This window comes from Mediterraneibacter agrestimuris (assembly GCF_943193195.1).
GTDB lineage: Bacteria > Bacillota > Clostridia > Lachnospirales > Lachnospiraceae > Schaedlerella > Schaedlerella agrestimuris.
This window is the reverse complement of record NZ_CALPDG010000017.1, coordinates 1-57,671: the sequence shown is the minus strand read 5'-3', so window position 1 is coordinate 57,671 and position 57,671 is coordinate 1. Positions and strand designations below refer to the sequence as shown.

General features: G+C 43.2%; 49 protein-coding genes, 1 tRNA gene and 1 pseudogene (1 of these 51 running past the window's edge). 3 read left to right on the top strand and 48 right to left on the bottom strand.

Annotation, left to right across the window (positions count from 1 at the left end; all coding sequences use genetic code 11):
- The 38 genes from sdaAA to spoVT all read right to left on the bottom strand — a co-directional run.
- Positions 1 to 248 carry the beginning of an L-serine ammonia-lyase, iron-sulfur-dependent, subunit alpha gene (sdaAA, locus tag NFS18_RS10055; protein WP_251389913.1) on the bottom strand. 628 nt of this gene lie to the left of the window's left edge, so 248 of the gene's 876 nt are visible here — the first part of the coding sequence; the start codon lies at positions 246 to 248; its stop codon lies off the left edge, out of view.
- A 133-nt stretch (positions 249 to 381) separates the two neighbouring features.
- A complete protein-coding gene (gene sdaAB / locus NFS18_RS10050) occupies positions 382 to 1,050 on the bottom strand; it encodes an L-serine ammonia-lyase, iron-sulfur-dependent subunit beta (RefSeq protein ID WP_251389912.1) in 669 nt (222 codons plus the stop codon).
- Between the two features lie 6 nt (positions 1,051 to 1,056).
- Positions 1,057 to 1,599 (bottom strand): hypothetical protein, encoded by a 543-nt coding sequence (locus NFS18_RS10045; RefSeq protein WP_251389911.1) that lies wholly within the window; start codon positions 1,597 to 1,599, stop codon positions 1,057 to 1,059.
- Positions 1,590 to 2,231, bottom strand: a complete 642-nt coding sequence (locus NFS18_RS10040) for a J domain-containing protein (protein WP_251389910.1) — start codon at positions 2,229 to 2,231, stop codon at positions 1,590 to 1,592. Before NFS18_RS10040 ends, NFS18_RS10045 begins: the two co-directional genes overlap by 10 nt.
- Positions 2,232 to 2,394: 163 nt before the next feature.
- A complete protein-coding gene (locus NFS18_RS10035) occupies positions 2,395 to 3,738 on the bottom strand; it encodes an MATE family efflux transporter (protein WP_251389909.1) in 1,344 nt (447 codons plus the stop codon).
- Complete coding sequence (locus NFS18_RS10030) at positions 3,738 to 4,616, bottom strand: DUF5685 family protein (RefSeq protein ID WP_251389908.1); 879 nt, start codon at positions 4,614 to 4,616, stop codon at positions 3,738 to 3,740. The genes NFS18_RS10035 and NFS18_RS10030 overlap by 1 nt, the downstream gene beginning before the upstream one ends.
- Positions 4,617 to 4,795: 179 nt before the next feature.
- Positions 4,796 to 8,341 carry a pyruvate:ferredoxin (flavodoxin) oxidoreductase gene (gene nifJ / locus NFS18_RS10025; RefSeq protein WP_251389907.1) on the bottom strand — a complete coding sequence of 1,182 codons (3,546 nt, stop codon included), beginning with the start codon at positions 8,339 to 8,341 and terminating at the stop codon, positions 4,796 to 4,798.
- A 207-nt stretch (positions 8,342 to 8,548) separates the two neighbouring features.
- On the bottom strand, positions 8,549 to 9,724 hold the full coding sequence (locus tag NFS18_RS10020) for a DHHW family protein (RefSeq protein WP_251389906.1): 1,176 nt from the start codon (positions 9,722 to 9,724) through the stop codon (positions 8,549 to 8,551).
- 62 nt (positions 9,725 to 9,786) lie between these two features.
- Positions 9,787 to 11,199 (bottom strand): MBOAT family O-acyltransferase, encoded by a 1,413-nt coding sequence (locus NFS18_RS10015; protein WP_251389905.1) that lies wholly within the window; start codon positions 11,197 to 11,199, stop codon positions 9,787 to 9,789.
- A gap of 18 nt (positions 11,200 to 11,217) precedes the next feature.
- Entirely contained in the window at positions 11,218 to 11,691 is a 474-nt protein-coding gene (locus NFS18_RS10010) for a DUF4358 domain-containing protein (protein WP_251389904.1), read from the bottom strand.
- Positions 11,688 to 12,473, bottom strand: a complete 786-nt coding sequence (locus NFS18_RS10005; protein WP_251389903.1) for an SGNH/GDSL hydrolase family protein — start codon at positions 12,471 to 12,473, stop codon at positions 11,688 to 11,690. Before NFS18_RS10005 ends, NFS18_RS10010 begins: the two co-directional genes overlap by 4 nt.
- 327 nt (positions 12,474 to 12,800) lie before the next feature.
- Entirely contained in the window at positions 12,801 to 13,679 is an 879-nt protein-coding gene (lgt, locus tag NFS18_RS10000) for a prolipoprotein diacylglyceryl transferase (protein ID WP_251389902.1), read from the bottom strand.
- 83 nt (positions 13,680 to 13,762) lie between these two features.
- Entirely contained in the window at positions 13,763 to 14,860 is a 1,098-nt protein-coding gene (ychF, locus tag NFS18_RS09995; RefSeq protein WP_251389901.1) for a redox-regulated ATPase YchF, read from the bottom strand.
- A 14-nt stretch (positions 14,861 to 14,874) separates the two neighbouring features.
- Positions 14,875 to 15,528 carry a thiamine diphosphokinase gene (locus NFS18_RS09990; RefSeq protein WP_251389900.1) on the bottom strand — a complete coding sequence of 218 codons (654 nt, stop codon included), beginning with the start codon at positions 15,526 to 15,528 and terminating at the stop codon, positions 14,875 to 14,877.
- Positions 15,521 to 16,183 (bottom strand): ribulose-phosphate 3-epimerase, encoded by a 663-nt coding sequence (gene rpe, locus NFS18_RS09985; protein ID WP_251389899.1) that lies wholly within the window; start codon positions 16,181 to 16,183, stop codon positions 15,521 to 15,523. The genes NFS18_RS09990 and rpe overlap by 8 nt, the downstream gene beginning before the upstream one ends.
- 1 nt (position 16,184) lies before the next feature.
- Entirely contained in the window at positions 16,185 to 17,063 is an 879-nt protein-coding gene (gene rsgA / locus NFS18_RS09980) for a ribosome small subunit-dependent GTPase A (RefSeq protein ID WP_251389898.1), read from the bottom strand.
- Positions 17,064 to 17,091: 28 nt separating this feature from the next.
- Complete coding sequence (gene pknB / locus NFS18_RS09975) at positions 17,092 to 19,203, bottom strand: Stk1 family PASTA domain-containing Ser/Thr kinase (RefSeq protein ID WP_251389897.1); 2,112 nt, start codon at positions 19,201 to 19,203, stop codon at positions 17,092 to 17,094.
- Complete coding sequence (locus NFS18_RS09970) at positions 19,197 to 19,940, bottom strand: Stp1/IreP family PP2C-type Ser/Thr phosphatase (RefSeq protein WP_251389896.1); 744 nt, start codon at positions 19,938 to 19,940, stop codon at positions 19,197 to 19,199. The genes pknB and NFS18_RS09970 overlap by 7 nt, the downstream gene beginning before the upstream one ends.
- Positions 19,937 to 20,977: a 23S rRNA (adenine(2503)-C(2))-methyltransferase RlmN gene (rlmN, locus tag NFS18_RS09965; protein WP_251389927.1), complete on the bottom strand. Its 1,041-nt coding sequence runs from the start codon at positions 20,975 to 20,977 to the stop codon at positions 19,937 to 19,939. The genes NFS18_RS09970 and rlmN overlap by 4 nt, the downstream gene beginning before the upstream one ends.
- A gap of 97 nt (positions 20,978 to 21,074) precedes the next feature.
- Positions 21,075 to 22,445, bottom strand: a complete 1,371-nt coding sequence (gene rsmB / locus NFS18_RS09960) for a 16S rRNA (cytosine(967)-C(5))-methyltransferase RsmB (RefSeq protein ID WP_251389895.1) — start codon at positions 22,443 to 22,445, stop codon at positions 21,075 to 21,077.
- On the bottom strand, positions 22,438 to 23,136 hold the full coding sequence (locus NFS18_RS09955; protein ID WP_251389894.1) for a zinc metallopeptidase: 699 nt from the start codon (positions 23,134 to 23,136) through the stop codon (positions 22,438 to 22,440). Before NFS18_RS09955 ends, rsmB begins: the two co-directional genes overlap by 8 nt.
- A gap of 118 nt (positions 23,137 to 23,254) precedes the next feature.
- Positions 23,255 to 24,199: a methionyl-tRNA formyltransferase gene (gene fmt / locus NFS18_RS09950; protein ID WP_251389893.1), complete on the bottom strand. Its 945-nt coding sequence runs from the start codon at positions 24,197 to 24,199 to the stop codon at positions 23,255 to 23,257.
- A gap of 53 nt (positions 24,200 to 24,252) precedes the next feature.
- Positions 24,253 to 24,756 (bottom strand): peptide deformylase, encoded by a 504-nt coding sequence (gene def, locus NFS18_RS09945; RefSeq protein ID WP_251389892.1) that lies wholly within the window; start codon positions 24,754 to 24,756, stop codon positions 24,253 to 24,255.
- A gap of 14 nt (positions 24,757 to 24,770) precedes the next feature.
- Positions 24,771 to 26,999 carry a replication restart helicase PriA gene (priA, locus tag NFS18_RS09940; RefSeq protein WP_251389891.1) on the bottom strand — a complete coding sequence of 743 codons (2,229 nt, stop codon included), beginning with the start codon at positions 26,997 to 26,999 and terminating at the stop codon, positions 24,771 to 24,773.
- Positions 27,000 to 27,048: 49 nt separating this feature from the next.
- On the bottom strand, positions 27,049 to 28,521 hold the full coding sequence (locus NFS18_RS09935) for a UDP-N-acetylmuramoyl-L-alanyl-D-glutamate--2,6-diaminopimelate ligase (RefSeq protein ID WP_251389926.1): 1,473 nt from the start codon (positions 28,519 to 28,521) through the stop codon (positions 27,049 to 27,051).
- A 77-nt stretch (positions 28,522 to 28,598) separates the two neighbouring features.
- Positions 28,599 to 29,699, bottom strand: coding sequence for a UDP-galactopyranose mutase (gene glf / locus NFS18_RS09930; protein WP_251389890.1), 1,101 nt, complete (start codon positions 29,697 to 29,699; stop codon positions 28,599 to 28,601).
- Positions 29,700 to 29,955: 256 nt separating this feature from the next.
- Entirely contained in the window at positions 29,956 to 30,792 is an 837-nt protein-coding gene (locus tag NFS18_RS09925) for a carbohydrate ABC transporter permease (protein ID WP_251389889.1), read from the bottom strand.
- On the bottom strand, positions 30,793 to 31,635 hold the full coding sequence (locus NFS18_RS09920) for a carbohydrate ABC transporter permease (RefSeq protein WP_251389888.1): 843 nt from the start codon (positions 31,633 to 31,635) through the stop codon (positions 30,793 to 30,795).
- 83 nt (positions 31,636 to 31,718) lie between these two features.
- Positions 31,719 to 33,035 (bottom strand): ABC transporter substrate-binding protein, encoded by a 1,317-nt coding sequence (locus tag NFS18_RS09915; protein ID WP_251389887.1) that lies wholly within the window; start codon positions 33,033 to 33,035, stop codon positions 31,719 to 31,721.
- 119 nt (positions 33,036 to 33,154) lie between these two features.
- Positions 33,155 to 34,450, bottom strand: coding sequence for an ABC transporter substrate-binding protein (locus NFS18_RS09910; RefSeq protein WP_251389886.1), 1,296 nt, complete (start codon positions 34,448 to 34,450; stop codon positions 33,155 to 33,157).
- Complete coding sequence (locus NFS18_RS09905; RefSeq protein WP_251389885.1) at positions 34,437 to 36,209, bottom strand: sensor histidine kinase; 1,773 nt, start codon at positions 36,207 to 36,209, stop codon at positions 34,437 to 34,439. The genes NFS18_RS09910 and NFS18_RS09905 overlap by 14 nt, the downstream gene beginning before the upstream one ends.
- Complete coding sequence (locus tag NFS18_RS09900; protein ID WP_251389884.1) at positions 36,206 to 37,798, bottom strand: response regulator transcription factor; 1,593 nt, start codon at positions 37,796 to 37,798, stop codon at positions 36,206 to 36,208. The genes NFS18_RS09905 and NFS18_RS09900 overlap by 4 nt, the downstream gene beginning before the upstream one ends.
- Positions 37,799 to 38,001: 203 nt before the next feature.
- Positions 38,002 to 39,726 carry a single-stranded-DNA-specific exonuclease RecJ gene (recJ, locus tag NFS18_RS09895; protein WP_251389883.1) on the bottom strand — a complete coding sequence of 575 codons (1,725 nt, stop codon included), beginning with the start codon at positions 39,724 to 39,726 and terminating at the stop codon, positions 38,002 to 38,004.
- Between the two features lie 220 nt (positions 39,727 to 39,946).
- Positions 39,947 to 42,208 carry a protein translocase subunit SecD gene (gene secD, locus NFS18_RS09890; RefSeq protein WP_251389925.1) on the bottom strand — a complete coding sequence of 754 codons (2,262 nt, stop codon included), beginning with the start codon at positions 42,206 to 42,208 and terminating at the stop codon, positions 39,947 to 39,949.
- Positions 42,209 to 42,219: 11 nt separating this feature from the next.
- Entirely contained in the window at positions 42,220 to 43,641 is a 1,422-nt protein-coding gene (gene scfB, locus NFS18_RS09885; RefSeq protein WP_251389882.1) for a thioether cross-link-forming SCIFF peptide maturase, read from the bottom strand.
- Positions 43,642 to 43,844: 203 nt separating this feature from the next.
- Positions 43,845 to 43,988, bottom strand: coding sequence for a six-cysteine ranthipeptide SCIFF (scfA, locus tag NFS18_RS09880; RefSeq protein ID WP_059070209.1), 144 nt, complete (start codon positions 43,986 to 43,988; stop codon positions 43,845 to 43,847).
- A 75-nt stretch (positions 43,989 to 44,063) separates the two neighbouring features.
- Positions 44,064 to 44,456: a TIGR04086 family membrane protein gene (locus NFS18_RS09875; RefSeq protein WP_251389881.1), complete on the bottom strand. Its 393-nt coding sequence runs from the start codon at positions 44,454 to 44,456 to the stop codon at positions 44,064 to 44,066.
- 206 nt (positions 44,457 to 44,662) lie between these two features.
- Positions 44,663 to 45,208 (bottom strand): stage V sporulation protein T, encoded by a 546-nt coding sequence (gene spoVT / locus NFS18_RS09870; RefSeq protein ID WP_251389924.1) that lies wholly within the window; start codon positions 45,206 to 45,208, stop codon positions 44,663 to 44,665.
- A gap of 242 nt (positions 45,209 to 45,450) precedes the next feature.
- Here spoVT and NFS18_RS09865 point away from each other — a divergent pair, with 242 nt between their 5' ends.
- Both NFS18_RS09865 and NFS18_RS09860 read left to right on the top strand, forming a co-directional pair.
- Complete coding sequence (locus NFS18_RS09865) at positions 45,451 to 46,098, top strand: PduL/EutD family phosphate acyltransferase (RefSeq protein ID WP_251389880.1); 648 nt, start codon at positions 45,451 to 45,453, stop codon at positions 46,096 to 46,098.
- A gap of 26 nt (positions 46,099 to 46,124) precedes the next feature.
- Positions 46,125 to 47,042 carry an AEC family transporter gene (locus NFS18_RS09860; protein WP_251389879.1) on the top strand — a complete coding sequence of 306 codons (918 nt, stop codon included), beginning with the start codon at positions 46,125 to 46,127 and terminating at the stop codon, positions 47,040 to 47,042.
- A gap of 248 nt (positions 47,043 to 47,290) precedes the next feature.
- On the opposite strand, the gene NFS18_RS09855 is transcribed toward NFS18_RS09860, so the two are convergent.
- The 4 genes from NFS18_RS09855 to argS all read right to left on the bottom strand — a co-directional run bounded on the left by NFS18_RS09855 (position 47,291) and on the right by argS (position 51,878).
- The gene (locus NFS18_RS09855; RefSeq protein WP_251389878.1) at positions 47,291 to 47,920 is read right to left on the bottom strand and encodes a cytidylate kinase-like family protein; all 630 of its coding nucleotides are present in this window, start codon (positions 47,918 to 47,920) and stop codon (positions 47,291 to 47,293) included.
- A gap of 134 nt (positions 47,921 to 48,054) precedes the next feature.
- A complete protein-coding gene (locus NFS18_RS09850; RefSeq protein ID WP_251389877.1) occupies positions 48,055 to 48,945 on the bottom strand; it encodes a CPBP family intramembrane glutamic endopeptidase in 891 nt (296 codons plus the stop codon).
- A complete protein-coding gene (locus tag NFS18_RS09845) occupies positions 48,938 to 50,110 on the bottom strand; it encodes an alanyl-tRNA editing protein (RefSeq protein WP_251389876.1) in 1,173 nt (390 codons plus the stop codon). The genes NFS18_RS09850 and NFS18_RS09845 overlap by 8 nt, the downstream gene beginning before the upstream one ends.
- Position 50,111: 1 nt before the next feature.
- Positions 50,112 to 51,878: an arginine--tRNA ligase gene (gene argS, locus NFS18_RS09840; protein WP_251389875.1), complete on the bottom strand. Its 1,767-nt coding sequence runs from the start codon at positions 51,876 to 51,878 to the stop codon at positions 50,112 to 50,114.
- A gap of 162 nt (positions 51,879 to 52,040) precedes the next feature.
- Between argS and NFS18_RS09835 the strand changes: the two genes are divergently transcribed.
- Positions 52,041 to 52,943: a deoxyribonuclease IV gene (locus NFS18_RS09835; RefSeq protein WP_251389874.1), complete on the top strand. Its 903-nt coding sequence runs from the start codon at positions 52,041 to 52,043 to the stop codon at positions 52,941 to 52,943.
- Between the two features lie 122 nt (positions 52,944 to 53,065).
- Here NFS18_RS09835 and NFS18_RS09830 read toward each other — a convergent pair.
- From NFS18_RS09830 to NFS18_RS09805, 6 genes and pseudogenes are all read right to left on the bottom strand, one after another.
- A tRNA-Arg gene (locus NFS18_RS09830) sits at positions 53,066 to 53,137 on the bottom strand.
- Positions 53,138 to 53,334: 197 nt separating this feature from the next.
- Complete coding sequence (locus tag NFS18_RS09825; RefSeq protein WP_251389873.1) at positions 53,335 to 54,369, bottom strand: DUF5688 family protein; 1,035 nt, start codon at positions 54,367 to 54,369, stop codon at positions 53,335 to 53,337.
- A gap of 247 nt (positions 54,370 to 54,616) precedes the next feature.
- Positions 54,617 to 55,174, bottom strand: a complete 558-nt coding sequence (efp, locus tag NFS18_RS09820; RefSeq protein WP_251389872.1) for an elongation factor P — start codon at positions 55,172 to 55,174, stop codon at positions 54,617 to 54,619.
- 159 nt (positions 55,175 to 55,333) lie between these two features.
- Positions 55,334 to 55,837: a YqeG family HAD IIIA-type phosphatase gene (locus NFS18_RS09815; RefSeq protein WP_251389871.1), complete on the bottom strand. Its 504-nt coding sequence runs from the start codon at positions 55,835 to 55,837 to the stop codon at positions 55,334 to 55,336.
- Positions 55,838 to 55,844: 7 nt separating this feature from the next.
- Positions 55,845 to 56,351 (bottom strand): annotated as a pseudogene (locus NFS18_RS09810) (shikimate kinase); the annotation flags it as partial.
- A gap of 149 nt (positions 56,352 to 56,500) precedes the next feature.
- On the bottom strand, positions 56,501 to 57,208 hold the full coding sequence (locus tag NFS18_RS09805; protein WP_251389870.1) for a peptidoglycan recognition protein family protein: 708 nt from the start codon (positions 57,206 to 57,208) through the stop codon (positions 56,501 to 56,503).
- Positions 57,209 to 57,671: the final 463 nt, after the last annotated feature.

Genomic DNA, 57,671 nt, shown 5'->3' with positions numbered 1-57,671 from the left:
GAAGTTTTCCCAAAATCATTTACCTTTTTCGCCTCGCCGCCAATAAGACCGCCGATTGATTTTCCTGGCTTCTCGATTGGCTTGTGAGAGGAGTCCTTCATTATATTGAGAACTGTCACAAGCTTTGCATCTACTTCCTCGCTTGTGAGCGTTCCTTCTGTTATTTCTCGTTCTTTCATCACCGCGGAAATCGGCATATTTTCACTATTACATAAATCTAATAAAACTTGTCCATTATAAAAATCCATTCCGCCTCCTCCTACATAACAGTTCAGCCTTACGGCTGCACTGTTATCGAATCCACCCTATACTTAGTTCCCCTTCGGTGAGAGGGCGGATTCTTTCTTCCATCACACTTTCTTACGCTGAACTGTTACCCTGCTACATCTCAATCAGCATCAGATCCTGTACATTTGGATTGATCTTGATATATTGTAAAATGTCACGTGGGATCGGCTGATCAGATTCCACAACTGTAAATGCTGCCGTGCCTTTTGACTCACGAAACAACCGCATAAATGCAATATTGATATTGTGCAGGCTCAGACACTGTGTGATGTGTGCCACCACTCCCGGCTTATCAATCTGCTGTACAATAAGTGTACTGTACTCGCCTGTAAATTCTACATTCACATTATTGATGCGGACAATTTTCATCTTACCTCCGCCGATGGACTCGCCCCGCACAAAAAGTTTGTGTCCGTTCTCATTTTCCAGAAGAATATCTGCCGTATTCGGGTGATTTGTTACAGTTTCTTCATCTATATGAAATTTATATTCTACTCCCATCTCGTTTGCAAGTTCAAATGCATCACGAATCCGCTCATCATCTGTTGAAAATCCCAAAATTCCGCCAAGGAGCGCTTTGTCCGTACCATGACCTTTATATGTCTTTGCAAAAGAACCATACAGGGTAAATGTAACTCTTGTAATCTCCCCGCCAAACATCTTGCGGGCAGAAAGTGCAATTGCAACAGCTCCCGCCGTGTGTGAACTTGACGGTCCGATCATGTTGGGTCCGATCACATCAAATATACTTAGAAAATTCATACGCTTCTATTCTCCACTCTTAAACAATCTGCCGCGGAACTTGCTCCACAATTCTCTCTGCACATATTCATATGCCCTGTCGTAAATGAACAATCCAGCCTGTCCTGCCATAAACAGACCAATCATAATACCTGTTGAAAGCTTATGTGCAAAGAGCAGTTCCTGAAAAAAAAGAACTGCCGGAATATAAATCACATTGAACACAATATACTTGATCGTCCAAAAAATGCCCCTACGTTTCACATTTTCAGGAAGTCTGCCCAGATGCGGCCATACCAGTTCAATTGCAAGGATATAAAATCCCATTGCAGCATAAGACACAACATAAAATTTATTAGGAGCGGCAATCAGACCAAGAAGCACTCCTGCCAGATAAAAAGCAATACCGGTCTTCTCCCCAAATTCCCGCAGAACAATTCCCACGAAATAGGATGCTGCCGCAAGCAGGAATAAGGTACTCGTCTCTATGATACTGCCAAGCAGCATACAGACAATCGTCAAAGCGAGAAGCATCCCGCTAAAAGCCATCTTCTTTGCTTTTACATGCATGCGCAGAGATCCCCTCCCATACATTCACATAACTGGTCAGCGATACACAGATCGCAGCACATGTTTCCTGTGCCGCAGGATCCGCCACCCATCCCGTAGACACCGCCATACGGATTATTCTGATATCTCTGTCCTGCCCATTCGAGCTGATTCAAAAGCTGACGATACTGCAGATTGTTCGGTTCCATATTGACTGCCTGTCCAGCATGATCCCTTGCCAGAATATTATTGCCGATTCCGGCATTGGCTGCCGCACTTAAATAATACCACTGTGCAGTACGATTCGGCATACGGTTCAATACATTGATCGCATCACGATAACGCCTCGTATTGATAAAATTGGCTGCCGCCTGTAACTCTACATCCGGCTGGGAGCCAGAATTTTGTCCCCATCCATAAGACTGGTTATTATTATAACCGCCGTAACCGCTTCCGCCATGCTCACGCTCTTTCATTATAATGTCATATGCTTCCTGTACCTCTTTAAACTTCTCTTCTGCCAGATCCGCCAGAGGATTATTCACATTGACATCTGGATGATACTTTCTTGTCAAATCTCTATACGCCCGTTTCACTTCATCGTCTGATGCACTCGGAGATACTCCCAACACCTCATAAGGATTTTTATTCATTCTATTTTCCTCGCATTTCTATCTTTTGAAATCTACGCCGAGCAAGCATTGCCACTCTGACTCAGACTGCGGCAATTCACTCATTCAGCAAACCGCTACATTAATTTATAATATCCCAAATCCCGTTTCTTGTCCAGAGAAGAACACAATCTTCATAGAATCTTCACTTTTCATTAACCGGATTTCTGCCGCTGTATTTTCTGTAATAAATATAACCCACAATGTCCGCAAACATCCATCCAATCGGCACTGCCGCCCAGATTCCATTCACCCCAAATGTTGAAACTGACGACAATACATATGCCAGAACGACTCGTATTCCCAAAGAAATCACAGTCAGAACAAGGGAAATTCCCGGTCTGGTTACTGCACGGAAATAACCGTACAACAGAAACAAAAAACCAATCAGGCAATAAAACGATCCTTCAATCCGCAGGTAATTCACGCCCACCTGCAAGATTTCCGTTTCATATGGTTTCACAAAAATCATCATCAAAGGTCTTGCAAACACAAACACCACTATACTTACCGCCGTACTAAACAAAAACGACGTACGCACAGCGCCTCGCACACCTTCCTGAATCCGTTCTTTTTTGCCTGCCCCATAATTCTGCGCCACAAACGTAGAAAATGCATTTCCAAAATCCTGCACCGGCATGTACGCAAAAGAATCAATTTTCACCGCCGCCGAAAAAGCCGCCATTACTGCCGAACCAAAGCTGTTCACCAATCCCTGCACCATCAGGATCCCAAAATTCATTACCGACTGCTGCATGCAAGTCAGAAAAGACAGGTGAAAGATTTCTTTCAGAACCCGCCAGCGCCATTTCATTGCTCTTTTGTCCACCCGGAGTTCTGGAAACCATACCCATGTATATATCAGTATCCCAATTCCAGAAATGTACTGCGACAGTACCGTTGCCGCTGCCGCACCGCCCACACCTTTCTTAAACACGATAACAAACAACAGATCCAATCCGATATTCAGTGCCGCCGAGATACCTAAAAATAAAAGCGGCACTGTGGAATTACCTGCTGCCCGCAAAAGAGAGGCAAAGAAATTATAGAAAAATGTTGCTGCAATTCCCCAAAAGATCACCCATAGATATTCTCTCATGGTTCCATAAATATCAGATGGAACTTGCAGCAATTGAAGAATAACCTCCAATCCCGTAAACACAAGAACTGTTATCAGTATCGTAATCCCGCCGATCATGCAAAAGGACAGAAAAATATCAGAACGCAGCTTGTTCATTTCTTTCCTGCCATAGCAAATAGAAAATGCTACTCCGCTCCCCATACACAGTCCCAGCAAAATGGAAGTTAAGAATGTCATTAACGTATAAGAAGAGCCGACTGCTGCCAAAGCTTCTTTTCCAAGGAACTGACCAACAATAATCGTGTCCGCCACATTATAAAACTGCTGCAGCAGATTCCCCAGCATAATAGGGAATGCAAACCAAAGCAAGGATTTTGTAATATTTCCGGTTGTCAGATCCCGATTCATTATTCTCTCCCCTTCACCCGTTTCTTTTCTTCTGCATGTTCTGTATACACATTAGCTTCTTCACGCTTCTTCTGCAGCTTATTGTAACGAGTCCACACGCCTGCATACAAAATATTGCGCAGGATATCTGCATCTATAAGACAAGGGAGCTTCTCAAATGCCGAGCTGCTCTCCGCAATCATCATGCAAAGCATCTCACGGCATCGTTCCTCGTAATTCTCCGACTTGTTCAGTTCCTTCAGTGGATTATAATTTCCTTCTTTCAAGTCTTTATTCATATCCTCATAGGCATCCATAATATAAATAAATTTTCCCAGAAAAAATCCAATTGTCCGGAGTGCTTCTTCCCACACATCTTTCTTATACACGAGCAATTCTTCCATCAAACGTCCAAAACACCCGGCAGTCTCGTCTATATTCTGAGAATCAGCCTTTTCATAACACTCCAGCGCCTTTAATTCTTCTCGGATCACACGGCTTTGTCTTGGATATTTGCGGACTGCCCGCTCCGCTTTTCTGCGAAGAGCGGCTGTTCCAAGCAATCCGCTCACTTTTCTTTCATCCTGCCAATCGTCTTTCATATGATAGTATGCCAAAATCAGATTCATATCTGCGGCATATTCAGCAAATTCATTCTGGAGCATAATTTGCTTCTTAATCGGATGCACCTTACATCTATGCGCAGAACTTTTCAATTCACATTCATATAGTGATGTGAGCAAAATGATAACAAACGTCATGTCATATGCCAGCGTCATCTGCCCCAGACTTCCATGCCGTTCTTTAAGCGTCTGGCAGAGTCCGCAATAATACGCCTTATATCTTCTAAAATCTTTCATTTTTAATTCCGGCTCACAAATCGTTACATAACCAAACATGATATCTCCTTTTTAGCTTAATCCAGATTCCTTCAGTTTAGAATCAGTATTACCAAGATTTCGTTTTACTTCATCATGGTTCGCAAACAAGAATTTTGTCATCTCTTTTTTGAAAAAAGGGAACCGGCAATCGCCGATTCCCTTTTTATTTTTGCTTCGGATTTCACCGAAACTTATTTTTACTCTTCTTCTGCTGCATAAACTGCTATCAGCTTCTTCAGATAATCATATCTTTCTTTAGCTTCATTCTCGTTGATCGCAAACAACTTAGCAGCCTTCTCCGGATTAGCTCTCTTCAATGCATTGTAACGAACTTCTCCATCGAGGAATTCCTGATATCCTTCCAGCTTAGGCTCTTTGCTGTCCAGTGAGAACTTGTTGCCCTCTGCTGCCGGATTGTAACGGAAGTTATTCCAGTATCCACACTCTACTGCTAACTGCTCCTCGGTCTGAGCTTTGCTCATGCCCTTCTTGATACCGTGGTTGATACACGGAGCATAAGCAATGATGAGTGATGGTCCCGGATATGCCTCTGCCTCTGCAATTGCCTTTACAGTCTGGTTGAAGTCAGCGCCCATAGCAATCTGTGCAACGTATACATAACCATAGCTCATTGCGATTCCTGCAAGGTCTTTCTTCTTCGTCTCTTTTCCGCCTGCTGCGAACTGTGCAGTAGCACCTGTCTTTGTAGCCTTGGAGGACTGTCCGCCTGTATTGGAGTAAACTTCTGTATCGAATACCATGATGTTGATATCCTTGCCGCTTGCAAGTACATGGTCAACACCGCCGAATCCGATATCGTAAGCCCATCCGTCACCACCGAAGATCCACTGAGACTTCTTAGCAAGGAAATCTTTGTTCTTCAGAACTTCCAGTCTCTCTGCCATATCACAGTCACAAGCTTCCAGTGCTGCTACCAGTTTATCTGTAGCTGTACCGTTTGTTGCACCGCATGCAAATGTATCAAGGTATTCTAAAGCCGTTGCTTTTACATCTTCTTTCTCTGCAACTTCAGCAATCTTCTCTACATATTTTTTCAGTCTTGCACGAATAGTGTTCTGCGCAAGCAGCATACCGTAACCAAACTCTGCATTATCCTCGAACAGAGAGTTGGACCATGCCGGACCCTGTCCCTTAGCATTTACAGTGTATGGTGTGGACGGTGAAGAGTTACCCCAGATAGAGGAACATCCTGTTGCGTTTGCAATATACATTCTGTCACCGAACAACTGTGTGATCAGTTTTGCGTATGGTGTCTCACCACAGCCTGCACATGCGCCTGAGAACTCAAGCAGTGGCTGTTTGAACTGGCTTCCCTTTACAGTAGCTTCTTTGAACTTAGAAACTACTTCTGGTTTTACCGGAATCTCTGTACCGAAGTCAAAGAACTTCTGGGAGCCTGCATTTGCTTCCATGTTCTCCATAACGAGAGCCTTCTCGCCCTTCTTTCCAGGACATACATTCGCACAAGAACCACATCCTGTACAGTCATATGCGGAAACTGTCATTGTAAACTTCATTCCCGGCATACCTGTCATATCAAGTGTCTGCAGTCCTTCCGGAGCCTTAGCAGCCTCTTCCTCTGTCAGCGCCACCGGGCGGATAACTGCGTGCGGACATACATATGCACAACGGTTACACTGGATACAGTTTTCCGGTTTCCATACCGGAATATCTACTGCGATGCCACGTTTCTCGTATGCAGAAGAACCAGACGGTGTAGAACCATCTACATAATCATTGAATGCAGATACCGGAAGTGTATTACCTTCCTGTGCATTTACCTTAACCTGTACATTTTTAACGAAATCAACAACATCTGCTCTTCCGCCCTTAACTTCCGGTGCGAACAGACCTTCGTCTGCTGCATCCTTCCAGCTCTCCGGAACTGCAACTTCTACAACCTGTTTAGCGCCTGCGTCAATTGCATCGTAGTTCATCTGAACGATCTTATCGCCCTTTCTTCCGTAAGTAGCCTTTGCAGCCTTCTTCATCAGATCGATTGCTTCTTCCTCAGGAATGATCGCAGCCAGTTTGAAGAATGCAGACTGCAGAACCGTATTGATACGTCCGCCAAGTCCGATCTCCTTACCGATCTTGATACCGTCAATTGTGTAGAACTTGATACCATGGTTAGCGATAAATGCTTTTACCTGTCCCGGCAGATGCTTCTCAAGACCTTCCATATCCCATGGACAGTTCAGAAGGAATGTTCCGCCGTCAACCAGTTCCTGAACCATGTTATACTTGTCAACATAAGACGGATTATGGCATGCTACAAAGTTCGCCTGACGGATCAGATATGTTGACTTAATCGGAGATTTACCAAAACGCAGGTGGGACATTGTCACACCACCGGACTTCTTAGAATCATAGTCAAAGTATGCCTGTGCATACATATCTGTGTTGTCACCGATGATCTTAATGGAGTTCTTATTTGCACCGACAGTACCGTCAGCACCAAGTCCCCAGAACTTACAGTTGATTGTTCCTTCCGGAGTTGTAACAAGCGGAGCGCCTACTTCAAGTGACAGATTTGTTACATCATCCACAATACCGATCGTAAACATCTTCTTCTCTGTATTATTGAATACAGCAACGATCTGTGCCGGTGTTGTATCTTTGGAACCAAGTCCGTAACGTCCGGAAAGCACCGGAACTGCATCGAATTTTGTTCCTTTAAGAGCTGCAACAACATCCAGATACAAAGGCTCGCCAAGCGCTCCCGGCTCTTTTGTTCTGTCAAGAACTGTAATCGTCTTAACTGTCTCTGGAATTGCATCGATAAGCGCCTGTGCACAAAACGGTCTGTAAAGACGAACTTTAACAACACCGACTTTCTCGCCCGCTGCCATCATATAATCAACAGTCTCTTCAATTGTCTCACATGCAGATCCCATAGCTATGATCACGCGCTCTGCATCTTCTGCTCCATAGTAATTAAACAGTTTATAATCTGTTCCAATCTTTGCATTTACCTTGTCCATATAATTCTGAACAATTCCCGGAAGAGCATCGTAATATGGGTTACAAGCTTCTCTTGCCTGGAAAAAGATATCCGGATTCTGTGCAGAACCTCTCTGGCACGGATGATTCGGGTTCAATGCATGTGCACGGAATGCATCGATCGCATCCATATTAACCAAATCTTTCAGGTCTTCGTAATCCCATGTCTCAATCTTCTGAATCTCGTGTGATGTTCTGAATCCGTCAAAGAAGTTGATGAACGGAATCTTACCTTCTAATGCTGCACAATGCGCAACTGCTGTCAGGTCCATAACTTCCTGTACACTGGACTCACAGAGCATAGCTGCACCTGTCTGACGGCAGGCATATACATCGGAATGATCTCCGAAAATTGACAGAGCGTGGCTTGCAATTGCACGGGCAGATACGTTGAACACTCCCGGGAGCTGCTCTCCTGCTACTTTATATAAGTTTGGAATCATCAAAAGTAATCCCTGTGATGCTGTAAATGTTGTTGTCAGAGCACCTGCTGATAAAGATCCGTGTACTGCGCCCGCAGCGCCTGCCTCGGACTGCATCTCTGTTACTTCAACAGTTGTTCCGAAGATGTTCTCTCTGCCTTCTGTAGCCCACTCGTCTACATGTTCCGGCATAACAGATGATGGTGTGATTGGGTAAATCGCTGCAACTTCCGTATAAGCATATGACACGTGAGCTGCCGCCTGGTTACCATCCATGGTCTTCATTTTTCTTGCCATTATTTGTTTCCTCCTTATTCTGTACATTGCAAAACTTAGTTTTCCACATGTATTCTAATTATATCTCCTATATTTACAAAAGTCCAGTAAGTACACCTGTTTTTTTGTTTATTTTCACGTACATTTTCACATATATTTCATATGCAATGTCACTATTTACAGTTTTTATACACAGTAAAACGGCATACTTTCGTACGCCGCTTTCTGCTATTCCACCGCCAGTGCTCCTGCAATAGAATTATCTGTCATAAAGGTATCCAGATTATAAAGAAACAACGCTTCTGTGATTCCCTTATTTGCCATCAGTGTTTCTACATTTTCATAGTAATAACGCGGATCGATCATAACAATCTCATTGTAATATGGAATCAGATAAGGAACAAAGCAGTTTGCATAAGAATCCTTGAACACTATCAGTTTTCTCGCTGTATCATTGGTTGTCATAATATCCACCATTGCATGATTGCCGCCAAAAAATACCTGATATTTATCTTTTTCCTTTAGCTTTGATCTATCATAAACTGTCGGACGCTTCTTTCCATTATCAGAATCACTGACCAAATACTGCAATTCTACACCTTCCGGTGCATACACCTGAATCTCATCTTCTGCCTTGTGATATCCGCTTCTGGATGCCAGTGTTCCAGAAAAGGAGGCATCTACCGTATAAGCCTTATAATCTGTTATCGGATTTTCAATACCAAGCTGTTCTGCCGCCGCCTTAAAACTGTACAATGCAGCCTTACTTGTCCAGTGATGATCTGTCTTGTAATACAGACCTTCATTCACATGCTGCTGTAATGTTTTTGTTACATCAATAAAACCAATTTTATCAGATAAATTTTTCTTTAAATTATTCATATCTTTGCCCTGATCCCGCACTGGAGCGCCTTTTGGCAAATAATCTTCCATCACATATACCGCATTCGGTACAATCATTACATTGACCTTCACATTTTCATGCTTCTTGGCAAACAGATTCATCGCATCCAGATTAGTCTTCACATTTTTCTCATCAGGGGAAGCCGGCGCCTGCATCAGGTACTTGTCCGCTCCGAGATACACTCCGTTAAGTTCCCTTTTCCCGAGCAAAAGATCACACTGGACCTTCATTTTAATCCAAAAATCGCGTAAAACAAATTGATCTGAAGTGTAGGACTCTAAACCTGTCATATAGTTTTTGTCCGCCAGACCTTCTTTACTCAACTTCGGCATCTCCGCCAGAATACGGTTCTCCTCCTCGGAAAAACGTACATCCGGTTTGATGATACTTGCGATCGCCAGGAACAGTACCCCTCCTATAAAGGAAAATGCCATAATACGGTACGTTCCTCTGTACGCCCTGCGCTTGCTGCTTCTCTGCTTTCGCACCTTATTTTCCATACTTTACTCACCTTTTCTATGCTGTCATGTAACAGCTCAGCCGCAGGCTGAACTGTTACTCATCAAAATCTGAAATACAAAAATGGGTTATATGTCGCATTGACCAAATATGCTGTAGAAATCACAAATATGACCACATACATTGCAATACAAAATGCCCGTTTGTATACTTCTCTTGCTTTTATCCATTCAGAAAATCTTTTATGAATGACCGGTGTACTTGCCACCGCTGCAAAGGTCCCCAGCAGAAATGTAGATTTCAGATAATACAGCGCTGTTGCATCCGCAAATCCAGCTCCGCCGATCCCCAGCATTGTTCCCATATAAGACGCAGCCCGTCCAAGTGATGGGGAGCAAAACAGTACCCATCCAAACATCACTAGAACCAATGTATAAATATGCTGAACAATAGAAGGAAGCTTTTCCATTGCTTCTTTTAATATATACTTCTCAATGATCAAAATTATGCCATAATAAAGTCCCCAAAAAATAAAATTCCATGCTGCGCCATGCCACAGCCCGGTCAGTCCCCAGACAATCATCAGGTTACGAATTGCCTGCGCCGTACCCCCTCTGTTTCCTCCAAGCGGAATATACACATATTCCTTAAACCAGCTGCTCAGGGAAATGTGCCATCTGCGCCAGAACTCTGTAATACTTTTTGCGGTATACGGATAATCAAAGTTCTTCATAAAATCGAAACCAAGCATTTTACCAAGACCAATCGCCATATCTGAATAACCGCCAAAGTCAAAATAAATCTGCATTGTATAGGCAAAGCATCCGATCCAAGCTGTCAAAACTGAAGTCTGTGATGCCCCCAGCGCCATGACGGACTCATATACACTCCCCATATTGTTTGCAATCAGAACCTTTTTACCAAGCCCCTGCAAGAACCACATTACACCATCACCAAATCTCTCCACAGAAAATATCCGGCGCTGGAGCTGCTTTTCCACATCGGAATAGCGAACGATCGGTCCTGCAATCAACTGAGGAAACATAGACACATACGCCCCGAATGTAACTGGATTGTGTTGTGCTTCTACTTTTCCTTTATATACATCAATTACATAAGACATAGTCTGGAATGTGTAGAACGAAATGCCTATTGGCAGCGCAAGCTGCGTATATGATATATCAAAGGGCAGTATTGCATTTAAATTTTCTAAAAGGAATCCGTAATATTTGTAAAAACCGAGGATCAGCAGGTTGATAACCACAGTCGTAATACAGGCATATTTCGCCTTCTGCATTTCCCCGTTTTCCATTAAATATTCCAATTCAATTCCGCTGACAAAATTGATGGCGATGCTGAATATCATCAAAATGACATAAATTGGTTCACCCCATGCATAAAAAATCAGACTGACGATCAGAAGCACCAGATTCTTCAGCTTAAAAGGCATCAGATAATAGATAAGCAATACAATTGGTAAAAATGCAAATATAAAAAAGATACTACTAAAAATCATAACTGTTTTCCACCTCTTCTATAAGCTCTCTAAAAATGCCTTTTGTGTTTTCCCAGCTTTCTCGCCAACCATATAAAATATATAATTGCCCCTCACTTCTAAAACATGTGCTTTAAGCAACGCAGTCTGTTCCGCTCCATAGCCTTCAAAGCTCTTCATCTGTGTATCCAGTCTTTTCTGAATTGCTTCTTCTACAGATTTTGCCTGTAACTCATCCTTTAACTTCACGATAAAAATTTCATTGACATCCATATTGTCCTTGGGGGCATACAGAACAGCGCCTTCATAATCCTTTGGATTCAATCCATAAAACCGCTTGACCATCCGTTCTTCCGCCGCCGCATCCACATCAACTTCTGCCGCTTTTGCCACTTGAGCCGCCACTGTTTTGATATCCGCACTGCTGCTTTGATCCAGACTGACATCTGCAATAATGAATACAAGCAGCAATACGACCAATACAATTTTTATATAGGAAAAATATTTTTTCACTGTTTCGTCACCCCTACGATCATACTTGCCGCCCAATGCCGGTAAAAATCCTTCTGCAAGTGCAGACCATCCTGCTCATACAAATCCATATATTCATAAGCAACCGTTGAATTATCAATAAATTTATATCCATTTTCCTGTGCCATTTCCTGCAATGCCGCATTATACTCTGGTATTCTGGCATACCCCTCAAAGCTTGCATACCCAGTTCCCGTTGCAGGAAGAATTGAATTGATAAATACAGTTGTCCCCGGCAGTTCCTGATTCAAGTAATCTACTATTTCCTTATAAGCGGCAGCATAATCCGCAGGATTCGTCCACAATCCGCTCTTAATATCATTCAGTCCAAAACATAGAAAAATCTGTTTCGGACTTATAGATTTAATTTTATCTATATCCTCTGGTACATCCGTAATTTTCCTTCCGCTTTCCGCAATCACCTGAGCATCCATCAAAAATTCATAAAACCTGAATCCCACAGCTCTTGAATCGCCCAGAATCATCGCCATGTCAAAGGCTTTCCACACTGCATTCTCGTCGGCTTCAATCTGTGCCATCGTCTGTTGTGCTTTAATGTTGTCAATTTGTTCACTAATAGAAGCAACATCTCTATTTTCCAGACTTGTCAAATAATCAATTCCCTTGCTGATTTTTTCCTTTTCTACATTTTCCCTTTTCCATGCCCGATAACTTATCACAGAAATGACAGTAACAATCAAAAACACTGTCGCTATAATAAAAATTTTTCTATTTTTATCCAGAGAAGACCCTGATTTTTTCATTTGTACACCTCCGGTTATATTCACCCACATCATATCTTACTATAATGATTCGACATTTTCAACGATAATCCGACAAAAAATCCGTAAGAATGTGTGATGACTGTGTGATGATGTAACTGTCCGCACGGCACCTTGCACTGCGCTGCAAGGTGTCCGACCAATGAAGTGATGACAGCGATATATCCAGCCCCTCGCCAAAGGCGACTTAAAATGGGCTGGATACTGTACTGGAGCACCCGTAGGGTGCGAACAGTAACTGATGAAAATACAAAACAGGCAGAAATCGTCTCCCTTTCTATTGGATACAACCCCTGCCCATTTTATATATCATTGAGAAATATTCTGATTGTTTTTTTTACTTACTTTCCTTCTGAAATATACAATTGCTGCAGCCATGCTGACTACTGTCACACCTGCCAGCAGTTGAGATACCGGAATTCCGGCTCCCGGAATAATTAACTGGTCTGTCCGAAGCCCCTCGATCCACACTCTTCCCAGACCGTATCCGAACAAATACAAAAGAAACAGTTCGCCTTCAAATTTTTTGTGCTTACGATACAGCAGCAACAGTACAAATATCCCGCAGCACCAGAGTGACTCATAAAGAAATGTAGGATGCACCTGAATGTAACTGGCACCATCTATGGTCTGCATATGCTCCCTCATCAATTCTGTTACATCACCGGAACGCACCGCATCCAGCGGAAGTCTCATGGCAAACATAGAGTCCGTATATTGCCCGAATGCCTCTCGATTAAAGAAGTTTCCCCATCGTCCAAGCATCTGCCCATTGACCAGAGCCATTGCTATCGTGTCAAAAATCTGCGGCGCTGACAGTTTTTTTACTTTTGCACATACCATCACCGCAATGACTGCTCCGATAACACCGCCGTAAATTGCCAGTCCCCCTGCCCGCAGGTTAAATATCTGGAGCAGATTATCTTTATACATATCCCAGGAAAAAAACACATAATAAACTCTGGCTCCCACAATACCCAGAATCACACCAAAGATTCCCATATCCAGGTAGTCTTCCGGATTCTGTCCGGTGCGTTTTGCCTCAGACATCGCTATCCAAAAACCTATCAGAATGGCGCTGCCGATGATGATACCGTAATATGCGATTGGAATTCCGAACAGGCTGATAGATTTGCCAACGTGATCCAAGGTGATTCCCAGGTTGGGAAAGCTGATATCGTAATGCATGTTTCTACCTCTTTTTTATAATTTCATACTTTACTTCTGTTGTTATTAAATCCGGGTGTATATCTTGTGACGAAGCTGGATGCTTATACGTTAAATCTAAACAAAATAATATCTCCATCCTGTACGATGTATTCTTTTCCTTCCAGACGGACGAGCCCCTTTTCTTTGGCAGCCGCATGAGTTTTGCATGCCATCAGATCATCATAACTTACAATTTCTGCACGGATAAATCCGCGTTCAAAATCAGAATGAATCTTACCAGCTGCCTGCGGTGCTTTTGTGCCTCGCTTAATCGTCCATGCACGGACTTCCGGTTCTCCGGCAGTCAGATAACTGATCAGTCCGAGCAGATGATAGCTTGCCTTTATCAGTTTCTCCAATCCAGACTCTTCTAATCCCAAATCTTCCAGGAACATCTTCTTTTCATCATCTTCTAATTCTGCAATTTCCTGTTCAATCTGTGCACATACTACGAATACTTCACAGTTTTCTCTTTCCGCATAATCACGTACTGCCTGTACTCCATCATTATTTACTCCATCGTCTGCCAGATCATCCTCAGTTACATTAGCTGCAAAAATCACCGGCTTTGCAGTCAGAAGATTATAATCTGCCATCCATGCCTGTTCGTCTTCATCTTCTGTTGTAAAGCTCTTTGCAAGCTGATTTTCTTCCAAATGCGCTTTCAAATGCTTCAGAAGCTCCAGCTCTTTTGCCGCTGTCTTATCATTTCTGGAAAGCTTCGTTGTTTTGGCAATTCTGCGTTCCAGAATCTCCAGATCAGAGAAAATCAATTCCAAATTGATAGTCTCTATATCACGCAGCGGGTCAATGCTTCCATCTACGTGGACAATATTGCTGTCCTCAAAACATCTCACCACATGTACGATTGCATCTACTTCACGGATGTTGGCAAGAAACTGATTTCCAAGTCCCTCTCCTTTAGACGCCCCCTTTACCAGACCTGCAATATCTACAAACTCAATGGCAGCCGGAACAATCTTCTTTGTGTGATACATCTCCCCCAGTACATCCAGACGCTTGTCCGGCACAGTTACAACACCCACATTTGGGTCAATAGTACAAAACGGATAATTGGCTGATTCTGCCCCCGCCTTTGTCAGGGAATTAAACAATGTACTTTTTCCTACATTCGGAAGCCCTACGATACCTAATTTCATAATCTATCTTCCTCCTAATCTCTTGTTTCCATCAATATCACATCTCCAAACGGAAATGTAATCTCAACCTTATCTTCTACAAATTCATTGCTGACACACAGACTGTCATAAGGCTCCAGCATGTGATGACTCAGCGGATATTTAGCTCCTATAATATTAAAATCGCATATAGTTCCTCCCAGAGGAAATAAAGAAAAATATTTCCCGTAGGCCTCTTCCTTTTTCAGTACAATATCCCCGTCAATCAGGCGAATCCTATTGTAACTGTCCAAAATGACCGCTTCAGCGCCTGATTCTTTCGCAATCTTTAAGCACTGAATGTTCGCCCACAGATGATCTGCCCTCGCTCCTGTCGCACCTAAGATCCAGATATTCTTTCTCCGCAGATCCAGACAAAGACGAATTGCATTTTCCGTATCCGACGCATCTTTCACCGAATTGAATTCTCGAATAGGAATATTGCTACTCTCTTTATAATACTTTACAACATCCTCAGGAGCGCTGTCAAAGTCCCCAACAATATAATCCGGTGCAATCCCATGTTTATACAGAAACAGAAGCCCCTTGTCCACACCGATAATATATTCCGTCTCTTCACTTTGCACAATGGGAAGTGCAAACTCTTCCTCCAGCATTCCGCCGCTGACAATTACCGTACGTTTACTCATATTCTTTCAAAATCCTCATAAATTCAGAAACATTTGCCCCGATGTCACCCCGAAATATGGCTGAACCTGCCACCATAACGTTAGCGCCTGCCTTTGCCACTTCCCCCACATTGTCAGACTTGATACCGCCGTCCACTTCAATATCCGCCGTAATCCCTTTCTCATTTAACATTTCCCGCAGAGTCCGGATCTTATCAAATGACTCTGGAATAAATCCCTGTCCTCCCTGTCCTGGCTCTACAGACATGATCAGAAACATCTCTGCCTGATTCAAAAATGGTTTCAGTACATCCACCGGAGTACCCGGCTTAATAGTAAGCCCTGCTTTAATTCCACAGGCATGAATTTTGTCAATGACAGCCTGTACATCTTTGCATGCCTCATAATGAACAGTTAAAATATCTGCACCTGCTTTAGCAAAGCTTTCGACATAACGAATCGGCTCTTCAATCATCAGATGCACATCCAGTACCATCCCTGTACTCCCTTTGATAGATTCCAGAACCGGTATTCCAAAGGAAATGTTCTGAACAAACATACCGTCCATGACATCAAAATGAAGATACTCTGCACCACTCTTTTCACAGAGTCCCATTTGCTCACCTAATTTTTTAAAATCTGCCGACAAAATTGACGGCGCCAAAATCTGTTTCATTTCAATACCTCTTTTTCTCCAGTAATTCCCTATACATTTCCAAATAGTTTTCATATCTGATTTTGTGTATAATCCCCTGTTCCACGGCTTCTTTTACTGCACAGCCCGGTTCATGCACATGATCACAGCCGTGAAATCTACACTGATCCCCATAAGGCGCAAACTCCCTGAAATAATATTTTAACTCCTCTTTTTCAAAATCATTGACATAGAGAGAACTGAATCCCGGTGTATCCATAATATAAGAATCTTCATCTATGGTAAGCAGCTCGGAATGTCTCGTCGTGTGTTTTCCCCTTGCAATCTTCTTGCTGATACTGCCTGTCTCCATCTCAATCCTTGATTGCAGCAAATTGATCAGCGAGGACTTTCCGACTCCTGACGGTCCGGCGACCGCAGTTGTCTTTCCCTTTAAAAGTGACTTTACCTGCTCTATATTTTCCTGCTCCCGGGCACTTGTAAAAATAATGGGATATCCGCATGATTCATAAATCCGCTTAAGTTCTGCAATATTCCAATCCTCTGCAATATCTTTCTTATTAAAACAAAGAACAGTCGGAATCTCTTTGTACTGCATCATGATTAGAAATCTGTCTAACAAATTAAAATGAGGCTTTGGCTCCGTCACTGCAAAGACGACCAGTGCCTGGTCAATATTCGTTACCGCCGGGCGTATCAGTTCATTTCTGCGAGGTAATATTTTTGTAATATTGCCTGTTTTTTCTGTTCCATCGAGAACTTCAATCTCTACATCATCTCCAACAAGAGGTTTTAACTTCTCTTTGCGAAAAAGACCTCTTGCCTTACACTCATAAAGACCGGATTCTACTACATGAACGTAGTAGAATCCGGCAATCCCTTTTATAATCTTTCCCTGCATACTATACTTTCTATCTGCTTTTTCATACTTAATCTACTATCACACCGTCTCCGATATTTGCATCGTCGTTATCCCATCCACCATTGTCCAAGTCAGGATCTGGAATAACCGTACTCGGATCCTTCCCGAGACTGACTACATAACCAACCTCAGTTCCCTCTTCTACAGCCCCTGTGACAGTCTGGGAAATCACATATCCATACTCGATTGAAGAATCGTATCTGTATTCAATCGCGCTTCCTGTCAGTCCCGCATCTAACAATGCCTGATATGCCGCATCTTCTCGTTTCCCAATCAGATTCGGAACATTAATCATCTTTTTCTCCGGTCCTTTGCTGATCACATAATCAATTGTTGCTCCCTTTTCCAACTTGCTTCCGGCTTCTTTCTTCTGGGAAATGATAATGCCGGCTTCATACTCATCGCTATACTCCTCACTTACATTTCCAAGTCCAAGTCCAAGTTCCGCCAGTTCTGCCGATGCCTCATCTACTGTCTTTCCGGTCAGATCTGGTACTTCCACCTTTTCTCTGCCCTTGCTGACATACATCTTGACAGTCACTCCTTCTTTAACTTCAACCCCCGGTCCCGGATCTGTAGTAATAACCTTCCCTGATACAACAGTATCATCATATTGTGCTTCATTTTCTACAACAAAACCTGATTTTTCCAGTACTTTTTGTGCGTCTGACTCAGATTTCCCTGTTACATCCGGCACAGATACTGTCTTAATCTCTTCTCCAAGACTGACAACAAGCTGAACCTCTGTATGTTTCGCAACCTTCTCTCCGGCTTCTGTCTTCTGCTCCATCACCACATCTTTCTCATAAGTATCCGAAGTGTTCTGCGCCACAACGTTATAACCAAGGTTTCTCTTATTAAGTGCATCAACTGCATCATCAATATTCATGCCGACCACATCGGGCACGGTAACTTTTGCTGTTGTCTCTTTATTCTGTACTACTCCCGGAACAGATTTGAAAATACCCGCTGCCTTACCGATCATAAACAGTGCCGCAAGAACGATAACAACTGCTGCCACGATCAAAAGAATCTTCATAATCTTCTTTGTATTCGGGTCTACATTGTTCTTCTTACCATCATAATGATTCCGTCTGTCATACTCCTCATCATCGTAGTCATCACTATCGTAATCATCATTGTCATAATCATCATCGTAATCATCATAGTCATCATAATCGTCATCGTAATCATCATTCTGCTGATATCGTTGATTCTGTAACTGCCGCAGCTCCTCATCAGACATCACAACCGTCGCTGTATTGCCCGTATTTCTGCTATTCACAAAATCTCCGTCCGGATTTACAAGAGAACGTTTCAAATCATCAATCAATTCCTGACAATTCTGATATCTGCGTGCCGTACTCTTCTGGGTACATTTCATAATGATACTCTCCAGACTATACGGAATATCCGGTACTTCTTCAGCCGGAGATACCATTTCTTCCTGCAAATGCTTCAATGCAACAGACACTGTAGAATCGCCGTCGAATGGAACATGCCCCGTAATCATCTCATACATTGTGATACCGGCAGAATAGATATCACTCTTCTCATCAACCACTCCGCCTCTTGCCTGTTCCGGAGACGTATAGTGTACAGACCCCATCACATTTGTACTGATAGTATTGGTAGAAGTTGTAGCTCTGGCAATGCCGAAGTCCGTTACCTTTACCTTACCTGCCGTAGAAATAATAATATTCTGTGGTTTAATATCTCTATGAATAATATGCTGATTGTGAGCAGCCTGAATTCCAGTCACCATCTGAATAGAAATACTAATGGTCTCTTTCGCAGAAAGCTGTCCTTTCTTTTCAATATAGTCTTTCAGACTGATGCCTTCCACAAGCTCCATAACCATATAATACAGACCACGGTCCTGACCTACATCATAAACATTCACTACATTCGGATGCATCAGTCCTGCCGCTGCCTGTGCTTCACTGACAAACTTCTGGATAAATACTTCATCAGAACGGTAATCGCTCTTTAATACCTTAACTGCCACATACCGATTCAGCTTATGATCCTTACTCTTATACACATCCGCCATTCCTCCGGAACCAATCCTTTCCAGAATCTCATAGCGCTTACCTAAAAATATCCCTTCTTTTAACATATACTCACCTCATCGTGAAACGGCTCGGTCAGTACAATTCCGATATTATCCGTTCCTCCGTTCTCCTTTGCCGCTTCTACAAGCGATGTACCTGCCTCAACAATGTCTCGTCCCCCTTGAACGATATGGAAAAGATCATCATCTTCTACCATATTGCTGAGTCCGTCCGTGCACATCAAAATAATGTCCCCATGCTTCAGACGATGCTCATAAAAATCAACATCTACCTCTGCTTTTGCCCCGATTGCCCGGGTAATAATATTCTTGTCCGGATGGCTCTTTGCCTCTTCCGGCTTAATACCGCCGAGACGTACCATCTCCTCTACCAGCGAATGGTCCTTCGTTAACTGGGCAATGCCCTGATTGATCAAATACAGACGGCTGTCTCCCACATTGGCAAAATACATCATCTGGTTGACGATAGTTGCCGCAACAACCGTTGTTCCCATTCCTTTCAGGTGTGAATCCTCGGAAGCCCGTTTGATAACCTCCCTGTTTGCTGTCTTAATTGCAGAAACGAGTGCCTTCTCGATATCTTCCTCGCTGCTCTGCTTCAGCTCACGCCGGAGAATCTCTACTGTATACTTAGAAGCATAATCTCCCGCCTGATGCCCCCCCATTCCGTCTGCGACAACAAACAGATTCGGAAGCGGTCCCAGTGGATTATCTGTCGTATAGACATAGTCCTGATTTACTTGTCTTACCACACCAACGTCTGTTATGGAAAATGTCTTCATATTGTACTCCTTCCCTGGTAACTTCTTCTGAGCTGACCACAGGCCCCACCGATATCCGAGCCCATTTCTCTTCTTATAGTAACATTAATCCCACATTTTTCAAGTTTATTTTTGAAATTCAGTGCATTTTCCCTGTTTGGACGCACAAAATCACGTTCTTTTATAGGATTTACCGGAATCAGGTTTAAATGACAGTTCCGGGGCTTTAAAATCTCAATCAGTTCCTTTGCATCCTCGTCTGTATCATTGACCCCATGCACCATGCTGTACTCAAAAGTAATCCGCCGCCCGGTCTTTTCAAAATAATTATCGCAGGCATCCAGCACTTCTTCCAGGTTATATTTATTTGCCACAGGCATCAACATCTTCCGCTTTTCCTGATTAGAACCATGAAGAGACAATGCCAGTGTAATCTGCAGATGTTCTTTCGCCAGACTATACATCTGCGGAACAATTCCGCAAGTAGATACCGTGATATTCCGCTGGCTGATATGAAGCCCATGCTCATCCGTCAGAATACGGATAAAATTCAGAAGATTATCATAATTGTCCAACGGCTCTCCGGTTCCCATAACAACCACATTAGATACTCTTTCTCCGATGATTTTCTGAATCTGATAAATCTGCCCCAGCATTTCTGAAGCAGAAAGATTACGCTCCAGCCCACCAATTGCAGAAGCACAGAAACGGCAGCCCATCCGGCAGCCCACCTGTGATGAGATACACACTGAATTGCCATGCTTATACCGCATCAATACGCTTTCCACTACATTTCCATCGTATAAGCAAAACAGAAACTTATTCGTTCCATCCAATTTGGACTCCTGACGTGCTGTCATCTCCACCGGAAGAATTTCATATTCTTCTTCCAATTGATTTCTGAAATTCTTGGAAAGATTGGTCATCTCTGCAAAACTGTCTGCCAGTTTCTGATGGAGCCACTCGTACACCTGCTTTGCACGAAAGGATTTCTCTCCAAGCAATTGAATTTCCTTCTGTAATTCCTCATATGTATATGCACGAATATCCTTTTTCATAACTACCTGTCCTGTTGATCTTTCTTTCATTAATTACTGCTGTTTTGTGTGTTTTAGGTAACAGTACTGCCAGAAGGCTGAACTGTTACTGTTTTAGTTACTTCGCCTTTTTTCTGAAACAGGCAATAAAAAAGCCGTCACTTTGATGCACTCCCGGCAGCAATTGTAAGCATCCGTCTTCCATCACATCTTTCTGCAGTTCTCCGCATAACCTGTCATGGATATCAGAGAGTTCAAACTGCGGATATTCCTGTAAGAACCAGTGTACATTCTCCATATTTTCCGCCGGATTAATGGTGCATGTGCTGTACACAAGTGTACCATCGGGTTTGACATACTTATGTACCACCGAGAGAATCTCCCGTTGTAATTCTGAAAGCTGTTCGCAGCCTTCTTCTGTCGCTTTATATTTCAAGTCTGTTTTCTTCCCCAGTACCCCAAGTCCTGAACACGGCAGATCCGCAATGACAATATCTGCCTTTTCCGCGCTATTCTCATCATATTTTACAGCGTCCTGACAAACTGCTGTTATATTATTCAACCCGGTACGCTCAATATTTTCCTGTATCAGTCCCACCTTATATGGTGTCAGATCACGGGCTTCCACATGTCCGCTGCCATTTAACTTCTCTGCTATATGAAGGGATTTGCCTCCCGGAGCCGCACAGACGTCAATCACCTTGTCTCCCTCGTTGGGATCTGCAATCTCACAGACCAGCATGGAGCTGATATCCTGCACGGAGAAAAGCCCTTTCTGAAAACTATCAAGTCCGGCAAGATAGTCAAAACCAGAAATGCACAGCGCATACGGCAGATAGGGGTGCTGTTCTGCACGAACCCCTTCTTCTGCCAGACACTTTTTTAATTCTGAAACACTGTTCTTACCCTTTGTCCGCACCTCTGCAACCTTACATCTCACAGTCAGCGGTGTCTCCCTCTGGAACTGCTCCAGCATCAGCTCTACTGTTTCTATACTGTAAGATTTCAGCCACAACTCCAAAATCCATACCGGCATGGAATATCTGACCGACAGATTTTGCACCGGATCCTGCGGGTAAACAACCTGCTCCAGATTACGCGCCACATTCCGCAGCACTCCGTTGACAAATCCCCGAAGACTTCCAAATCCCTTTTTCACCGCCAGCTTAACTGCCTCATTACAAGCGGCAGAATCCGGAACGGTGTCCATATATTTCATCTGATAAACCGCACTCCGCAAAATATTGCGGATAACCGGTTTCATTTTCTTTGCTTTAACTCTGGAAAACTGATCTAAAATATAGTCCAGCTCTATCATATGTTCCAGTGTGCCTTCCGTCGCCCGTGTGATAAAAGCCCGCTCTTTTTTATCCAGGTACTGATATTTGTTCAGTACATCTCGGAGTATCAGATGACTATATTGTCCGTTTTCCGTCACTTCCAGAAGTATCCCCAGCACCAGTTCCCGTTCGTTGACTGATTTAGTCATTTCGTCTTCTTCCTCCTGTAATGAGTATCAAACGCAGAAGCTGTAATATCATCGATGCTGTGCTTGCCACATAGGTCAGAGCGGCTGCTCCCAACACTTCTTTTGTCTGTTTCACTTCATCCTCATAGAGCATTCCGCTGCTTTCCAAAGTCCGCACCGCCCTGCCTGATGCATTAAATTCTACCGGAAGTGTCACGATCTGAAAAAGTACGGCGCCGGAAAACAATAGAATTCCGGCATTGATCAACAATCCGGCTGTCTGATTATTCATGAACAGACCAATCAGTATCAACGGCCATGCCAGAGTTGAACCAAAATTTGCCACCGGTACCAGCGCTCCTCTGATCTGCAGCGGTGCATAACCGACCGCATGCTGTACGGCATGTCCGCACTCATGTGCCGCCACGCCGATTGCCGCTACAGAAGAGGATGCATACGTCGCATCTGACAATCTCAGAACTTTATTTCTCGGATCATAATGATCGGTCAGCTTGCCTGAAACATGCTGTACCTGTACATCATAAATTCCATTTGCGCGTAAGATCCGTTCTGCTGCCTCTCTCCCTGTCATTCCTGTATGGCTTCGCACTCTGTCATATTTTTGAAATACACGGTTTACCCGGTTTGATGCCAGCATACAGAGTACTACACCAATTAATACTAATATATAAGTTCTGTCATAATAAAACATACTACTGCCTCCTATTATTGGTCGGATGCCTTGCAGCGCAGTGCAAGATGCCGTGTGAACAGTAACATTCTCCCATCACGCTTTCTTATGGACTTTAAAGTAAATACAAAGTCCTGCTCTAAACTGTTACTAATATTTCTCCTATGTTTATCTGATATCCTCTCAAAAATGCCCCTGTGTCCATCCGCTTCTTGCCCGGAATCTGTAATTCTAAAATCCCCAGTTCCCCGTTCCCCGTCTGTACAAAAAAGCAGTCCTTTTCTACACGAGTAACCGTTCCCGGAATAATCCCTGATGTATCCGCAGAGCCGTCAGACACTTTTGTTCTCCAGATCTTCAGAACCTTGCTGTTCCAGTAGGTATAAGCGCCGGGCCAGGAATTTAACCCTCTTATCAGCCGTTCGATCTCCACAGCCGGTTTGCTCCAGTCGATATTACCCAGCTTTTTATCCAGCATTTTCGCATAAATAGTCGGCGTCTCTCCCTGTTTTTCTGGCTGGATCGTTCCAGCTTCCAGCTCCACAAGTGTTTTCACACAGAGTTCTGCTCCGGCTTCTGCCAGTTTATCATGCAAAGTCTCACCTGTCTCTTCCGGCGTGATCACAACTTCTGTTTTCAGCAGCATATCTCCTGTATCCAGTCCTTCGTCCATCTGCATAGTAGTTACTCCCGTCACTTCTTCCCCACAGATGATCGACCACTGAATCGGCGCCGCCCCTCGATATTTCGGCAGCAGAGAAGCATGTACGTTGATACAGCCGTAAGGCGTCATTTCCAAGATTTCCCTCGGCAAAATCTGTCCGAACGCAATGACAACCATCACATCTGCCTCATACTTACGGAGCTCTTGTATACACTCCGCTTCCCGTACACGTCTCGGCTGAAAGACCGGAATATGATGACGGAGAGCCGCCTCTTTGACCGGAGTAAACTGTATTTCCTTTCCCCGGCCCTTTGGTTTATCCGGCTGAGTCACAGCAAGACAAACGTCATGCCCCGCCTCGATAAGCGCCTCCAGTGTACCAACGGAAAAATCCGGAGTTCCCATAAAAATAATACGCATTTTGTTCTCCTTTCCTACAGCTCCACAGTAAATACTATCCTTAATGTATACGCTTACAGCCCATCTTCTTCATCCGGGTAATCATCCTCTAAATCATCGTAAGTCACATCATGAACGCCGTCCTCCGTCTTATCCATATACATTTCTCCGTTTAGATGGTCAATCTCATGACAGAATGCTCTTGCCAGCAGACCTTCTCCCTCCATCTCAACCTCTTCCATTTTTTCATTTTGAAAATGTACTTTAACATGATCCGGACGCGTCACAATCCCACATTTTCCCGGAAGACTTAAGCATCCCTCTTCTCCAGTCTGCTCGCCCGATGTCTCAATAATTTCCGGATTGATCATAATGATCGGACCCTCACCCACATCGATCACTACGATCCGTTTCAGGATACCTACCTGAGGCGCTGCAAGTCCTACTCCCATTTTCTCATACATCGTATCCAGCATATCTCCGATCAGAATCTGGGTACGCAATGTCATCTTCGGTACTGCTTTGCATTGTTTTGTCAGAATTTCATCTCCGGCGATTCGTATTTCTCTGATTGCCATTTCTTCTCTCTCCTTTAAAATGTATTCATTGGGTTGAAGTCAAACTGAATCCGAATTGTATTAAATCCAGAATTCACTTCAATATATTGTTCCATCTGGTTCTTTATCTTTACCAGTGTATCATATCTTTCCGTTTTCAGATAGAGCACTTTCCGATAGATATCATTTATTTTACTGATTCCAGGCGCTGCGGGACCAATCACATCCACAGTCTCACCTTTGCAGACAAGCTGCGCATATTTTTTCAGATAATTGCATCCCTTCTCCAAATGCGACTCGTCCCCCGAACTTGCCAATACTGCCAGCAGATTTGCCGCCGGAGGATAGCCCATCAGCTCCCGATAACGAATTTCTTCCTGATAAAATACCTCGTAATCCTGAGCCGCCGCCGCTGTAATCGCATAATGCTCCGGGCTGTAGGTCTGAATCACCGCCTCGCCTGCTTTGGTTCCCCGTCCAGCTCGTCCTTCCGCCTGAGTAAGCAGCTGGAATGTCCTTTCTCCCGCCCGGTAGTCATCCGCATACAACGACATATCCGCCGCCAGCACGCCTACCAGAGTTACATTTGGAAAGTCATGTCCCTTCACGATCATCTGTGTTCCCACAAGTATATCTGCCTCTTCATTAGCAAACGCTGACAAAATCTGCTCGTGACCATCCTTTTCTTTTGTCGTATCCATATCCATCCGCAGTACTCTCGCATCCGGAAAACGCTGCCTGACAATCTCTTCGATCTGTTGGGTTCCTGCGCGGAATTCACCCACATGTCTGGAACCGCATTCAGGACAGACTGTCGGCTTCTGCTCTTCATATCCGCAATAATGACAGACCATTTTGCCGCCCTTATGGAAAGAAAGAGACACGTCACAATGCGGACATTTCACAACGTGTCCGCACTCCCGGCAGGATATAAATCCTGCATATCCACGACGGTTTAAAAAAAGCATAATCTGCTCTTTCTTCTGAAGACGTCCCTCCATCAACTCCTGTAATTTTTCACTTAGAATCGAACGGTTGCCATTCTTTAATTCCTGTCTCAAATCCACTGTATGTACCGTTGCCATTTCCTGCTGCCCGGAACGGTTCTTCAACTCTAAGAGCCGATATTCACCATGCTTTGCCCGGTACATAGATTCCAGTGACGGAGTTGCTGATCCAAGCACCAGACTGGCTCCTTCCATCTCAACTCTCGCCTGCGCCGTCTCGCGCGCATGATATCTGGGTACCTGTTCACTTTTGTATGTATTCTCATGCTCCTCATCAATAACGATCAGCCCCAGATTGGGAAATGGTGTAAAGAGTGCAGAACGTGGTCCGATCATCACATCCACCTCACCGCTTTTTGCACGCATCATCTGATCATACCGTTCTCCCACCGAAAGACGGGAGTGCATAATAGTCACCCGGTCCCCAAAGCAGCGGTAAAAGCGCATTACCGTCTGGAATGTCAGGGCAATTTCCGGAATCAGCACAATTGCCTGCCTTCCCATGCCCACTGCACGGCGGATCATTTCAATGTAGACCTCTGTCTTACCGCTTCCGGTCACACCGTGAATGAGATAGGTTCCGTACTTTCCCTGCTGATAGTCTTGCCAAAAATGTTCAATCGCATACTTCTGCTCATCAGTAAAGAAAATTTCTTTTCTTTCCTGCTCCCGGGATTTGACAGGATTGCGGAATATCTGTTCCGTTTCCAGCGCAAGTACCCCCTGCTCTTCCAGTGCACGCACAACAGTCAGGGTGATATTCAGTTTCTTACTTACCAGTTCATAGTCCAGAAGAGGTTCTTCCAAAAGCGCCGCCAGAAGTCTTGCTCTCGCCTTCTGATTCTTTTTCTCATACAGTTCCAGTTTCTGCCTGCCTTGTGCTTCTCCAAGCAAGAGCCGGACACGCTTTTTCACCTTCGCCTGTTCTTTCTGCTTGATCGGAAGTACAGTTTTCAGCGACTGGATCATCGTTCCTCCATAATGTTCCTTTATCCATGCCGCCAGCGCCACAAGCCTGCCTTCGATCACTACTCCTCTGCGGGAAATATCTTTGATTTCTTTTACTTTAAACAAATCATAATCACAGGTTTCAGAAAAACCGACTACATACCCCTTTGTCTCCCGGTTACCCTTACCGAAGGGCACCAGTACTTCCGCACCAACAGAAAGTTCCCCTTCCAAATGGGAGGGGACTCTGTATTGAAAAATCTTATCCAGTTTTTCATGTGTAATATCTACGATAATATTCGCAAACATGAAAGTTCCTTTCTTGTTCTTTCTTCTTGACAGCAATATTCAGCTTCACCTAAGAATTTTTCTGCCCCAGTTCTTCCAGCACTTCCTGGATCAGCACACGCTCATCCATAGGATACTTTACACCCTTGATTTCCTGATAATCCTCATGCCCCTTGCCCGCCAGCACTATGACATCTCCTGTCTGTCCATGCTCAATGACATACCTGATCGCCTCTTTCCGGTCACAGATTTCCACATATTTTCCATTGGTCCTGCCGATACCAGTCTTAATATCCTCAATAATATCCAGCGGCTCTTCAAACCTTGGGTTATCCGACGTAATAACCGTCAGATCTGCCAGACGTCCTGATACCTCACCCATCTCATAGCGACGGTCCTTAGAACGGTTGCCGCCGCAGCCGAAGAGACATACAAGACGATCTGGATCGTACTCCTTCAATGTCAGCAAAAGACTTTCCAGACTCATGGCATTGTGTGCATAGTCAATCATCAGTGTGAAGTCATCGGATACCTTCACCATCTCGATACGTCCTTTTACCCTTGCCTCCTTCAATGCCTTTTTGATCACAGTCTCCGGCACGCCAAAATGTCTGCACACTGCGATCGCAGTCAGTGAATTATATACGCTGAACGTTCCCGGAACATCAATTTCCACATCAAAATCCATCAATCCGGACACACGGTATGCTACGCCCAGATACCCTGGTCTGGAAACAAGATGTGTATCTACCGCACGCAAGTCTGCTTTCTCTGAAAATCCAAACGTCTCTGTCTTGCAGACTGCCCCTGTAAACACATCTTCAAAATATTTATCGTCTACATTGGCGATTCCCAGCTTGCATTGTTTGAACAACAAACCTTTGCATCTCTTGTAATCGTCAAAATCCTTGTGTTCATTCGGTCCGATATGATCCTTTCCAAGATTCGTAAAAATACCGATCTCAAACGGAATCCCTGCTGTCCGGTGAAGCATCAGCCCCTGTGAAGAAACCTCCATAACCACACTGTCGCATCCCGCCTCTGCCATCTCTGCAAAATACTGGTGAATTGTAAAGGACTCCGGCGTAGTATTGGCTGCCGGAATCTTCTTATCTCCGATGATCGTCTCGATGGTTCCGATCAGTCCTACCTTGTACCCTACTTCTTCCAGAATTGACCTGATCATATAAGTAGTTGTCGTTTTTCCCTTTGTTCCGGTAATACCGATAACCTTCAATTTATCTGCAGGATATCCAAAATATGCCGCCGACATCAATGCCAATGCATAGCGGGTATCCTCTACGCGGATCACAGTCACATGCTCAGGCGCGGCAGTCTCCTTTTCCACGATAACCGCAGCAGCGCCTTTCGCTGCCACATCTGCTACAAAATCATGACCATCCACAACAGCACCGCTGATGCAGACAAAAACCGAATCCTGTTCTACCTTTCTGGAATCATTTGCCAGGGTGGAAATCTCAATTTCATCCGTCCCCTGTACCACCTCATACTGTAAGCGCTCCAGTAACTGGTTTAATTTCATCATCAATTTACTCCTCTTATTCACAAGTTCGCTGCCCTCGAAGCTCCTTTCAGACATTTATGTCTGTCTTCTTTTGCTTAATCCAGCTCTTTCTCACACATTTCCAGCGCTGCCCCGATTACCTTATCCATATCATAATACTTATAATTGCCAAGACGTCCGCCGAAAATCACGTTTTCTTCTTTTGCAGCCATCTCACGGTACTTTTCAAACAGTGCATTGTTCTGCTCATTATTCACCGGATAATAAGGCTCCATGCCAACGCTCCACTCTGAAGAATACTCTCTGGAAATTACTGTCTTCTCCTGCTTTCCAAACTCAAAATGCTTGTGCTCAATAATCCGTGTATACGGAACTTCTCTCTCAGTGTAGTTGACAACCGCATTTCCCTGATAGTTATCAGTATCCAGAACCTCTGTCTCAAAACGAACAGAGCGATATTCCAGCGCGCCCAGTTTATAATCAAAGTATTCGTCAATCATTCCGGTAAATACTGTTTTCTCTGCAACATCAGGGTTTTCCTTAACAAACTCAAAATAATCTGTGTTTGTCTTAACATCTGCACCATCCAGCATCTTCTCCACGATCTTTGTATAACCGCCCATCGGAATCCCCTGAAAACGATCATTAAAGTAGTTGTTATCATAAGTAAACCGAACCGGAAGGCGCTTGATAATAAATGCCGGAAGGTCTTTGCAGTCTCTGCCCCACTGCTTCTCTGTATAACCTTTTACCAGTTTCTCGAACACATCTTTACCGATCAGGGACAATCCCTGTTCTTCCAGATTCTTCGGCTCCGTAATTCCTGTCTCTGCCACCTGCTCTGCAATCTTTGCCTTTGCCTCCTGAGGTGTGCGGATATTCCACATCTTGCTGAAAGTGTTCATGTTAAACGGTAGATTATATAGCTCATCCTTGTACACTGCTATCGGAGAATTAATGTAATTATTAAACTCCGCAAACTGGTTGATATATTCCCAGATTTTCTTATCCGATGTATGAAAAATATGTGCACCATACTTATGCACATTGATCCCTTCAATTTCCTCACAATAAATATTTCCCGCAATGTGGTCACGCTTGTCAATCACAAAACAAGATTTTCCTTTTTTCTTTGCCTCGTGAGCAAACACTGCTCCGTACAATCCTGCCCCAACTACCAGATAATCATATTTCATAATCCCGTGTCTCCTTTTCCCAGCTCTTTATGTCCGCATATATCATATCACAAAGAAGAAAAAAAAACCACCGGTCACTTCTCATAACCGATGGTTTTTCGATCAGCCCTTACTGTTCACACCCTACGGGTGCTCCAGTAACAGTATCCAGCCCATTTTAAGTCGCCTTCGGCGAGTGGCTGGATATATCGCTGTCATCACTTCATTGACCGGACACCTTGCAGCGCAGTGCAAGGCGCCGTGTGAACAGTAACGATCACCCTTTAACTGCACCTGCCGCAACACCCTTGATGATGTGCTTCTGACAGGAAAGGTAGAACACGATGACAGGGATGACCGCTAAGATCAACGCTGCCATAATGGCTCCCATGTCAACTCTGCCGTAGCTTCCCTTCATATACTGTATAGCAATGGAAACCGTCTTATACTTATTCAGATCCAGTACCAGATAGGGGAGAAGGAAATCGTTCCATATCCACATAGTTTCCAAAATACCGACAGAAATATAAGTCGGTTTCATAATCGGAAGTACCACAGAGAAAAAGGTCCTAAGAGGAGTACATCCGTCAATCATTGCCGCCTCCTCAATTTCCAGCGGAATGGACTTTACAAATCCGCAGAACATAAACACCGCCAGCCCGGCTCCGAAGCCCAGATAGATAATAATGATCCCCCATGGTGTGTTCAGTTTTGTACGGTCCGCCACAAGAGAAAGTGTAAACATCACCATCTGGAAGGGTACAACCATGGAAAATACGCAGAGTAGGTACAGCGTCTGTGTAAACTTTGTTTTTACGCGTGTAATGTACCATGCACACATGGATGTACATACAAGGATTACCAGCACGGAGCCCACAGTGATAAACAATGTCCAGCCCACTGCACTTAACAGATTATACTTATCGATCGCTGTAATATAGTTTTCAATACCGTTTAAAGTCTTTTCATCCGGCAGTGTAAACGGCTGCTTGTTAATGTACACTTTTTTCTTAAAGGAATTCATCAACACAATCAGAATCGGTGCAATATATACCAGACCCAAGATAGCAAACATGCCTGTACCGATCCCGCTCCACATTTTCTTTTTACTCATTTACTGCTGCACCTCCTTGGAACGAGTTGCCCGAAGCTGGATCATTCCGATCCCAACTACAAGGATAAAGAACAATACTGCTTTCGCCTGTCCTACACCTTCCCAACCGGTTCTGCCATAAAATGTATTAAAGATATTCAGCGCCATCATTTCTGACATCTTAGACGGTTCACCCGCTGTCAGTGACAAGTTCTGATCGAACAGCTTAAATCCATTAGTGATAGATAAGAACATACAGATTGTAATGGACGGCATCATCATCGGAATCGTCACCTTAAACAGTCTCTGGATTCCGGACGCTCCGTCAATCTGCGCCGCTTCCATCACGTCTCCCGGGATAGACTGTAGTCCCGCAATATAGATGATCATCATATATCCGATCTGCTGCCAGCTTACCAGAATGATCAATCCCCAGAAACCGTACCACTCGTTCAGTCCGAGAGCCGTTCCAAAACTCGCAAGAACCCCGTTAAAAATCAACTGCCAGATATATCCCAGCACGATACCGCCAATTAAATTCGGCATAAAGAAAATTGTACGGAACAGGTTCGTTCCTTTCATCTTCTGTGTAAGGGCAAGGGCAAGTAAAAATGCAAACACATTGATCATGATTAGAGATACTATTGCAAACAGCGCCGTATACCAGAAAGAATGACGGAAAACCGTATCCTTAAGTGCATCCACATAGTTTGAAAAACCGACAAATCTGGCATCTGTAACCGTTGTAAATTTACAGAATGACAGCCATATTCCCATCAGGAAGGGAACAATAAATCCGAGAATAAACGCACAGAATGTCGGCAGTATAAATATCGGCATATAACGTTTTATGGCTTTTTCCACAAAATCGCCCTCCTTCTCTAAAAAACGGCGGGTATTCTAACTATCACCCGCCGTATCACATTTTCTTTGAAATATCAATCTGTCTATTTTGCTGCGGCTGCTTCTGTTGCCCATCCGTCTACAAAAGCAGTTACAACTGCATCCCATTTTTCATCTGTCTGGTCTGCCGCATAAGCTGTCAGTGCTGAACCTACGCCGTTTTTCCACTCTTCAGACGGCATAGTTGAGAAGTTCCATGTTACAGGAGTTTTTCCTGCTTCCAGATATGCGTTTGCCTCATTCACAAGTACATTTGAGGACTCCAGATTGCCTTCAAACGGAATAACAAATCCCATCTCATTGCACATAGCCTCAACACCTGCATCTGATGTCACACACCAGTTCATGAAATCAAGTGTTGCCTGAATATCTTCCTCGGCTGCCTTACTGTTTACGCACCAGTAGTTCTCCGTACCTGTACATACTCCCTGTTCTTCTTCGCCGTCAACACCGATATAAATCGGAAGGATTCCGATATTTTCTTCTCCGACATCTGCAATATCTGTCATTGCCCATGTACCGTTCTGATAAAATACTGCTTCTTCTGTTACAAACTCAGCTACTGCGTCGTCGCCTGTCTTTGTAGAAAGAAGCGCCGGCTCACAGGTTGCATTGTTAATATAGAGATCCCAAATCTGACGGTAGTTTTCAAGATATGTACCCTTGATCGCGTCTGTGTTGTCAATTCCTTCGTCCTGGTACTCATAGTAAATCGGAAGGTTCGCAAGATGCGTCTTAAATCTCCAGTCAGAAGAACCGTCCATACCTGCGGAAGTAAATGCAGAAAATCCAAGCTCATCCTTTCTTGCGGTAATATCTTCTGCCACCTTTTTAAAGCTGTCAAACCCTGTAATGTCATCTGCTGTATATCCTGCTTCTTCCAGAAGCACCTTGTTGTAAATGATGCCATAGTTCTCTACAACATATGCAACACCCAGTGTCTTGTCTCCATCCTTCAGTGCAAAGGACTCGTCCGTCAAACCTTTTGCAATATCAGAATCCGTCATATCGTAACAGTAATCCTTCCAGCCTGCAAGACCTACCGGACCATTTACCTGAAACAGGGTCGGAGCCTCTGTCTTAGCCATCTCAGACTTCAATGTCTTTTCATATTCCCCGGAAGCCGCTGTCAGTACAGTTACTGGAACCCCTGTTTCCGCCGTATATTCCTCTGCCAGAGCCTGCCACTGCTCGTCTGCCTCCGGTTTGAAATTCAAATAATAAACCTTTCCTTCTGCCTCTGCACCTGCATCTGATGCATCTGTTTTACTTTCTGCATCACCAGAATTTCCACATCCGGAAATCATACCGGTTATCATCGCCGCTGCCAGTAATACAGAAATCACTTTACGCTTTTTCATACTTTTTCACTCACCTTTCCGGAAATTTTTCATTTCCTTTGTTCTGTAAATATCATACCAACAGCCATCAAAAATGGTTAACAATTTAAAAACCTAAAATACAAAAAATAATACTCTGCTCATTGTTCCTCTAAAAATTGTTGAATACTTTCATCCGCTCTTCTTGTAAACTCCGCCGCATCAATCTTGCCCATTGCCAGATCCGGCAGCGCTGCGCCTAAAGTCTCTTCCTGAAGTATCGAATTCCACTTCACCTGATAGTTAGGGACAAACTGTGGATTCCCCTGATATACCGCCAGATAGTCTCGCTCCGCAAAAGTAAGATCTTCCGGGTTCTCTGACAACATCCTTTCTTTTTCCGCCTTATTCTGCGCAGTTCTGTATTTGATAAATTCCAGCGCCCCTTCTTTCACATCATCTGGATAACTTTCCACAATAGCCCAGCCAAAAGTCTCTGGCGATGAAATAAGCTTATTTCCCGGAAATGCAGAAAAACGGACAGTATTCTCCCACTCCTCGGGTATCTGGTCGATCATCCAGTAACCATTGGGTATCATAGCTGCCCTTCCAGAAAAAAACTCGTTATAAGACATGTCAAAATCTGAATACAAAGCGTCCTTCGTTGTATATGTAAACAATCTCTTAAGTGTCTGTGCCAAATGAATCCCTGATTCATTCTGGTAACTGTCCGGATACAGCTTCTTCATAAACTCTGCGCCCTCTTCTGAATCTGCCAGCTCCGCCGTAGCAAACAACATAGCTGCCCACGCCGTACCCTCAGTATGTATCGCAAGCGGCGTGATCCCATGTGCCTGCAAGGTATCGCAGCACTCCCAGAATTCCGTCCATGTCTGCGGAAACGAGGTGATTCCTGCCTGTGCAAACAATTCCTCATTCCAAAAAACGCCGGAGCAGGAAAAGAACGCTGTACTGATCGGCGCAAGATACAGATTTCCTTCTTTCTCCATACAGGATTCCAGCACTACCGGTTCAATCATATCTTTCCATTCTTCATCCTCTTCAATATAAGAGGAAAGTTCCATCAGCCGTTCATCCGCTATCATCATATTGTAAAAGGAAGGCAGCATTCTCAAATCTGTAATAACAGCGGGAAGAGTATCTGTGGCGTTGCGCCGCTTCAGATTCTGGCGGTAGTCCTCTTCTGTTTCCATAACCCACTTTACATCCATATGCCAGATTCCCTCGTATTCCTTATTAAATGCCATGATCAAACTTTCCTCATTCTTCTTGCCAGTGGAAGGATCTACAGTCAAAATCATGGGAATCTGTACTTCTTCCTGTTTCTGTTCAGTCTTTACCTCCTGATGGCCACATCCGGCAGCCAGACTGATAAAGAGTAAAATTGCCGCCAGCATACCGCACACACGTCTGTCACATTTCTTAACACTGCACATCTTCCCATCTTCCCCCTTTTGGTATCTGAATTCTACATCTTGTACCGTCTTCTTCCCTTTCATAGTAAAAACGTACCCTGTCTGTATATTTCAGCCTGAGCCGCGTCATAATGTTTACCACGCCATATCCATGTTCACTCTCCGGAAAACAGTCCTTCAGCTCCGCCAGCGGCAGCGTATTCATGCATAAAACACGCTCGCACATCTCCTCCTCTATAGGACTGCCGTTGTTAAACACCGTCAGACAAAGCATTTCCTGATTTTCTTCTACCACGATTTCTATCTTTCCGCCCTCAAAAATGTCACAAAATCCATACTTAATCGCATTTTCCACCAAAGGCTGCAAAATCAATTTCAATACCCATGTGTTTGCCGCATCTACCCGGCAGTCAATGTTGTAAGAAAATAAATTCATGTTTCGTATCTGTTGGATTTCCATGTAGCTCTTTACATTCTCCAACTCGTCTGCCACAGTGACGATGTCGCTCCCCTTGCTCAAAGATAACCGCAGATATTTGGACAGCGCCTGTATCATTTTCATGGTAGTCTCTTCCCCGTTGAGCCGCGCCAGCATATAAATAGTATCCAGCGTATTATATAAAAAGTGAGGGTTGATCTGACTCATCAGCATATTCAGTTCACTTGTCCGCAGCTCTCTTTCCTGTTCTTTTATCTCTGCCAGAAGCCGTTCAATATTTCCAAGCATTTCATTATAAGAATGTCCGATCCCGTCCAGCTCTGTATTCGTATGAAGCTCCGTAATTCTTTGAAAATCATTGCCGTCAAATCCGGTCATCGCCTCATTAATGATCTGAATCGGCTTTGTAAAACGCTCCGAGAAATATAGACTTAAGAATACCGCCACAGCCGCGATCAAAAGATAAATACCTACCAATATCAGAAGCATTCGGGTCAGCTCTGCATTCAGTACATTGTCCGGCACAAAAGAAAATACCGTCAGCCCGCTCTCCGCCTGGCGATATGCCGACAATGCACCATCGCCCACGCGCTCTCCTGAGAGCAGCATTCCCTTGCATTCACCATCCAAGAGCTCCTGCATATGGTGAACGCCCTTATCCATTTTATCTGCATCTTTTCTGTTAGACAGACAGATATCCCCATTTTTATCCATTATTCCGATGGTAATGCCATCGCTCATTCCCACATCCGTCTTTAACATTTCCTCTAGAAACTGAGGACTCATTTTCAAAAACAACATCCCCGGTTCATGGGCATATTCCAGACTTCGGATATAACGTCCGATAAACAGTGTCTTCTCCTCACTTCCAAACAGTGTGTCCTCTGTCCAGAACCATTTTGTCTTACTGTAATCATCTCCCAGAAATTCTTGAAACCCACTTTGCTCTACATCTTCATAAGAAACAGATGAGTAGGATCTTCCGTATACATTGCCCTTATTATCCACATAACAGTAATCGGCCATGCCCTCCAGATCAATGTAGGCAAAATATTTACCCAGCGCCAGCATATTGACCTCCTCCAGTCCCTTTGTCTGTAGGCTCTCCTGCACGTCCTCATAAAAAATACACTCTGCCGTTACCTCATCACTTTTCTGATACATATTATCCAAAGCAATGCCCATGCGCTCGGTCATAAATTCATACTTGCCGCTGATGGCATCCAGCATACTTGTCCGGACATAGATTACGATTCCCACTGAGGAAAGTACCAGCGTCAGCATAAGCAGTGCGATTGTATATTTTAAATATTTTCTCCGAATTCCAGAAATTATTTTCATGACTCATGTTCCTTTTTATATTCGCTTGGCAGTTGCCCTGTGTATTGCTTAAACAAATGCGAAAAATAGGACGGGTTGTTGATTCCTACCTGATCACAGATGTCACCGATACTTCCATTTCCTTCCTCCAGAAGACGCTTTGCCTTTTCCATCCTCTGTCTCAGCAGATATTTTTTAAACGTCATGTGGAATGTGTTTTTAAATACCCTTCCAAAATATACCGGATTGAGATACACATAAGATGCAACCGACACGATGGAAAGCGCCTCATCGTCCAGATGTTCCTCTATGTAAGCCATCGCAACTGACATGTATTCCTTGAAATATCGTACCTCCTCGTTGGGAATATGTTCTGTGCGGCTCATGATAACGCCGCATAGAATCTTGTAACAGACATCGACTGTCTTTGCCGCATTTAAGTTGATGATATTGGAATAATAGTTCCGAAACTGATCCTTGATACTCTCCTCAATTCCATAGGAATCCTTCAACATCAGTTCTACCCGCAGCATCACCTTATGCAGGTATTGGCACTGTATCTCTTCCTCATGCGGAAGTCCGTAGATAAACTGGACAAATGCCTCTTTTAATTCCTTCAGATTATTTTTTCTGACTGCATTGATGATCAAAAGCTCCGCATCCAACGAATAGGTGTCCTCTGTCTGTTCCTCTATTTCCTCCGGTACTGTAAAGGCACTGGCACCAGATGCACTTGCCAGTCCAAACAACTTCTGTGCCTCTTCAACGCTGCGCTTCATACCTGAGATTCCTTTATACGGCTTGGAAATAGAGGCAACCACAAGATTTTTCTCCTCACGTTTCACTGTCTCCAAAATTGTCTTTAACTCGCGAACCGTCACATTTTCCTGAGTTTTTACAATAAAGATACCGTTGCCATCCTCACCTTCAAATTTCCAATAGAAATACCTCTCTCTGATCTTCTCCTCAAGGCTGCCTAGAACTGCAAATCTGGAAGCCTCATAATCCAGTGAATTGGTAATCTTATATGTCAGATCAATGTCCACACACACAGAAATAAAACGGTCATTCTCCCCCAGCACGTCTCCAATGGTATCAAATACCTCTTTTACCTTCTCCTCAGGTATACGGTTCTGCACATACTTCTGAACGACCATCTGCAAGAAACTGGCGGCATCCTTCATCAGAAGCTTTTCCCAATTTTCATACCGCTCTTTGCTCTCCAGACGTTCCATACAGGTCTCATATGCTCCCCGCATAGTCTCATGCAGTTTGTCATCCTCCACTGGCTTTAACAGATAGGCATAGGCTCCCAGTTCACAAGCCTGTTGTGCATATTCAAAATCACGATAAGCACTCAGCACAATAAACAGGCTGTCTATTCCTGCCTTCTGCGTTTCCTCCATGACCATCAGTCCGGTAATTTTCTTCATACGAATATCCGTCAGAACCACATGAGGATGGGTTCTTTGAATCAAATCAATCGCCTGCTGCCCGCTCTGGGCAGTTCCCACAACATCAAACCCCATGCCCTCCCAGTCATAGGTATCCAAAAGTCCCTGCAGCAGAATTGCCTCGTCATCAATAATCACCAGTTTTAACATTCGCATATCGTATCTTTCTCCTGAAATATATATTTCTACCTTCTCTCATATCATTATAAAAGATGGTATGGAAGAACTTTTACTAAAAACCCAACCTATAATACCAAAAATCATACATACTTCAAAAGTAATGCTATCAAAAAGAAAGAAGTAAAAATCTCTTCCAAATCATAAACCCACAAAAACAACACCGCATATAGTTCAAAATTCTATGCTGAACTTTCACGATAATTCACCACTGTTATCTGCACAGTCTTCCGTCCCATGTACTCATTCACCGATGGATGGTATGTGAATGCCATCTCCCGGCTCTCTTGAATGGTTTTCAGACACTTCTCTACATCTCCGAAATACACCGCCTCCATCCGGTTTCCACTTTTGTCTTCTACTTGAAATTTCAATACATTTCGGTTTTTACCGAAAATCCTCGGCTGGATCACTTTCAAATTCTTCTCTACAAACAGCGGTTTCGGATTCCCTTTTCCAAAAGGCTCCAGCAGTTCTATCTCTTCAATCAGTTCTTCCGTCACATAAGGCAGGGGAAGCTGCATATCGATGGATACCTTTTCTGTCAGATCATCTTCTGTCAAGTCAGCAAGCTCATTCATGATCTGACGGAACTTCATTACATTTTCTTCCTCCAGAGACAAGCCCGCTGCCAGCTTATGCCCTCCGAACTTTGTAAATAATGTACGGCATTTACACATTTCTTCAAACATGTTGTAGGCTTCAACTGAACGACCGGAGCCTTTGACTCCGTCTTCCGCCCTTGTCAGAATAAATACAGGACGATAGTACCGCTCACGGATTCTTCCTGCGATAATCCCTGCGATACTTTCATGACAATCCTGCAAATACACTACCAATACTTTATCATCTTTCAAGGATGTCGTTTCTATCTGCTCTACAGCCTGTGCAACACCCTTTTCTGTCATTTCCTTGCGGCTGTCATTGAGAGCCTTCAGATCCTCTGCCAGCATAACAGCTTCCCGGCGGTTCTTGGCACACAACAATTCCAATGCCCGTTTCGCCGTGTCCAGACGACCTCCAGCATTGATGCAGGGACCTATCACAAAACCGATATGATAAGCATTCAAGCGTTCTGCCGGAACCTGTGTGCATTCAATCAGTGCTTTCAATCCTTCGTTCCTTGTGCGCTTTAACATCTCCAGCCCCTGCCTGACAAACACACGGTTCTCTCCGCATAGATCCATCACATCCCCAACGGTCGCAATAGCAACATTTTCCATCAGATAATCAATATCGTCCACATCTCTTTGCATCACCTCGTAAAGGGCTTCCACAACCTTATAAGCAACGGCTGCGCCGCACAATCCCTTAAACGGATATTCACAGTCCGGACGGTGCGGATCTACTACCGCGTCTGCCTGCGGAAGCAGATATTCTTTCTCCCCGCCTGCATCCAAAAAGGGAACTTCATGATGATCTGTTACGATGATCGTCAGCCCCTGTGACTTGCCATATGTAATCTCTTCTGCTGCCGCAATTCCGTTGTCACAAGTAATGATCGTGTCGATCCCATCCTCAATGGCACGGTCTATCAACTGCCTGTTCAGACCATACCCGTCTTTGATCCGGTCTGGTATATCCGTATCTACATCTGCTCCCAGCCGGGACAGTCCTTCCTGTAAAATATAAGTCGCATTTACACCGTCAATGTCATAATCTCCAATCACACGGATTGCTTCGCCCCCACATATTTTCTCAGTCAGTATTTCCACGGCACGGTCCATATCTTTCATCAGCATGCCGTCATACAAATCTGCAATTGTTCCGTTCAGATAAAAGTCTACTGCCTTATCACCGATCACGTCTCTGTTACGGATCAACCGCGCTAATATGGGAGAAATCCGATACTTCTCTCCGATTGCCCGAAAATCTGCTTTTTTCATTGTTACAAACCACTTTTCCATCCTGTGTCTCCAACCTTAAATAATCTAATAATCAAAAATTGCGACAAAATATCTCCCTGCTCAAAAGGCATCAATGTTTATACATAGCATAAACATCTCTTTTATAAATGTCAATTACAGAACAAAGCGGGCAAGTCCGCTTCAAACTCCCTATAGCATAAAAAAGAATTCCTGTTTTATGACTCTCCATCGTAAAACAGGAATTCTCCCTCTCAAAATCTTATTTTGCGCTTACCGCTTTTTTCTCCATCTTTGTCTTCATCACATACCACAGAGCACCTGTAATACATACAGAAGAATAAGCACCGCAGACAATACCAACCATCAGCGGAAGTGCAAATTCCTTAATGGAGCTTACGCCCATCACAAACAATATCGCAACCATAACAAATGTTGTCAATGATGTATAGATACTTCTTGTCAGAGTTTTTGTAATACATCTGTTGACAAGTTTATCCAATCCTTCTCCGCGTGTCTTTGTCCTCAATTCTTCACGGATACGGTCGAAGATTACGATCGTTGCATTGATGGAGTAACCAACGATCGTCAACATACATGCAATAAATGTATTTCCAACAGATACTCTTGCAATTACATAAAATCCAAGCACAATCAGTACATCATGCACAAGCGCAAGTACGGCGCTTGTTGCAAAACGGATATCTTTAAACCGGAACCAGATATAAAGCAGCATACAAATTGTAGCTACGATCACTGCAACAACTGCATCCTGACGCATCTCAGAGCTTACTGTAGAACTGATATTTTCTGCTGTAATCTCATCCTCGTTCACACCAAAACTATCAATCATTACTTTATTGAATGCTTCACGCTTCTCCAAATCCAATGTCTGTGTCTTGAAAATCACCTGACTTGTTCCCGCCACTTTTTGAACCTGAACATTGTTATCACCTGTAGTATCTTCAATCACCGGCACAATCTTTTCATCAATTTCTTCCAGTGTATAATCTTCTGCAAATGTAATATTTGTAGATGTACCGCCCTTAAATTCCAGGCTGTAGTTCATTGCACCAACACCGCGTGCAGAATTTACACCCATAAATACAAATCCTGCAATCACAAGCGTAACGGAAATTCCAAAAAACACTTTCCTTTTTCCAAGGAAGTTTACTGGCTCTCTGTCTTTGAGGCTTCTTCCATATAATTTCTGACTGCGTAATCCGACTGCATAGAAAGAATAAATCAACACACGCGTGATCACAAGTGCGGTAAACATGGAAACCACGATGCCAAGAGCCAATGTCTGTGCAAATCCCTTAACTGATCCGCTTCCCAGAACCCACAATACAGCTGCCGCAATCAACGTTGTGATATTACCGTCCACGATTGCAGACAATGCCTTTTTAAATCCGGCATTCAAAGCAGTCCTCACAGATTTGTCTGCGGAAAGCTCTTCCTTCACCCTGGCAAATATAATAACATTTGCATCTACTGCCATACCGATACCAAGAATAATACCTGCAATTCCCGGCAGTGTTAATGTAACGTCAAAAGCATTTAACAAAACAAGTACCAAACCAATGTATACCAACAACGCCAAACTGGATACAAATCCCGGAAGCAGATATACAAAACACATAAAGAGACACACGATCGCCAGACCGATCGCTCCTGCTGTCAAACTGGTACTGATCGCCGCCTCACCAAGCTGTGCGCCGACAACATTCGAGCGCAGCTCTTCCAGTTCCAGAGTCAGTCCACCGATACGGATGGTTGATGCCAGCTTCTCTGCTTCTTCAAATGACATGCTTCCTTCTATCATTGCTCGTCCGTCTGCAATTTCTGTATTCACATTAGGCACACTGACAAAAGCGCCGTCATAATAGATACCAATGCTTTCTTTTCCCGCTGCTTCCTTTGTTGCAACGGCAAATTTCTCTGTACCTTCCTTTGTCAGTTCCAGTGAAACGATATTCTTTGCCGCATTTGTGGTCTGGTCACTGTAGGTCTGTGCTTCAGCGCTCTTAATATCTGTACCTGTCAGCACAACAGAACCATCCTCCTGCAATTCCTCAATAGTCTTATTTAAAGTAAAATCTTTTGCGGTATCTCCCGTACTTCCGGTCATTGAATAGTTTCTCTCACCTTCACTGTCAGTCTCGGAAATAAAATACAAGGATCCCGGCTGTCCCAGTTCATCCAGAATCTGATTGGCATCTGTCACACCCGGAATCTCAATGCTGATCCGGTCGTCGCCTTCCTGATAGACACTCGCCTCTGTACTGTATTGCTCCACACGCTTCTGCAGCTTATAAATGGTGTCTGCCATATCCTCAGCGGATGGCGTTCCCCCTTTTACCTGATACGTAATACTGACGCCGCCTTCCAAATCCAGACCCAGATTAATATTCTTCGCTGCACCTGTTTTTCCGTCTCCCCAACCGACTACAGTTGTAAATCCAAGCACTGCCATCAGTACCGCTGCCAGAATCAGATTAAGAATACCTCTGCTTTTCTTCATATTATTCATCGTTACTCTTCCTCTCCTTTTTGAGCATCTGCCAAAGCCGCTTTAATCATAATTGCACATTCCACACGCTTTCGTTCCATCTCACAGCTCACATCGTATGTATCGTTGATGGTATGATGGAATTTATATGAATTTGCCATGCAGCCTCCGCTGCAGTAAAATCTGGCAAAACAGCTTCTGCATTTTTCCTTGGAATATACACTGCACACACGGAATTCATCGGCAAGCTCTGGTTTCGTAATCCCTTCGTCTACATTTCCCATAAGGAAATCTTCATCACCGACAAACTGATGACAGGGATATAAATCTCCCCATGGCGTCACTGCCAGATATTCCGTCCCCGAACCACAGCCGGACAATCGCTTCGCCACACACGGTCCGCCTTCCAGATCAATCATAAAGTGGAAAAAATTAAATCCTTTTCCAGTCCGCGCCCGTTCTGCCATCATCTTCGCCAATGCGTCATACTCTGCAAAAATCTTCGGCAGATCGCTTTCCTGAATTGCGTACGGATCCGTCTCTTCTCCGACTACAGGCTCAATGGAAATCTGCTTAAATCCAAGCTCTGCAAAATGCTCCACATCCTTGGAGAAATCCAGATTCTCTCTTGTAAATGTTCCCCTGATATAGTATTTTTCCTGATTCCGGCTCTCTGCCAGCTTCTGAAACTTCGGAACTATCAAATCATAACTTCCTTTGCCGTTTCTGAACGGTCTCATTCTGTCGTTGACTTCCTTACGTCCGTCCAGACTAAGCACAACATTGTCCATTTCCTTATTGACAAACTCCTGTACCTCGTCATTTAACAATACACCGTTTGTTGTCAGTGTAAAACGAAAGTGCTTGTCATGGAGCTTTTCCTGCTCCCTTCCATAAGCAACCAGGTCCTTTACAACCTGCCAATTCATCAATGGCTCTCCGCCAAAGAAGTCTACCTCCAGATTCCGTCTGCCGCCGGAATTGACGATTAGGAAATCCAACGCTTTCCTGCCTACTTCATAGGTCATCAACGCACGTCTTCCATGGTACTCGCCTTCCTCTGCAAAACAGTATCGGCATGCCAGATTACAGTCATGGGCAATGTGCAGACAAAGCGCTTTCACAACTGTCTTTCTCTGCTTTACTTCGTCTATATAATCTTCATAAATATCCTGTGTAAACAACTGTTCTGCTTCTGTCAGTTCACTCAGAGCCTCAAGAATCTCTCTCACCTCTGCCTCATCAACTGTCTTGGCTTCTGCGTTCAGTTCATTCATCACATACTGAAAAGTATCTTCTAAAAGAATACTTTTCGCCGTATGCATCGGGTTCTGCTTTTCAAGACAGGCAATCACATCATAAGCAGACTTGTCTGCTACATGAACGGAACCGCTGTTTACATCCAGAACGATGTTATATCCATTATTCTGGTACTGATGTATCACAACAGATACCTCACTTTCTATTCTCTTATATTGTAAGTGGAACAAAGCGGAGCGTTTTAATTATAGGAAACAAGAAGTTTCCTATACATTAAAAACAAGGATAAGGCAGCGCCCCCTAGTCGCCGGTCGCTGCCTTCGATTCGCATTATTTAATAAATTTTGCTTTGTGCCATCTTTACATAAAGCCAAAAATGCTGTCCTTATTATTTTTTATGTTCGCAAGTCTGATTTCCCACTGTACAGGAAGTCTTACATGCAGACTGGCAGGAAGTCTGGCATTCGCCGCATCCGCCTTTTTTTACTGTATGGTTTAATGTCTGAGTATTCAGTGTTTTAATATGTTTCATCTCAATCTCCTCCTACTTTTCATACTGATAGAGGAATTATACCATACTCTTTATCGTTTTAAAAGTACTTTTTTCTTATGACAGCATTCCTCCTAACATACCTCCGCCTGCGCATAGAAAGAAGGTGGTCAGAATATCAGCTCCGCCCCCTTGCAGGGAACGATACAGTCCCAGAGATACGAGCATAAGTAGTCCAAAATACAAGATTCCTACCGTCAATCCCCACAGAAATTTTCGTTCTTTTAGAAGCTTTCCTGCAATAAAACCACCCACAAAGGTAGACAACACATAAATCAGAATGATTCCGGCAGTCACCTTGCCTTCATCCAGACTTAATTTGTACAGAAGCCCCGCCAATACCAGTAAAAGGATTCCTGTCAGCACAAATGCACACAGCAGTGATCTCAATATCTTTGATATCTGATTTCCTGCTCCCGCATGACTTACTTTATTTTCCGCACTTCTCATCTGATTCCCCCTCATTTTAATACACCCCTTTGCTTTGCCGCAGTTATCTGCATCACAGATGCTGCTGCAACATAATTTGTTGATTACTGTTCACTGCGTTCACGGCAACGTGCAAACCTGAGTGAACAATAATATTTTATTTCCTTACAGTTATAGTGTATGAATCTGAAAGGACCTTTAGAACTAGTACTTAGAATAACAGTATGCTATTGTTCCATCTGTTTTCCAAGAAATGCCGCCGCACTCATGGCAACTTTCTGTTCTGCCTCCCCAAACTTTTTTTTATCTTCTTTTTTTAGAAGAATAACACCTCCTATTACATCCCCCTCACAAATAATTGGACAGATAACTTCTTCCACATACTCTTCTGTTCCGTCAACAATTATAATATAATTTATATTTCCCTTCCCCGCAGTCATACATTCTCTCGTTTGCAGCATTTTCTCCAGTTCCTTACAGATTCCCTTCTCCTGAAACTCTTTTCTGCCCGCTCCCGCTGCTGCGATCACCATATCATTATCTGTAATGCAGGCAGTACAGCCCAGTGTCTGCGCCAGACTTTCTGCATATTGTTTTGCAAAAGAAGCCAGTTCCCCGATCGGCGAATATTTTTTCAAAATCACCTGTCCTTCCCTGTCTGTAAATATTTCCAACGGATCACCTTCCCGGATCCTAAGAGTCCGCCGGATTTCTTTTGGAATCACAACACGTCCCAGATCATCGATTCTCCTGACAATTCCTGTTGCTTTCATATGATAAAACCTCCACCTGCTGTATTTTTTTCCATTTCTGGAAATAGTATCTGCAAGTGAAGATTTTTTATACATTTTCTATTTCTCCATCATACATTCTTACGGACCTTGCACTTACTGCCAAGTCCTATGCTGAGCTGTTACCATCCCATATCAAATATTATCAGAACCATTGCAAAACAGAGTGCGTCCTGTTATAATCAAAAAATGCCAATTACATTACATATTCAAAGGTGATCTATATGAGTTTAAAAATACCAATTGAAACATCCGCAAGACATATCCACCTGTCACAGGCAGATTTTAATACATTGTTCGGTCCGGAAGCCAAACTGCACTATATAAAAGAATTAAGCCAGCCGGGACAGTACGCATGTGAAGAACGTCTGACCATAGCCGGTCCAAAAAACAGTTTAAAAAATGTAGTCATACTCGGTCCCTGCCGCCCAGCTACTCAAGTAGAAGTCTCTGTAACTGATGCCCGAAAGCTGGGACTCCCCAGCATCATCCGGCAATCCGGAGATATTGAAGATACACCAGGATGTACATTGATCGGACCAGCCGGACAGATTGAGCTAAAAAAAGGGGTTATCGTTGCAAAACGTCACATTCATATGACACCCCTGGATGCTGTCCGCGCCCGCGTCAAAGACAACGATATTGTGTTTGTTATTACTACAAGCTACGAACGGTCTCTTATTTTTTCAGATGTAGTCGTGCGTGTCAGCCCGTCTTTTCGCCTTGCAATGCATGTAGATACAGACGAGGCCAATGCATTTGCCAATGAAGAAGACCCCTGTGGAGTGATTCTGAAACTGTTTGACGGACACACATATAATCTTCAGTCATGGGCAGAAGAATTGCAGCTTGGGATTAATCGTTCATTATAATAAAGCAAAGGATTTTATGAGAGAATATGTTTATTTTAATTTTTAACCAATTGATAAAAATGCTCTGCATTCTTACACTTGGATTTATTTGTTACAAAATCAAACTGTTGAATCAGGAAGGAAACCGCAATCTGTCTAATTTACTTTTAATGGTTGTCAATCCCTGTCTGATCATTACCACTTATCAGACAGACTACGATGCTCGGCTTGTACGCGGACTTCTGATTGCTTTTGCGGCAGCTTTTATCGCGCATCTCATCGCAATTATTATCGCCCGTATCTGTATCGCCGAGAAAGGAAATGCCGAATATGCCCTCGAACGTTTCGGATCTGTCTATTCAAACTGTGGTTTTATGGGTATACCACTCATCAACAGTGTATTAGGAAGTGATGGTGTTTTCTACCTTACCGCATATATTACAATATTTAATCTTCTTACATGGACACACGGATTGATTCTATTAGAAGGAAAATTCACTCCTGCCCGTCTGAAAGAGGGTATGTTCTCCCCGCTTGTTATCGGAACCGCCGCCGGTATGCTCCTTTTTTTCCTTCAGTTCCGTCTGCCGGAAGTCCTTCTGCATTCTATGGATTATATCTCCGGTATGAATACACCGCTCGCAATGATAATTGCGGGACTGTCCGTTGCCCAGGCAGATTTCAAAAAAATATTCACCAACCTGCGGATTTATTGGACCTGCTCTTTGAAACTGGTTGTTGTTCCTTTGGCAGTACTCACTTTTCTTGTCATTTTTAAGGTGAACTATAATATTGCCTATACAATTCTTATTGCATCTGCATGCCCGGCAGCAACTACGCTTACTATGATGGCGATCCGCCTCAATAAGAATTATAAATATGCATCGGAAATTTTTGCCGTTTCCACTGTACTGTCTATTATCACCATTCCTTTTGTAGCGTTTGTAGCTGGTTTTTTCCTGTAAAAAATTATTGACAGAGACATCCTTATTTCTATACTTTGTTGGACGGAGTCCACCCGCCCGAAGGGCATGTATTGCGGTGTGCCCTTGGGTATACATTATCGGACAAAGTCCGCCCGCCGCAGGCATGAATTATGGAATGCCCGGATGGGTATAAGCAAATACATTGACCTTACAGTTTGCTTATAGAAATAAGGATGCCTCCTCTGATCAGCTCTTTTAGATTATAGATTATATCAAAACAATAATAACTACTGTCCGCTCCACTTTCTATAGATACCTTCTAATGCGTCTACTACACCATCCAGCCCAAGAAGACTTGCATTAAAGAGCATCTGATGTGCTTCTATACTTCCCCAGTCACGCTCGGTATGCTCCTCGTAATATGCCTTCCTAGTCTTATCCACACGCCTGATCTTCTCCCATGCCTGCTTCTCATTCATATTATAAAGCTTCATAACTCTGCGGATACGGTCATCTTTGTATGCATAAATAAATGCATTGATACAATTGGAATAATCTCCGAGAATATAATCTGCACATCTCCCTACAATAATACAGGAACTTCTCTCTGCCAGTTTCTGAATAAGCTTTGTCTGTATTTCAAAAACCTTATCTGAAAGCGGCTCCTCAACCTCATGTCCATTCATGAACATAACATAATCACCGGAACCAAGAATTGCAGATGACATGTAACGTTCCAAAATAGATTCATCCACTCTTTCTGCCATTTCCAGAGTAATATTCAGCTCCTTCGCTGCCATCTTGATCAAGTTGTGATCATAAAGCGGAATATCCAGTCTCTTTGACAAACGGTTTCCGATTTCATGTCCGCCGCTTCCGAATTGTCTGCCGATCGTAATGATGATATTATCTGTCATCTGATTCACTCCTTCCGTGTCTGTCCTTAAGTCTTATCTCTATGGACATGTTCTTATATAATTCTGTCTTATAGCTACAGTATAGCGTATTTTCAAGAAAATTCCAATATTCAATCCATATTTTCTCAATATTGCTAAATCTCTTCCTGTATCTCTGTCTTATTTTCTATCTTTTGAATCCTCACAAATGCAACTGCCCCGGCAAATGCACATCCTACAACACAGACAGCCATCCGCATAAAATCCGAGCACATCCATATAAGCACTCCTGTCTTTGTAAGTACGATCGATACCATATTCACCATAACATGCAGCAGTACCGGTGCTTTCAGCGAACCGAACTTCTCATAAAAATAAGCAAGGAACAATCCTAATACGAGCGTATAGGATAGCTGCGTCATTGTGTTATGTATCAACGCAAATAAAAGAGATATGGCAAATGCTGCATTCCAAAATCCCATCTGTTCTCTGCACCGTTTGAATAAGACGCCGCGAAACATCATCTCCTCCGAAACCGGTACAATGATTCCCTGACAGACCAGCATCACAACAATTCCCTCAGAATACAATACTGCAGAATTTGTAATATAAGATACATCCCGCGCTGCAAGACCACTCATTGCAATTATCACATTCAAACCAAGGCAAAATGCCGCGCCAAATAAGATTATCCATATATACTGCACGGACGGCGCCTTTTTCTGAATCGGAAGCTGTGCCCTTTTCTCTGCATTCCTGTCTTTTGTAAAGAAAAATGCTGCAAACGCAAGAATACACAACGCTGTAAACGCCGAAGCCAGACTTTGATGCTCCATCAGAATCTGTGACATCCTCATAGAAAGCTCTGCCATCTTCTCTATCACATTTTCTTCGGAAACAGATGCGATAATCTTTGCAACTTCTGCTGCATTGAGCACTATTATCATCATAACAACGATGAACTGTGTTACAATCTGAATCCCCCAATATCCCATTATTGGTCCCAGAATTCTCCAAAACCGTCTCGACTGTGGCGATCTATTCATGCCCTAATATCCTCGCTTTCTCTTTCATCCACACCCTCAACTCATTTTCATCTCCCAGGAGGGATCCCTGTACCATCTCCGGTTTACCGCCCCCTCTTCCGTTAAATGTCTCATTCAGATCGCGAACCATTTCCCGGAGGTTAAGACTCTTACTGCCAATCACATAACGGTAATTGCCATCATTCCCTCCAAAAAACACGGCGCATAGCAGATGTCCCGCATCCAAAACCAGATTCATCAAGAGACGTGGAGCCTCCCCATCCAAATCGGGTTCAAACAGGCAGACTGCCTCTTCCTCAGGCGGCACTTCTTTTACCTTATATCCTAGCAGTTCTCTTTGCAGACGTCCTATCGTCCGTTTCAAGTCTGTGCACTCTTCTTGTAAATGTACCACCGCTTCTGCCGTCTCATCTTCCTTTGCACACAATGCAGCAGAAATCCGTCTCGCTGCCTGTAATTTCCGATTATAATCTGCCAATGCACGGAATCCACACAACATCGTGACCCGTACGCCGCCTTTATAACGCTGCACATTAGTCAGCTTGATCTGCCCAATTTCTCCGGTGCACCTTACATGCGGCGCACAACAGGCACAGACATCACAGCCTGGAATAGTCACGATGCGCACCTGTCCTTCAATTTCAATCTTACTGCGGTATTCCAACGATTCCAACTCATCTTTTGACGGATAAGTCACCTGTACCTCCAGATTCCGTACAAGAATTTCGTTTGCCTTTTGTTCAATTTCCAGCAATTCTTCTTTTGTAATCTCTCCATTGAAATCCATCGTACAGTCCATGCTTCCCAGATGGAAACCAACATTGTTGTATCCAAATGCTGTATGTACCAGACCAGATACAATATGTTCCCCTGTATGCTGCTGCATTTTCATAAAACGCTGCTGCCAATCGATCCTTCCTGTCACGCATGCTCCCAGAGGAATCGCCTCCTCTGTCATATGATATATAACACCGCCTTTTTCCTGCACATCAACAACCTTTGCAGTTCCCAGTACTCCGGTATCTGAATACTGTCCGCCTCCCTCCGGGAAAAATGCCGTCTTATCCAATACCACACGGTATTGCTCTCCATCCGGCTGACATTCTAATACTGCCGCCTGAAATGTGTCTATATAACTATCTTCATAAAATAACCTTTCCGTCATGTTACATCCTCTCAGGGGCTTCAAATCCAAGCAGCTCAATACATGTCTCCAGCACTTCTTTCGTCAGTTTCAGAAGGGCGATATATCCTTTACGTTTATCTTCGTTTTCTTCGGAAAGAATCTTTGTCTCATGATAAAACTTGTTAAACGCATTTGCCGTATCATAAATATACGCACAAATCTTATGTGGTGCAATTTCCTCACAAACTACATCCAACATATCGTTAAACTTCGCTGTCTCCAGCATCAGCGCCTTCTCAAATTCACTTTCCGCTTCTTTAATCTGAAGATTATCCAAAGATGCTCCTGTCTCTTGGTATTTATTCAAAATGGACTTAATCCGCACAATTGTATACAGGATATATGGTCCGGTATTGCCCTCGAAAGAGGTAAACCTGTCCACATCAAAAATATAATCTTTCGACGCCTGATTGGACAGATCGCCATATTTTATCGCTGCGAGTCCGACAGTTTCTGCGGTCTTCTTCGCCTCTTCTTCTGTCACAGTACGATTTTCCATAATCTTCTTGAGCATCTCTTCATCAATCTCGCGAATCAGATTTTCCAGACGCATGACACCGCCTTCTCTTGTCTTGAACGGTTTCCCGTCTTTACCATTCATAGTCCCGAATCCGAGGAATGTCAGCTCTGTTTCCGGACGCACAATACCGGTCTTCTTGGCACAGCGGAATACCTGTACAAAGTGAAGTTCCTGACGCTTGTCTACAACATAAATGATTTCATCCGGTTTATACAGTTCTTCCCGTTCCACCAGTGTTGCAAGATCAGTCGTATCATAAAGTGCTGCTCCGTCAGATTTCAAAATCATACATGGCGGCACTTCTTTCTTATCTGTTTCTTCCTGTACATCAACTACAAGAGCTCCTTGGTCATAATGAGCAAAACCCTCGTCTTTCAGCATTTTCACCATATCTGGAATATACTTCTGAGCATCTGCCTCACCCTTCCAGAGATCAAAGTCCACGTTCAAATTCTTATAATTTTTCTTCAAATCCTCAACAGACACCTGCATAATGTGTTTCCAGACAGCACGATACCCCCGGCGTCCATTCTGTAGCTGGAAGGTTGCCTGCAGCGCTTCTTCGCGGTAATCTTCATTCTCCTTGGCATAAGCGCTTGCAGTCGGATAGATTTCTTCCAGTTCCCCAATCGTAAATGGAGCCTCCTTCGGATATTCTCGGTCAAAAGTTTCATTAAAATACGGAAGATCCGGCTGACGCTTCTTCAATTCTGTAATAATCAGTCCCATCTGATATCCCCAGTCTCCCAGATGAATATCTCCGGTCACCTGATGTCCTTTATAACGCAAAATTCTCTTTATACTCTCTCCGATAATCGCAGAGCGCAGATGCCCTACGTGCAGCGGTTTCGCTACATTCGGTCCGCCGTAATCAATCATGATAGTTTTCGGCTGCCCTGCTGTCTCTACTCCCAGATGTTCATCCTTTGCCATCTCATTTAAGAAATCTGCTACAAAGGATGGCTTTACTTTCAAATTAATAAATCCAGGATTAACCGCTTCTACCATATCAAAACACTGGCTGTTCTGCAAATATGATACAACATCATTTGCTATCATGATCGGAGCTTTTCGGTACGTCTTGGCTGCCGCCATTGCACCGTTACACTGGTATTCACACAAATCCGGGCGGTTAGATAAATTTACCTTTGCATAGGAAATGTCATAATCAGCCGCCTGAAATGCCTGTTCCATCTCTTTTGTTATCAGATTCAACAATGTTTTCACGTTTGTTCACTCTCCGTATTTCTAATTTTTAAAATTTTAACTTTTCCTTTGCTATTTTATCATTTATAATCAATTCTAGCAAGTAGTTGTTACTGTGCACAATAACCAGTAACTTCATAGTATTGTAACACTGTTACGCTGTAAAAAAGAAAGGTATTGATTATGAAAATTGGTTCACATGTTGGAATGAGCGGAAAAGAAATGCTGCTTGGTTCCGCAAAAGAAGCTGTATCCTACGGTGCAAATACATTTATGTTCTATACAGGCGCACCCCAGAACACCAGACGAAAGGATATCAGTGAACTGAACATCGCTCCGGCATGGGAGTATATGAAAAAACACGGTATCGACGAAATCATCGTTCATGCTCCTTATATTATCAATCTTGGAAATTCCGTAAAGCCCGAGACTTTTGAATTGGCAGTAAAATTTCTGGCAAAGGAAATCGAACGTACCATTGCCTGTGGCAGTCATACACTGATTCTCCACCCGGGAGCCCATGTTGGAGCAGGGGTGGATATCGGAACCTCACAGATCATCAAGGGGTTGAACGAAGTCCTTACACCGGATACAGACTGCTGTATCGCGTTGGAGACAATGGCAGGAAAAGGTTCTGAAATCGGTCGTTCCTTTGAAGAACTGGCACGGATTTATGAGGGAGTAAAATGCAGTGAAAAACTTCGTATCTGCTTCGACACCTGTCACACAAACGATAGTGGTTATGATATTGTAAATCACTTTGATGATGTGATCGCTGATTTTGATAAAATTCTCGGCAAGGAACAGATTGCTGTCTTCCATATTAACGACAGTAAGAACCCGATAGGTTCTGCAAAAGACAGACATGCCAACCTCGGTTTTGGAGAAATCGGTTTTGATGTATTATCATATATCGTTCATCACAAAGATTTTGAACATGTTCCTAAGATTCTGGAAACACCTTATATTCCGGACCCTGTAAACAAAAAGAAATCCTATGCACCTTACAAATACGAAATTGAAATGCTGAGAGAAGGAAAATTTAACAGTGAATTGGCTGCCAAAATCATTGCTGAAAAAAACTAAACAGACAGGTCTTGTAGCGAATGCACACCCCATAGTTTTTTATGATATAAGGAAGAGAATTCCTATATCATAAAAAAACTATCCAGCCTAGGGCTATACCTGACTGAATAGTTATAAAAAATCACGTCTGGGCGGGATCGAACCGCCGCACCTGCCTCCGGAGGGCAGTGCTCTATCCACTGAGCTACAGACGTATAATTAACGCATCCGAAAAGTTTCTATTATCGAACGCATTAATTATGCTAACACAATTCACACGAAATGTAAAGAGTGAATTAACAATAACAGCCCTTTATTCGTAACAGTTCAGCCTTCGGCTTCCTGTTACAGGCATCAAGCCATGCAAAACCTAATTTCAGCATATAACTTAAAAGCAGAGTCCTTAGTTCTCTTACAAAATAAACAATCCTTTCATATTCCTGTCATAAAAATATACATGCTCACTAAGCTGATCTTCGTCTTTGACCTGTGTTTCATTGACTTCTTTCACAAGTTCTTCCATTTCTGTCTTCTCCAATCCTTTAGACTGGGGTACCAGGATCAACTCATGAATACTGCTCGGTAAAATATAAAAACTTTCTCCCATCATCATCCCGATCATATCCATGATATCAGGATATAGCAAACAAGCTGCCCCATAGTTCCGGCAAGGATTAGTCAAAACAAACATAACATCCGGTCTGCCCTCATCATCATCATTTTCTTTTCCATTACCGTCCTGTGTCCTGCTCTTATCCACCGCCATTTCCACTGTTTCTTTTGATAATTCTTCTGGTTTTTCATCTTGCCAAATCTGTCCTCTTTTAAACAGTTCTGGCAAATCCAGCACATTTTGTGGTTCTTCAAATTCTGGATTCAAGATTTCTTCCACAATCTCCTTCATCATAAACAGTCTCGCCGGCAAAATCCTCTGTGCATTTTTACATGCAAGCGGAAATAGTTCTTTCTCCTCCATCCCCCATATTTCCAAGTGCTCATTGCGAATCATCATCGTTGCTGTTCCATTCCTTTTCGCCTCAAGAAGCACGTAAAAAACAACACTTAGATCAAGTACATCGATGTGTGGTATTTCCTTCAGCAGGTTCTTGTTTTCCTCCGTATGGATGATTTTAAATACAATCTTATCCTGAACTGCTTCATAACGTTCCACCTTCGATGTATCCCATGATTCCTCATATTTCACAGCTTCATAAAAATCAATCAAATCACTGATGATTCTCTCCAGTGATTCCCCTTTTTGGAAACGCTCATAAAATTCTTCAAGATAGATTGTCGGTGAAATATTTATTTGGGGATTTTCTACCATAATTCCCTTCTTAATCTTACCGTTATTTTTCACGGCAATATGAATACTTGCTGTAATCCCCCCTTTCAGTCTTTGGTTCATTTTCTTTTCTACTACGCACAAAAATTTCTGATAATCCATATAACTCCTTTCTCTTTCGCACGTCCGTCTAAAATTAAAATGAGAAATGTGGTACGAAATGTACCAAGATAAATTGATTTGGAAAATATTATGTGAATTGATTATAACCGACCGTTGCATGCCTTGCAACAGATATTTCTAATTGCAACAAAATGATGCAGCAACTCTATTCTAAATAATCTAAAAAGGAGTCCTGAATTCACCGGACTCCCTTTAATGTTCAATTTTAAATTATCGCTATCCCAAATTATACTCTGGACAAATACTCTCCTGTACGTGTATCGATCTTCAGTACATCACCTGTCTCTACAAACAATGGAACCATAACAACAGCGCCTGTCTCCACAGTTGCCGGCTTAGTAGCTCCCTGTGCAGTATCTCCCTTGAATCCCGGTTCTGTCTCCGTGATTGCCAGCTCTACGAACAACGGAGGTTCTACAGAAAATACATTGCCCTTGTGAGAACAGATCTTAACACTCTCGTTCTCCTTTACGAACTTCAGTGCATCTCCTACAACCTCTGCATTCAAAGCAATCTGGTCATAAGTTTCCACATCCATAAAGTTATACAAGTCTCCGTCCTGATACAGGTACTGCATCTCTTTTCTGTCAATGTGTGCCTTCGGGAACTTTTCCGTCGGACGGAATGTCTTCTCCACTGCTCCGCCGCTAATGATATTTTTTAACTTTGTTCTGACAAAAGCTGCACCTTTTCCCGGTTTTACATGCTGGAATTCCAGTATCTGATAAATATTTCCATCAATCTCAACGGTCACGCCGTTCTTAAATTCACCTGCTGCGATCATTTGTAAATCCTCCTTCAACCGCGCACTTCTAGCGCGTAACTTCTGAACTGACTATAATTCTATAATAAATCCCAGCTTTTTTCAACCTTTTTTTATATGCTTGTCCAGTTTCTATAATTTATTTGTTACTTTTCACACCTACGGTGCTCAAAGTAACATTTATTTTTTCTGTTGCTTTTTATAAAAATGAAGAACTATCCGCTCCAAATACCGTTTCAGCACGATCTGGATCTCCTCTTTCGGATGAATCGGTTTCACAAGTATATTATGGATCCCCGCACGTTTTGCTCCCCACACATCTGTAAAAAGCTGATCACCTACAAATACGGTATTGGATTGATCCGTTCCCATCTGCTCCATCGCACGGACATAATTCCTGGTGGATGGTTTATGCGCATTGAAAATATACCTTGTCTGTATCTCTTCGTTAAACATCTTTACACGCGGTTCTTGATTATTGGAAATCAGACATGACTCAAAACCGATTTTCTTCAGACGTAAAAATAATTTTTTTGCACGCTCATCTGCCGGCTCTCCATGCGGCACAAGAGTATTATCAATATCGAAGACCACTCCCCGATATCCATCTTCATACAGTTTTTCAAATGGGATGACATAGGTAGAAGCCACATACTCATCCGGAAAAAATCTCTCTAAAAACATAAATTCTCTACTCCGTCACTTTCTTCATAATCTCTTCGCAAATACTCTGTACGTCCCTGCCGTCTGTCGCAACAAGAACATCAGCTGCCGCTTCATATTTTGCTCTGCGCTTCTCCATCAATTTAGCAATATAATTCACATTTTTATTGCCATTTAAAATCGGCCGTTCATCACTGCCTTTGACTCTTTCATACACGGTTTCCGGTGCGGCAGTCAAAAAGACAACACGTCCGTTCTTCTTCATTTCCACAACATTTTCTTCCCTCAGGGCAGCTCCGCCGCCGCAGGAAATGACGGTATTCTTTCTGCTCTGTAATTCCTTCAGAAGCCCAGTTTCCAGATTGCGGAAATATTCTTCCCCATGAATTTCAAAAATATCAGGAATCGACATACCCACTCTCTCTGCAATGACCTGATCCATCTCTACTACATCCATACCATATGTATCCTTCAGATATTCAGAAACCGTTGATTTTCCTGCTCCCATAAAACCAATTAATACAATATTATTATCCATTCCAAATTCTGCCATCCTGTTCCTCAGTCATTTCATTAATTAAATATCAGGCTTTATTATAACAACATTTCAATCACGTGTCTATGTAACTTCCCAATACTTTATCCAAACATTATAATATCATACCAGCAGACAATCTGCTCCTTTTACTTTTTCGTCTTCTTCAGCGCTGCGTCCACATCTGCCTTAAACAATTTCCATGCCTCTTCATCTTCCACAAAATACTTCGGACAGTTCTTACCCGTTACATCATAATGACGAATAACGGCTTCTGTAGTCAGATTATATTTATCGCATAAGAATGCCGTCAGTTTTACCATAGAAATATACGTTTCCTTATTAAACTTCCCTGTTTCGTCTACGTGGCAGCACTCAATGGAAATAGTGTCGTGATTCCGCTCATTAGATGCGTAAGCGATCTCCCATGTAGGAACACACTGCACAATTTCCCCTTCCAGACCAACTACAAAGTGACTGCTGATATAATCTCCATGTCCATCCTGAAGACTGTTGAAATAATCCCTGTTGTCCTGCGCTGTACTTTCCGGATTAGCCGTATAGTGAATCACAATTCCAGTAATTGGATCCGATTCCGTTCCCGGTCTGGAATACTCATTGATATCCAAAAGCTGCACATCAATCTCCGGTTCTGTTGCATCCACATCTAGATTACTCGTGTTTGTTCTCTCCCTTGTGCACCGAAAAATCAATAGTACAACCAGTAAAATCAGTAAAATCCCAAATCCGATTTTAACAAATAATCTCTGTCTCCTATCTAAACCATCCAAAAACCTGAACATTTCTTTCCATTTTCGATTGCTTTTTTGCCTCTTATATTTCCTCTTTTGCTTCATAGCCTGATGCTCTCTTCTTTCGCAATTGATATAAAACTTTCTCGATGTCACATTTACAATATTTTTATTTACCCAACCGGCTGCCCCTGTTGAATTCTTACCATAGTGAATGTATTCATTCTTTTCTAATCCTTTTTTGTTATTTTAACACATCCTGTAAAACAAACAAAGTGCATATGTTCTGAAATTTATATTTTTTCCCATCACGCATTTTTATGGAGTTTGCAGCATCTCCTTTATAATTCACCCGGCAGCATTACAACATCTGCTAACATCTCAAGCCAAACACCAATACCTAATATGAAGCACCCGACAATTAAATACACTATCTTCGATATGTATAATATCAGAAGAACAAATCCGAGCAAATTCATAGAAACATCAATAATGAAGACAATGTTTTTGCTTACCTTGAAAGCCTTGGTTACGATAGTTCTAAGTTAGTGAAACGCAACGATAACTA

Bases quoted from the DNA above. Each gene is read 5' to 3' on its own strand.
- NFS18_RS09815 (WP_251389871.1), bottom strand. From the start codon at position 55,837: ATGTTTTTAGAGAGATTTTTTCCGGATGAGTATGTGGCTTCTACCTAT.
- nifJ (WP_251389907.1), bottom strand. From the start codon at position 8,341: ATGGCAAGAAAAATGAAGACCATGGATGGTAACCAGGCGGCAGCTCAC.
- NFS18_RS10040 (WP_251389910.1), bottom strand. From the start codon at position 2,231: ATGAATAAAAATCCTTATGAGGTGTTGGGAGTATCTCCGAGTGCATCA.
- NFS18_RS10015 (WP_251389905.1), bottom strand. From the start codon at position 11,199: ATGATTTTTAGTAGTATCTTTTTTATATTTGCATTTTTACCAATTGTA.
- spoVT (WP_251389924.1), bottom strand. From the start codon at position 45,208: ATGAAAGCAACAGGAATTGTCAGGAGAATCGATGATCTGGGACGTGTT.
- NFS18_RS09875 (WP_251389881.1), bottom strand. From the start codon at position 44,456: ATGAGAAGTGCGGAAAATAAAGTAAGTCATGCGGGAGCAGGAAATCAG.
- NFS18_RS10035 (WP_251389909.1), bottom strand. From the start codon at position 3,738: ATGAATCGGGATCTGACAACCGGAAATATTACAAAATCCTTGCTTTGG.
- rsmB (WP_251389895.1), bottom strand. From the start codon at position 22,445: ATGACTAAATCAGTCAACGAACGGGAACTGGTGCTGGGGATACTTCTG.
- NFS18_RS09835 (WP_251389874.1), top strand. From the start codon at position 52,041: ATGAAAATTGGTTCACATGTTGGAATGAGCGGAAAAGAAATGCTGCTT.
- NFS18_RS09805 (WP_251389870.1), bottom strand. From the start codon at position 57,208: ATGAAGCAAAAGAGGAAATATAAGAGGCAAAAAAGCAATCGAAAATGG.
- glf (WP_251389890.1), bottom strand. From the start codon at position 29,699: ATGAAATATGATTATCTGGTAGTTGGGGCAGGATTGTACGGAGCAGTG.
- NFS18_RS09905 (WP_251389885.1), bottom strand. From the start codon at position 36,209: ATGAAAATAATTTCTGGAATTCGGAGAAAATATTTAAAATATACAATC.
- secD (WP_251389925.1), bottom strand. From the start codon at position 42,208: ATGAAGAAAAGCAGAGGTATTCTTAATCTGATTCTGGCAGCGGTACTG.
- NFS18_RS09915 (WP_251389887.1), bottom strand. From the start codon at position 33,035: ATGAAAAAGCGTAAAGTGATTTCTGTATTACTGGCAGCGGCGATGATA.
- NFS18_RS10005 (WP_251389903.1), bottom strand. From the start codon at position 12,473: ATGAAAAAATCAGGGTCTTCTCTGGATAAAAATAGAAAAATTTTTATT.
- NFS18_RS09855 (WP_251389878.1), bottom strand. From the start codon at position 47,920: ATGACAGATAATATCATCATTACGATCGGCAGACAATTCGGAAGCGGC.
- NFS18_RS09955 (WP_251389894.1), bottom strand. From the start codon at position 23,136: ATGTTTTATTATGACAGAACTTATATATTAGTATTAATTGGTGTAGTA.
- NFS18_RS09860 (WP_251389879.1), top strand. From the start codon at position 46,125: ATGTTTATTTTAATTTTTAACCAATTGATAAAAATGCTCTGCATTCTT.
- sdaAB (WP_251389912.1), bottom strand. From the start codon at position 1,050: ATGAATTTTCTAAGTATATTTGATGTGATCGGACCCAACATGATCGGA.
- priA (WP_251389891.1), bottom strand. From the start codon at position 26,999: ATGTTTGCGAATATTATCGTAGATATTACACATGAAAAACTGGATAAG.
- NFS18_RS10030 (WP_251389908.1), bottom strand. From the start codon at position 4,616: ATGTTTGGTTATGTAACGATTTGTGAGCCGGAATTAAAAATGAAAGAT.
- rsgA (WP_251389898.1), bottom strand. From the start codon at position 17,063: ATGCAGGGAAAGATTATAAAAGGGATTGCCGGATTCTACTACGTTCAT.
- rpe (WP_251389899.1), bottom strand. From the start codon at position 16,183: ATGAAACAGATTTTGGCGCCGTCAATTTTGTCGGCAGATTTTAAAAAA.
- rlmN (WP_251389927.1), bottom strand. From the start codon at position 20,977: ATGAAAAAGGATATTCGTGCATATACATATGAGGAATTACAGAAGGAA.
- ychF (WP_251389901.1), bottom strand. From the start codon at position 14,860: ATGAAATTAGGTATCGTAGGGCTTCCGAATGTAGGAAAAAGTACATTG.
- recJ (WP_251389883.1), bottom strand. From the start codon at position 39,726: ATGGAAAAGTGGTTTGTAACAATGAAAAAAGCAGATTTTCGGGCAATC.
- NFS18_RS09935 (WP_251389926.1), bottom strand. From the start codon at position 28,521: ATGAAATTAAACCAGTTACTGGAGCGCTTACAGTATGAGGTGGTACAG.
- NFS18_RS09910 (WP_251389886.1), bottom strand. From the start codon at position 34,450: ATGTGCAGTGTTAAGAAATGTGACAGACGTGTGTGCGGTATGCTGGCG.
- fmt (WP_251389893.1), bottom strand. From the start codon at position 24,199: ATGCGTATTATTTTTATGGGAACTCCGGATTTTTCCGTTGGTACACTG.
- NFS18_RS10045 (WP_251389911.1), bottom strand. From the start codon at position 1,599: ATGCATGTAAAAGCAAAGAAGATGGCTTTTAGCGGGATGCTTCTCGCT.
- pknB (WP_251389897.1), bottom strand. From the start codon at position 19,203: ATGTTAAAAGAAGGGATATTTTTAGGTAAGCGCTATGAGATTCTGGAA.
- lgt (WP_251389902.1), bottom strand. From the start codon at position 13,679: ATGCATTACGATATCAGCTTTCCCAACCTGGGAATCACCTTGGATCAC.
- NFS18_RS09825 (WP_251389873.1), bottom strand. From the start codon at position 54,369: ATGGATTATCAGAAATTTTTGTGCGTAGTAGAAAAGAAAATGAACCAA.
- NFS18_RS09865 (WP_251389880.1), top strand. From the start codon at position 45,451: ATGAGTTTAAAAATACCAATTGAAACATCCGCAAGACATATCCACCTG.
- NFS18_RS09900 (WP_251389884.1), bottom strand. From the start codon at position 37,798: ATGCGAATGTTAAAACTGGTGATTATTGATGACGAGGCAATTCTGCTG.
- NFS18_RS10020 (WP_251389906.1), bottom strand. From the start codon at position 9,724: ATGGAAAATAAGGTGCGAAAGCAGAGAAGCAGCAAGCGCAGGGCGTAC.
- def (WP_251389892.1), bottom strand. From the start codon at position 24,756: ATGGCAATCAGAGAAATACGAATCGCCGGAGATGAAATTCTGACAAAA.
- NFS18_RS09990 (WP_251389900.1), bottom strand. From the start codon at position 15,528: ATGAGTAAACGTACGGTAATTGTCAGCGGCGGAATGCTGGAGGAAGAG.
- scfA (WP_059070209.1), bottom strand. From the start codon at position 43,988: ATGAAACATATTAAAACACTGAATACTCAGACATTAAACCATACAGTA.
- NFS18_RS09925 (WP_251389889.1), bottom strand. From the start codon at position 30,792: ATGAGTAAAAAGAAAATGTGGAGCGGGATCGGTACAGGCATGTTTGCT.
- efp (WP_251389872.1), bottom strand. From the start codon at position 55,174: ATGATCGCAGCAGGTGAATTTAAGAACGGCGTGACCGTTGAGATTGAT.
- NFS18_RS09845 (WP_251389876.1), bottom strand. From the start codon at position 50,110: ATGACGGAAAGGTTATTTTATGAAGATAGTTATATAGACACATTTCAG.
- NFS18_RS09970 (WP_251389896.1), bottom strand. From the start codon at position 19,940: ATGAAGACATTTTCCATAACAGACGTTGGTGTGGTAAGACAAGTAAAT.
- NFS18_RS09850 (WP_251389877.1), bottom strand. From the start codon at position 48,945: ATGAATAGATCGCCACAGTCGAGACGGTTTTGGAGAATTCTGGGACCA.